Origin of the sequence: Streptomyces mesophilus (assembly GCF_011044995.1) — a bacterium.
Classification (GTDB): Bacteria; Actinomycetota; Actinomycetes; order Streptomycetales; family Streptomycetaceae; genus Streptomyces; species Streptomyces mesophilus.
Genome location: NZ_JAAKZW010000028.1, coordinates 1 through 49,653, shown reverse-complemented (window position 1 = coordinate 49,653; position 49,653 = coordinate 1). Strand labels below are relative to the sequence as shown.

Annotated in this window: 45 protein-coding genes; 24 read left to right on the top strand and 21 right to left on the bottom strand. The window is 70.2% G+C overall.

Annotation, left to right across the window (positions count from 1 at the left end; translation table 11 throughout):
- Window positions 1-63: 63 nt before the first annotated feature.
- A complete protein-coding gene (locus G6045_RS10870; RefSeq protein ID WP_165331666.1) occupies window positions 64-1,089 on the bottom strand; it encodes an ATP-dependent 6-phosphofructokinase in 1,026 nt (341 codons plus the stop codon).
- 385 nt (window positions 1,090-1,474) lie between these two features.
- Here G6045_RS10870 and pta point away from each other — a divergent pair, with 385 nt between their 5' ends.
- The 3 genes from pta to pyk all read left to right on the top strand — a co-directional run bounded on the left by pta (window position 1,475) and on the right by pyk (window position 6,345).
- A complete protein-coding gene (gene pta, locus G6045_RS10865; protein ID WP_165331665.1) occupies window positions 1,475-3,550 on the top strand; it encodes a phosphate acetyltransferase in 2,076 nt (691 codons plus the stop codon).
- A 29-nt stretch (window positions 3,551-3,579) separates the two neighbouring features.
- On the top strand, window positions 3,580-4,788 hold the full coding sequence (locus G6045_RS10860; RefSeq protein ID WP_165331664.1) for an acetate kinase: 1,209 nt from the start codon (window positions 3,580-3,582) through the stop codon (window positions 4,786-4,788).
- Window positions 4,789-4,914: 126 nt separating this feature from the next.
- On the top strand, window positions 4,915-6,345 hold the full coding sequence (pyk, locus tag G6045_RS10855; protein ID WP_165331663.1) for a pyruvate kinase: 1,431 nt from the start codon (window positions 4,915-4,917) through the stop codon (window positions 6,343-6,345).
- An 82-nt stretch (window positions 6,346-6,427) separates the two neighbouring features.
- Here the strand turns inward: pyk and G6045_RS10850 are convergent, their stop codons facing one another.
- The 4 genes from G6045_RS10850 to G6045_RS10835 all read right to left on the bottom strand — a co-directional run bounded on the left by G6045_RS10850 (window position 6,428) and on the right by G6045_RS10835 (window position 10,748).
- Complete coding sequence (locus tag G6045_RS10850) at window positions 6,428-7,609, bottom strand: hypothetical protein (protein ID WP_235967781.1); 1,182 nt, start codon at window positions 7,607-7,609, stop codon at window positions 6,428-6,430.
- 154 nt (window positions 7,610-7,763) lie between these two features.
- Window positions 7,764-8,285: a DUF6114 domain-containing protein gene (locus G6045_RS10845; protein WP_165331661.1), complete on the bottom strand. Its 522-nt coding sequence runs from the start codon at window positions 8,283-8,285 to the stop codon at window positions 7,764-7,766.
- Between the two features lie 147 nt (window positions 8,286-8,432).
- Complete coding sequence (locus G6045_RS10840) at window positions 8,433-9,080, bottom strand: DUF6230 family protein (RefSeq protein ID WP_165331660.1); 648 nt, start codon at window positions 9,078-9,080, stop codon at window positions 8,433-8,435.
- 690 nt (window positions 9,081-9,770) lie between these two features.
- Window positions 9,771-10,748 carry a tetratricopeptide repeat protein gene (locus tag G6045_RS10835; RefSeq protein WP_165331659.1) on the bottom strand — a complete coding sequence of 326 codons (978 nt, stop codon included), beginning with the start codon at window positions 10,746-10,748 and terminating at the stop codon, window positions 9,771-9,773.
- 468 nt (window positions 10,749-11,216) lie between these two features.
- On the opposite strand from G6045_RS10835, the gene G6045_RS10830 reads away from it, so the two are divergent.
- Window positions 11,217-11,858, top strand: coding sequence for a TetR/AcrR family transcriptional regulator (locus G6045_RS10830; protein WP_165331658.1), 642 nt, complete (start codon window positions 11,217-11,219; stop codon window positions 11,856-11,858).
- Between the two features lie 22 nt (window positions 11,859-11,880).
- Here the strand turns inward: G6045_RS10830 and G6045_RS10825 are convergent, their stop codons facing one another.
- Window positions 11,881-12,876: a GDP-mannose 4,6-dehydratase gene (locus G6045_RS10825; protein ID WP_165331657.1), complete on the bottom strand. Its 996-nt coding sequence runs from the start codon at window positions 12,874-12,876 to the stop codon at window positions 11,881-11,883.
- Complete coding sequence (locus G6045_RS10820) at window positions 12,873-14,039, bottom strand: UDP-N-acetylglucosamine--N-acetylmuramyl-(pentapeptide) pyrophosphoryl-undecaprenol N-acetylglucosamine transferase (RefSeq protein WP_165331656.1); 1,167 nt, start codon at window positions 14,037-14,039, stop codon at window positions 12,873-12,875. The genes G6045_RS10825 and G6045_RS10820 overlap by 4 nt, the downstream gene beginning before the upstream one ends.
- 222 nt (window positions 14,040-14,261) lie before the next feature.
- Between G6045_RS10820 and G6045_RS10815 the strand changes: the two genes are divergently transcribed.
- Both G6045_RS10815 and G6045_RS10810 read left to right on the top strand, forming a co-directional pair.
- Window positions 14,262-14,933, top strand: coding sequence for a response regulator transcription factor (locus G6045_RS10815; protein WP_328707729.1), 672 nt, complete (start codon window positions 14,262-14,264; stop codon window positions 14,931-14,933).
- A complete protein-coding gene (locus G6045_RS10810) occupies window positions 14,930-16,468 on the top strand; it encodes a sensor histidine kinase (protein WP_165331654.1) in 1,539 nt (512 codons plus the stop codon). Before G6045_RS10815 ends, G6045_RS10810 begins: the two co-directional genes overlap by 4 nt.
- Here the strand turns inward: G6045_RS10810 and G6045_RS10805 are convergent.
- Window positions 16,446-17,420, bottom strand: a complete 975-nt coding sequence (locus G6045_RS10805) for an EamA family transporter (protein WP_165331653.1) — start codon at window positions 17,418-17,420, stop codon at window positions 16,446-16,448. The two genes, G6045_RS10810 and G6045_RS10805, sit on opposite strands and share 23 nt — an antisense overlap.
- Window positions 17,421-17,539: 119 nt before the next feature.
- Here G6045_RS10805 and G6045_RS10800 point away from each other — a divergent pair, with 119 nt between their 5' ends.
- From G6045_RS10800 to G6045_RS10790, 3 genes are read left to right on the top strand one after another with little or no spacing between them, the layout of a single operon-like run.
- Window positions 17,540-18,454 (top strand): LysR family transcriptional regulator, encoded by a 915-nt coding sequence (locus tag G6045_RS10800; protein ID WP_165331652.1) that lies wholly within the window; start codon window positions 17,540-17,542, stop codon window positions 18,452-18,454.
- 22 nt (window positions 18,455-18,476) lie between these two features.
- Complete coding sequence (locus G6045_RS10795) at window positions 18,477-19,031, top strand: sugar O-acetyltransferase (RefSeq protein ID WP_165331651.1); 555 nt, start codon at window positions 18,477-18,479, stop codon at window positions 19,029-19,031.
- A gap of 50 nt (window positions 19,032-19,081) precedes the next feature.
- Window positions 19,082-19,717: a CatB-related O-acetyltransferase gene (locus tag G6045_RS10790; RefSeq protein ID WP_165331650.1), complete on the top strand. Its 636-nt coding sequence runs from the start codon at window positions 19,082-19,084 to the stop codon at window positions 19,715-19,717.
- A 25-nt stretch (window positions 19,718-19,742) separates the two neighbouring features.
- Here the strand turns inward: G6045_RS10790 and G6045_RS10785 are convergent, their stop codons facing one another.
- Entirely contained in the window at window positions 19,743-20,729 is a 987-nt protein-coding gene (locus G6045_RS10785) for an ArsR/SmtB family transcription factor (RefSeq protein WP_165331649.1), read from the bottom strand.
- Between the two features lie 107 nt (window positions 20,730-20,836).
- Between G6045_RS10785 and G6045_RS10780 the strand changes: the two genes are divergently transcribed.
- The 5 genes from G6045_RS10780 to G6045_RS10760 all read left to right on the top strand — a co-directional run bounded on the left by G6045_RS10780 (window position 20,837) and on the right by G6045_RS10760 (window position 26,052).
- Complete coding sequence (locus G6045_RS10780; RefSeq protein WP_165331648.1) at window positions 20,837-22,123, top strand: MFS transporter; 1,287 nt, start codon at window positions 20,837-20,839, stop codon at window positions 22,121-22,123.
- 10 nt (window positions 22,124-22,133) lie between these two features.
- The gene (locus tag G6045_RS10775) at window positions 22,134-22,643 is read left to right on the top strand and encodes a MarR family winged helix-turn-helix transcriptional regulator (protein WP_052579541.1); all 510 of its coding nucleotides are present in this window, start codon (window positions 22,134-22,136) and stop codon (window positions 22,641-22,643) included.
- Between the two features lie 67 nt (window positions 22,644-22,710).
- A complete protein-coding gene (locus tag G6045_RS10770) occupies window positions 22,711-23,049 on the top strand; it encodes a DUF3817 domain-containing protein (protein WP_165331647.1) in 339 nt (112 codons plus the stop codon).
- Window positions 23,050-23,146: 97 nt separating this feature from the next.
- On the top strand, window positions 23,147-24,847 hold the full coding sequence (locus tag G6045_RS10765; RefSeq protein WP_165331646.1) for an acyl-CoA mutase large subunit family protein: 1,701 nt from the start codon (window positions 23,147-23,149) through the stop codon (window positions 24,845-24,847).
- Window positions 24,848-25,008: 161 nt separating this feature from the next.
- A complete protein-coding gene (locus G6045_RS10760) occupies window positions 25,009-26,052 on the top strand; it encodes a glycoside hydrolase family 6 protein (RefSeq protein ID WP_165331645.1) in 1,044 nt (347 codons plus the stop codon).
- A gap of 83 nt (window positions 26,053-26,135) precedes the next feature.
- Here the strand turns inward: G6045_RS10760 and glxA are convergent, their stop codons facing one another.
- The 7 genes from glxA to G6045_RS10725 form a co-directional block, all read right to left on the bottom strand.
- Window positions 26,136-28,094 carry a radical copper oxidase GlxA gene (glxA, locus tag G6045_RS10755; RefSeq protein ID WP_165331644.1) on the bottom strand — a complete coding sequence of 653 codons (1,959 nt, stop codon included), beginning with the start codon at window positions 28,092-28,094 and terminating at the stop codon, window positions 26,136-26,138.
- A 3-nt stretch (window positions 28,095-28,097) separates the two neighbouring features.
- A complete protein-coding gene (locus G6045_RS10750) occupies window positions 28,098-29,909 on the bottom strand; it encodes a glycosyltransferase family 2 protein (protein ID WP_165331643.1) in 1,812 nt (603 codons plus the stop codon).
- A 160-nt stretch (window positions 29,910-30,069) separates the two neighbouring features.
- Window positions 30,070-30,804 carry a TetR/AcrR family transcriptional regulator gene (locus G6045_RS10745; protein WP_165331642.1) on the bottom strand — a complete coding sequence of 245 codons (735 nt, stop codon included), beginning with the start codon at window positions 30,802-30,804 and terminating at the stop codon, window positions 30,070-30,072.
- Complete coding sequence (locus tag G6045_RS10740; RefSeq protein ID WP_165331641.1) at window positions 30,801-31,481, bottom strand: DUF4166 domain-containing protein; 681 nt, start codon at window positions 31,479-31,481, stop codon at window positions 30,801-30,803. Before G6045_RS10740 ends, G6045_RS10745 begins: the two co-directional genes overlap by 4 nt.
- Entirely contained in the window at window positions 31,481-32,245 is a 765-nt protein-coding gene (locus tag G6045_RS10735; RefSeq protein ID WP_165331669.1) for a hypothetical protein, read from the bottom strand. The genes G6045_RS10740 and G6045_RS10735 overlap by 1 nt, the downstream gene beginning before the upstream one ends.
- Before the next feature lie 163 nt (window positions 32,246-32,408).
- The gene (locus G6045_RS10730) at window positions 32,409-32,705 is read right to left on the bottom strand and encodes an MTH1187 family thiamine-binding protein (protein WP_165331640.1); all 297 of its coding nucleotides are present in this window, start codon (window positions 32,703-32,705) and stop codon (window positions 32,409-32,411) included.
- Window positions 32,702-33,046, bottom strand: a complete 345-nt coding sequence (locus G6045_RS10725) for a DUF3817 domain-containing protein (RefSeq protein ID WP_165331639.1) — start codon at window positions 33,044-33,046, stop codon at window positions 32,702-32,704. Before G6045_RS10725 ends, G6045_RS10730 begins: the two co-directional genes overlap by 4 nt.
- A gap of 98 nt (window positions 33,047-33,144) precedes the next feature.
- On the opposite strand from G6045_RS10725, the gene G6045_RS10720 reads away from it, so the two are divergent.
- From G6045_RS10720 to G6045_RS10705, 4 genes are all read left to right on the top strand, one after another.
- A complete protein-coding gene (locus G6045_RS10720) occupies window positions 33,145-33,783 on the top strand; it encodes an AIM24 family protein (protein ID WP_165331638.1) in 639 nt (212 codons plus the stop codon).
- Window positions 33,783-34,433: an AIM24 family protein gene (locus G6045_RS10715; protein WP_165331637.1), complete on the top strand. Its 651-nt coding sequence runs from the start codon at window positions 33,783-33,785 to the stop codon at window positions 34,431-34,433. The genes G6045_RS10720 and G6045_RS10715 overlap by 1 nt, the downstream gene beginning before the upstream one ends.
- Window positions 34,434-34,456: 23 nt before the next feature.
- A complete protein-coding gene (locus tag G6045_RS10710; protein ID WP_165331668.1) occupies window positions 34,457-35,200 on the top strand; it encodes an AIM24 family protein in 744 nt (247 codons plus the stop codon).
- Window positions 35,201-35,277: 77 nt separating this feature from the next.
- Window positions 35,278-35,757, top strand: coding sequence for a MarR family winged helix-turn-helix transcriptional regulator (locus tag G6045_RS10705; protein ID WP_165331636.1), 480 nt, complete (start codon window positions 35,278-35,280; stop codon window positions 35,755-35,757).
- Window positions 35,758-35,779: 22 nt separating this feature from the next.
- On the opposite strand, the gene G6045_RS10700 is transcribed toward G6045_RS10705, so the two are convergent.
- From G6045_RS10700 to G6045_RS10685, 4 genes are read right to left on the bottom strand one after another with little or no spacing between them, the layout of a single operon-like run.
- The gene (locus G6045_RS10700; protein ID WP_165331635.1) at window positions 35,780-37,213 is read right to left on the bottom strand and encodes a sensor histidine kinase; all 1,434 of its coding nucleotides are present in this window, start codon (window positions 37,211-37,213) and stop codon (window positions 35,780-35,782) included.
- On the bottom strand, window positions 37,210-37,881 hold the full coding sequence (locus G6045_RS10695; protein ID WP_165331634.1) for a response regulator transcription factor: 672 nt from the start codon (window positions 37,879-37,881) through the stop codon (window positions 37,210-37,212). Before G6045_RS10695 ends, G6045_RS10700 begins: the two co-directional genes overlap by 4 nt.
- Window positions 37,882-37,937: 56 nt before the next feature.
- Window positions 37,938-38,894 carry a methylmalonyl Co-A mutase-associated GTPase MeaB gene (gene meaB, locus G6045_RS10690; protein WP_165331633.1) on the bottom strand — a complete coding sequence of 319 codons (957 nt, stop codon included), beginning with the start codon at window positions 38,892-38,894 and terminating at the stop codon, window positions 37,938-37,940.
- Window positions 38,895-38,943: 49 nt separating this feature from the next.
- A complete protein-coding gene (locus tag G6045_RS10685) occupies window positions 38,944-40,155 on the bottom strand; it encodes an acetyl-CoA C-acetyltransferase (protein ID WP_165331632.1) in 1,212 nt (403 codons plus the stop codon).
- 139 nt (window positions 40,156-40,294) lie between these two features.
- On the opposite strand from G6045_RS10685, the gene mce reads away from it, so the two are divergent.
- The 5 genes from mce to G6045_RS10655 all read left to right on the top strand — a co-directional run bounded on the left by mce (window position 40,295) and on the right by G6045_RS10655 (window position 48,012).
- On the top strand, window positions 40,295-40,726 hold the full coding sequence (mce, locus tag G6045_RS10680) for a methylmalonyl-CoA epimerase (protein WP_165331631.1): 432 nt from the start codon (window positions 40,295-40,297) through the stop codon (window positions 40,724-40,726).
- 464 nt (window positions 40,727-41,190) lie between these two features.
- A complete protein-coding gene (gene scy / locus G6045_RS10670) occupies window positions 41,191-44,943 on the top strand; it encodes a polarized growth protein Scy (protein WP_165331630.1) in 3,753 nt (1,250 codons plus the stop codon).
- A 300-nt stretch (window positions 44,944-45,243) separates the two neighbouring features.
- Window positions 45,244-46,176, top strand: coding sequence for a coiled-coil domain-containing protein (locus G6045_RS10665; protein WP_165331629.1), 933 nt, complete (start codon window positions 45,244-45,246; stop codon window positions 46,174-46,176).
- A gap of 87 nt (window positions 46,177-46,263) precedes the next feature.
- On the top strand, window positions 46,264-47,238 hold the full coding sequence (locus G6045_RS10660) for an ABC transporter ATP-binding protein (protein ID WP_165331628.1): 975 nt from the start codon (window positions 46,264-46,266) through the stop codon (window positions 47,236-47,238).
- 3 nt (window positions 47,239-47,241) lie between these two features.
- The gene (locus G6045_RS10655) at window positions 47,242-48,012 is read left to right on the top strand and encodes an ABC transporter permease subunit (protein ID WP_165331627.1); all 771 of its coding nucleotides are present in this window, start codon (window positions 47,242-47,244) and stop codon (window positions 48,010-48,012) included.
- A 36-nt stretch (window positions 48,013-48,048) separates the two neighbouring features.
- Here the strand turns inward: G6045_RS10655 and G6045_RS41380 are convergent, their stop codons facing one another.
- Window positions 48,049-48,189 (bottom strand): hypothetical protein, encoded by a 141-nt coding sequence (locus G6045_RS41380; protein WP_235967779.1) that lies wholly within the window; start codon window positions 48,187-48,189, stop codon window positions 48,049-48,051.
- A gap of 319 nt (window positions 48,190-48,508) precedes the next feature.
- On the opposite strand from G6045_RS41380, the gene G6045_RS10645 reads away from it, so the two are divergent.
- A partial coding sequence (locus G6045_RS10645) for an ABC transporter ATP-binding protein (protein WP_165331626.1) occupies window positions 48,509-49,653 on the top strand: 1,145 nt, incomplete at its 3' end.

Below are 49,653 nucleotides of genomic sequence, written 5' to 3'. Positions count from 1 at the left end.
CACCCGCACCCCACAACGCAACGGGCCCCCGGCCGAAGCCAGGGGCCCGCACCGAGCGACGGCTCAGAAGACCGACTCCGCCTCCGCCATCCGGTACTCCGGCACCGTCTTCAGCTCCGAAACCGCATCCGCCAACGGCACCATCTGAATATCCGTCCCCCGCAGCGCGGTGAACTTCCCGAACTCGCCCCGGTGCGCCGCCTCCACCGCATGCCACCCGAAGCGCGTCGCGAGGACACGGTCGTACGCGGTCGGCGTGCCGCCACGCTGCACGTGACCGAGGATGACCGGCTTGGCCTCCTTGCCGAGCCGGTGCTCCAGCTCATGGGCCAGGGCCGTACCGATGCCCTTGAAGCGCTCGTGACCGAACTGGTCGATGTCGCCCATGCCGTAGTCCATCGAGCCGTCGATGGGATGCGCGCCTTCGGCCACACAGATGACGGCGAACTTCTTGCCGCGGGCGAAGCGCTCCTCGACCATCTTGACCAGGTCCGCGGGGTCGAAGGGCCGCTCCGGCAGACAGATGCCGTGCGCACCGCCGGCCATCCCGGACTCGAGCGCGATCCAGCCCGCGTGCCGGCCCATGACCTCGACGACCATCACACGCTGATGCGATTCGGCGGTGGTCTTGAGCCGGTCCATCGCCTCCGTGGCCACACCGACGGCCGTGTCGAAGCCGAACGTACGGTCCGTGGCATTGATGTCGTTGTCGATGGTCTTCGGCACGCCGACGACCGGCATCCCCGCGTCCGACAGCATCCGCGCCGCGGTCAGCGTGCCCTCGCCGCCGATCGGGATGAGGACGTCGATGCCGAGCTTCTTGGCGAGGGCGGGCGCGTTGGCGACGGCGTCCTCGAGGCGGCCCTTCTCGAGGCGGGCGGAACCCAGGATCGTGCCGCCACGCGAGAGGATGCCGCTGACACCGGTGAGGTCGAGGGGGCGGTAGTAGCCGTCGAGCAGCCCCTTGTAGCCGTCCTCGAAACCGATGACCTGGTCCCCGTGCGCGGCGACGGCACGGTGCACGACCGACCGGATCACTGCGTTCAGGCCCGGGCAGTCGCCGCCTGCGGTCAGAACTCCGATACGCATCGTGCTGTGTCTCCTGGTGGCTAGTCGTACGCGTGAGCCCGGTCCGATTGTTCCACGGGCCACACAGGTGTGCCCCTTTCACTTACTCCGCCGCAAAAGGACCTTCCAGGCCCTTTGTCCCACCGCTCCAGGGGCCTAGGTCCGGCGGGCGCTCTATCCATCCGCGGAGGTATTGTCAAGAGGTCAAGCCCACCATAACGGGTAATTTTGCGGCCTCCGTCGCGGTGGATCACCGTACGAACGCTCGTACCCACACCGCAGGCGCGAGAACGTCTGTCCGCCGACAATCGGGACAGGCAAGAAGAGACAGTTGCCGGGCGGCTGCGGGAGCAGCCGCGGCAGAAGGCAGCAGACAGATGCAGACGCGATGGAACGGAGAGCACGCGTGACGCGCAGCGTGTACGTGACCGGGATCGACCGGGGCGACGGCCGGCAGGTGGTCGAGCTGGGAGTCATGGAGCTCCTGACCCGTCAGGTCGACCGGGTGGGCGTCTTCCGCCCGCTCGTCCACGACGGCCCGGACCGTCTTTTCGACCTGTTGCGGTCGCGCTACCGCCTCACGCAGGACGCGTCGAGCGTCTACGGCATGGACTACCACGAGGCCTCCGCCCTCCAGGCCGAGAAGGGCACCGACGAGCTGGTCTCCCGGCTCGTCGACCGCTTCCACCAGGTGTCGCGCGAGTACGAGGTGGTCCTCGTGCTCGGCACCGACTTCGCCGACACCCAGCTCCCCGACGAACTGGCGCTCAACGCCCGGCTCGCGAACGAGTTCGGCGCTTCGGTGCTGCCCGTGGTCGGCGGCAAGAAGCAGTCCGCGGAGTCCGTACGCGCCGAGGCGCGCAACGCCTGCCGCGCCTACGAGGCGCTCGGCTGCGATGTCCTCGCCCTGGTGGTCAACCGGGTCGCACCCGAGGACCGCGAGGTCATCGGCGAACGTCTCGAGGCCCGTCTCCAGGTGCCCTGTTACGTGCTGCCCGACGAGCCGGCGCTCGCCGCGCCGACCGTCGCCCAGATCACGCACGCCCTGGACGGCAAGGTGCTGCTCGGCGACGACGCCGGACTCGCCCGCGACGCCCTGGACTTCGTCTTCGGCGGCGCCATGCTGCCCAACTTCCTCAACGCCCTGACCCCGGGCTGCCTGGTCGTCACCCCCGGCGACCGCGCCGACCTGGTGGTGGGCGCGCTCGCCGCGCACAACGCCGGTACGCCGCCGATCGCGGGCGTGCTGCTCACGCTCAACGAGCGCCCCAGCCAGGAGATCCTGCGCCTGGCCGAGCGCCTCGCGCCCGGCACCCCGGTGATCTCCGTGGCCGGCAACTCGTTCCCGACGGCGGCCGAACTCTTCGCGCTCGAAGGCAAGTTGAACGCCGCGACCCCGCGCAAGGCGGAGACCGCGCTCGGCCTCTTCGAGCGCCATGTGGACGGCGCCGAGCTCCTGAAGCGGGTCGAGGTGTCCCGCAGCGGCAAGGTCACGCCGATGATGTTCGAGCACAAGCTGATCGAGCAGGCCCGCTCGGACAAGCGCCGAGTCGTGCTGCCGGAGGGCACCGAGGACCGCGTCCTGCGCGCCGCCGATGTGCTGCTTCGCCGCGGCGTCTGCGATCTGACGCTGCTCGGCGACACGGAGGCCATCCGTAAGAAGGCCGCCGACCTGGGCATCGACCTCTCCGGCGCGCAGATCATCGACCCGGCCACCTCCGAACTGCGCGCCACGTTCGCCGAGCAGTACGCGCAGATGCGCGCCCACAAGGGCATGACGGTCGAACTGGCCAACGATGTCGTCGTGGACGTGAACTACTTCGGCACACTCATGGTGCAGACGGGTCTCGCCGACGGCATGGTCTCCGGTTCGGTGCACTCCACCGCGGCGACCATCCGCCCGGCCTTCGAGATCATCAAGACCAAGCCGGACGCGAAGATCGTCTCCTCGGTCTTCTTCATGTGCCTGGCCGACAAGGTCCTCGTGTACGGCGACTGCGCGGTCAACCCGGACCCCAACGCCGAGCAGCTCGCGGACATCGCGCTCCAGTCGGCCGTCACCGCCGAGCAGTTCGGCGTCGAGCCGCGGATCGCGATGCTCTCGTACTCGACCGGCACGTCCGGCAAGGGCGCCGACGTCGACAAGGTGCGCGAGGCCACCGAGCTGGCCCGCGGCCAGAACCCGGCCCTGAAGATCGAGGGCCCCATCCAGTACGACGCGGCGGTCGAGCCCTCCGTCGCGGCGACCAAGCTGCCGGACTCCGAGGTGGCGGGACAGGCCAGCGTGCTGATCTTCCCCGACCTCAACACCGGCAACAACACGTACAAGGCCGTGCAGCGCTCGGCCGGCGCGATCGCCGTCGGCCCGGTCCTGCAGGGCCTGCGCAAGCCGGTGAACGACCTGTCCCGCGGCGCCCTCGTCCAGGACATCGTCAACACCGTCGCCATCACGGCGATCCAGGCCCAGACCCCCACCGCGTAACACTCCCCCACCTAGGAAGCGCCGTTTTCGTGACTGCGACCCGCGTACTCGTCCTCAACTCCGGCTCCTCGTCGGTGAAGTACCAGCTGCTCGACATGGCCGACGCCTCGCGTCTGGCCGTCGGCCTGGTCGAGCGCATCGGTGAGGAGACCTCCCGGCTCAAGCACACCCCGCTGACCGGCGGGGGCGCCGAGGCCCGGGTCTTCGAGGGCCCGATCGCCGACCACAAGGCCGCGCTCGAAGGGGTCGCCGCCGAGCTGTCCAAGGACGGCCTCGGCCTCGACTCCCCCGAGCTTGCCGCGATCGGCCACCGTGTCGTGCACGGCGGCACCAAGTTCACCCAGCCCACCGTGGTGGACGCCGATGTGCTCGCCGAGCTGGAGAGCCTCGTACCGCTGGCGCCGCTGCACAACCCGGCGAACGTCACCGGTATCGAGGTGGCCCGTTCGATCCGCCCCGACCTGCCCCAGGTCGCGGTGTTCGACACGGCGTTCCACGCGACGATGCCGGAGGCCGCGTGGCGCTACGCGCTCGACCGGGAGACGGCCGACGCGCTCTCGATCCGCCGCTACGGCTTCCACGGCACCTCGCACGCGTACGTCTCGCGCGAGACCGCGAAGCTGCTCGGCAGGACGCCCGAGGAGACCAACGTCATCGTCCTGCACCTGGGCAACGGCGCCTCGGCGTCCGCGGTCAGGGGCGGGGTGTGCGTGGACACATCCATGGGGCTCACGCCGCTTGAGGGGCTCGTGATGGGTACTCGTTCCGGTGACCTCGACCCGGCCGTGATCTTCCATCTGGCCCGGGTGGGCGGGAAGTCGGTCGACGAGATCGACGCCCTGCTCAACAAGAAGAGCGGTCTGATCGGCCTGTGCGGCGACAACGACCAGCGCGAGGTGGAGCGCCGGCGCGCGGAGGGCGACGCCTCCGCGGCGCTCGCCTTCGACGTCTACATCCACCGCCTGAAGAAGTACATCGGCGCCTACGCCGCGGTGCTCGGCCGGGTGGACGCGGTGGCGTTCACGGCCGGCGTCGGCGAGAACTCGGCGACGGTGCGCGAGGCCGCGATCAGCGGTCTCGAGGAGCTGGGCCTGGCCCTCGACGGTGAGCGCAACGCCGTACGCGCGGACGAGCCCCGGCTCGTCTCCGCGGAGTACGCGCGGGTCGCGGTGGCCGTCGTACCGACCGATGAAGAGCTGGAGATCGCGACCCAGGCGTACGCGCTCGTCAGGGGATGAAAGCCGGGGATAAATGCCGGGATAAATACCGGCATCAATTCCCCTCATCTGAGCGACAGTTCGCCCCTTTGGACTTTCCACCAGACGGAATATTCCGCGCCGAAACAAACCGATAGGATCCGCCTCATGCGCCGTTCCAAAATCGTCTGCACTCTGGGCCCCGCCGTCGACTCGTATGAGCAGCTGAAGGCTCTTATCGAGGCCGGTATGAATGTGGCCCGCTTCAACTTCAGCCATGGAACCCACGCGGAGCACCAGGAGCGGTACGACCGCGTCCGCCAGGCTGCCGCGGACACCGGCAAGGCCGTGGGTGTGCTCGCGGACCTGCAGGGGCCCAAGATCCGCCTGGAGACCTTCGCCGAGGGTCCCGTCGAGCTGGTGCGCGGTGACGAGTTCACCATCACCACCGAGGACGTACCCGGCGACAAGTCGATCTGCGGTACGACCTACAAGGGTCTGCCCGGCGATGTCGGCAAGGGCGACCAGGTCCTTATCAACGACGGAAATGTCGAGCTCAAGGTCGTTTCGGTGGAGGGCCCGCGGGTCAAGACCGTCGTCATCGAGGGCGGTGTGATCTCGGACCACAAGGGCATCAACCTGCCCGGTGCCGCGGTCAATGTCCCGGCCCTTTCCGAGAAGGACGTCGAGGACCTGCGCTTCGCCCTGAAGATGGGCTGCGACATGGTCGCCCTGTCCTTCGTACGCGACGCCAACGACGTCAAGGACGTCCACAAGGTGATGGACGAGGTCGGGCGTCGCGTCCCGGTCGGCGCCAAGGTCGAGAAGCCGCAGGCCGTCGCCAACATGGACGGTGTCGTCGCCGCCTTCGACTGGATCATGGTCGCGCGCGGCGACCTGGCCGTCGAGTACCCGCTCGAGAAGGTCCCGATGGTGCAGAAGCGCCTCGTGGAGCTGTGCCGCCGCAACGCCAAGCCGGTGATCGTCGCGACCCAGATGATGGAGTCGATGATCACCAACTCCCGTCCCACGCGCGCCGAGGCCTCCGACGTGGCCAACGCGATCCTGGACGGTGCGGACGCGGTCATGCTGTCCGCCGAGTCCTCGGTGGGCGCCTACCCGATCGAGACCGTCAAGACGATGTCCCGCATTGTCGAGGCCGCCGAGGAGGAGCTGCTCTCCAAGGGTCTGCAGCCGCTCGTGCCCGGCAAGAAGCCGCGTACGCAGGGTGGTTCGGTGGCCCGTGCGGCCGCCGAGATCGCGGAGTTCCTCGACGCCAAGGCCCTCGTCGCCTTCACGCACTCCGGTGACACGGCCCGCCGGCTGTCCCGCTACCGTCCCATCCAGCCGATCGTGGCCTTCACGACGGACCAGGACACCCGCAACCAGCTGTCGCTGAGCTGGGGTGTGAACACCCAGGTCGTGCAGCACGTCGACAACACCGACGACATGGTCGAGCTGGTCGACGCCGAGATGATGAAGATCAACGCCTGCAGCACCGGCGACACCATCATCATCACCGCGGGATCGCCTCCCGGCGTCCCTGGCACGACCAACATGGTCCGGGTGCACCACCTCGGTGGCGGCCGCCGCGACTGACGCGGTTCTTCCGCTCGTACGACGAAGAGGGCGCCCTCCGTGTGGAGGGCGCCCTCTTCGTATGCCTGCGGGAGTGAGTCGCTCACTCCTCGATGTAGTTCTGGAAGCCCGGCACCGTCAGCGTGCCGCCGAACTGGCCGGCCTGCATCACGGTGACGTTGGTGAAGAACGCGAACGGCACGTTCAGCGGCGGCGGCGTCTTGGGCGTGAACTCGACGGGGATCAGCCCGAAGAGGTTGCCCTTGAGCGACTCGGTGTACATGGTCACCGTGCCGTCGCGGATCTCGGACGTCGAACCCTTGGCACCCTTGACGTGCGCCGTGGGTCCGCCCTTGGGGTCCTGCACGACCTGGTGCAGATCCTTGATGTCCACCTCGTCGGCGGTGAACTTCAGGACCGGCTTGACCGCACCGCTCGCCGTCTTCACGTTCACGACACCGTGGTAGTCGAGACCGCGCAGCGTGAGCATGCTGGTCTCCAGCTTCCACGGATAGTCGGGCAGCGCCGGGATACCGGGCTCAAGGTCCGCGTCAGCGAGGGCCTTCGGGTCACCCTCGGCGCACGGGAAGCGCGGCTTGCCGTCCTCGCCGAGCGGCAGTTCCTTGAGTGCCTCGTCCAGGTTCTCGACCTCGGCGCCCACCTCGTCGGCGGCCTTCTCGATGTCGGCCTTGAGCTTGTCCTCGGCCTTGTCCACCTCGCCCGTGACCTTGTCGGCCACGTCCTCGGTGGGCTTGTCCGCGGTCGGCTCGTCCTTGGACGCGTCGTCCTCGGCCGGCTTCTCGGTCTCCTCGGCGGTCGGCTTCTCGCTCGGCTCCGGTGTGGGCGTCGCGGAAGGCTCGGGGGTCGCCGTCTCCTTGTCGTCCGGCGTGAAGAAGTCCTTGACGTCCTCGCCGAACTGGTCGAGCTTCTCGCCGACACCCAGCGGGTCCAGCGGATTCGTGGTCTCGGACGGGGACGGGGACGCCGTGGGCTCGGCGGCCGCCTTCGGCTCGGCGGTGTCCGCCGTGCCGTCCGCCGGGGCCTCTCCCGACGCGCTCGTCGACGGCTCCGGCGAAGGCTCCTCGGAGGGCTTCTCCTCGGGCTTCCCGGACTCGGTGCCCGTCTCGGAGGCCGAAGGAGTCGGCGTCGGCGACGCGCTCTCCTCCTGCGCCGCCTCCACGTCCTCGCGGGTCACGCACGGACCCGACGAGAAGGGGATCTCACCGTCGTCGGCGAGCGCGGGCTTGGGCATGAGGCCCATGCCCACGAACACGGCGGTCGGCATGGCTGCAAGCGCCATGGCCCTGTTCGCGGGTATCTGAAGTTTCGTCAGCAGCGACTTACGGGGAGCCGCATGCTTGGGGCCGGTCTTCGCGCGTGTGCCGTTCAGCGGCGAGCTCGCAGCGCCGTCCGCGGCCCCGAGGGCCAGTTGCGTACCGTCACCCGGCACTGTGCCTCCCGCCGTTGGTCTCCAGTGTGTGGTCCGCGCCGCCGTCGTCGTCGGTGTGCGGTGCGGGGTCCGGCTCGGTCTGCGCGTCCGTCTTCGCCGGTTCCTGCGCGGCCGGCGCACCCGGTGCCCACGAGATGGACAGCGCGCCGCCGATCATCGCCAGCAGGAAGCCGATCAGGAACCCGCCGAGGTTCGATACGGGGATCGAGATCAGGGCGAGCAGAATCGCCGCGACGCCCGCGAACACCTTGACGATGTGGTGGAACCACATGGTCAGGCCGAGCGTGACCAGGAGCACGCCGATGATCAGCGAACCGGCTCCGGCCGTGGTGGCCATCGCAAGCGTCACATTGCCGAGCTTGATGTCCCCGTACGGCAGATACGCGATCGGAATGCCGCCGAGGATGGTGAAGAGGCCCGCCCAGAACGGCCGGGTGCCTCGCCAGGCCCGGAACTTCCTGCGGTAGACCTTGACGAAGTGGTCGTTCTGCCCCGGTGCATCGGCGCTCATGGGACAACAGCTCCTTGGAACCGGCAGTACATGTGAATTCAGAAGGTCTGTGTGGCGGGCGGGGAGTGAAGCTCCGCGCCCGCCGGGCCAGTCGCCCGACGGCCGGCCCCGTGTCAGAGGCCCCGGCCGCAGTAACTCAGCGAGTGCCTAGTAGCACTCGATGCCCTTGCCGCTGCCCTTCTTCAAGGACAGACCGAAGCCGCTCAGCTCGAACGTGCCCGCGCTGGTCGCCCAGGCGGTCTGCTTCACGTCCTTGATGACGGCCTTGTCGGCACGCTGGGCGAAACCGTTGGGGTTCGCCTGCTCGCTGCCGCCCTTCATCGAGGGCACCTTGTCGCCGGCATGGCCGGCGGCGACGCCGATGTCCACGTTGGAGAACGTGGCGCTGGACGAGTCCAGCTGCGCGACATCGATGTAGATGTTCTCGGCCTTGACCGGAGTGCCCTTGCCACCGGCGGTGAGCTTCATCGTGACGTCGCCGAGCAACGGCACGTGCGTCACGATCGACTGGCACATGTTGTCGATCTCGGCCGTCTTGAAGGCGTTGATGGCCACCGGGTGGGCGGCCTTCTTGCCCTCCATGTCCACGCCGACGTCGACGCCGCCGTACTGGAGCATGTCGTAGCCGCGGAGCTCATCGGCCTTGACCTTGAACGACTGTCCCGAAACGCTGAACGATGCCGCAAGCGCACCCTGCGAGAGGGCCACGCCTATCGCGGCAGTAGCCGCGACGCTCGGCACCATGACTACGGCGAACCGCTTCCATCTGGTTCCGCCACGAGCCACGGATTCCATGACTTTCCTCCTTCTCGGACGTACATCTCCTGACCCTGACTGCCACTGGCGCGGCTCAGCCGGGCAGGGATGGGAGAAGTGCTACGTCCTCGGGAAGGAGAGCGCCTGCTGTTTCCGACTGCGCAGGAACTGCGGCGCGGAACATGGGCGATCACCCCCGAGCGACAACCACGGGCCGCACCGGGGCGGCGCGACCTGTCGGACAGGCCCCACCGGATTGGCGGAGACCCCCCTGTCCAAGGCCGGTGACGTGAGGTCTCCGGCCACTCGGTGGGGACCCAGGAACCCGCTTCCCGAGCTGGCTGTCGGGCGTACGTGAATGGACCGAGCGTGGCCGATCGTGGTCCATTCGGAGCGCCCGCACAAGGGGGTTCGTTACTCGCTGGTAACGGCTCCATAACCCCGTCACGACGGCCCGACGTCGGGTGGGCACACAGGGTGCATGCACCCCTGGGGACAGACCAGTTGATCAACCGGCGAAACCGGACAGAACCACGGCTTCGGCTTACTCCAAGTAACAGCGGCCGCGATTGCCAAGTTTTGGCAAAGCGCGGCCGCCGTGTCTCTCTGACGTCAAATCTTCACAAGACCACTTGTGTGTCCCTGGTTTAACGAAAGGTCAGCCAAGCACCATCCGGACCATCCGTACGTACGGGGCGTACTGACGTGTCAGAACCGGTACTTGTGGTGTCAGAACAGCGCGCGGGCCAGGGCCGAACGGGCCTTGGCCACACGCGGGTCGTCGGCTCCGACGACCTCGAAGAGGCCGAGCAGATGCACGCGTACGGCATCGCGGTCGTCGCCGAAAACCTTCTTGACCGTGTCGACGAGGCGGCCGAAGGCGTCCTCCACATGACCGCCCACGAGATCCAGGTCGGCCGCGGCGATCTGCGCCTGCGGGTCGGCCGGCTTCTCGGCCGCGTCCCGGCGCACCCGCTGCGGGTCCAACCCCTCCACACGCTGCAGGAGTTCGGCCTGCGAGAGGCCGAGCTTCGCCTCCATGTTGGCGGGGTCGTCGGCGAGCACGTTCTTGTACGCCTGCACCGCACCGCCCAAGTCACCCGCGTCCAGGGCCTGTACGGCGGCTTCGAGCAGCGCGTCGTACGGACCGGCCGGCTCCTCGGGCGCTTCCGCCTGGGCGGGGGCGCCCTCGGCGTCCGGGTCGACGAGGAGGCCGGTCAGGCCGAAGCGCTGCTCGCCGACCTGGATCAGCTGGTCGAGGGTCTGGCGGATCTGCGACTCGGGAGCGGCACCCTGGAAGAGAGGGAGCGCCTGGCCTGCGACGACGGCGAAGACGGCCGGGATGCCCTGGATCCCGAACTGCTGCATCAGCATCTGGTTGGCGTCTACGTCGACCTTGGCGAGCAGGAAGCGGCCGTTGTACTCCAGAGTCAGCCGCTCGAGGAGAGGGCCGAGCTGCTTGCAGGGCTCGCACCACTCGGCCCAGAAGTCGATCACGACGGGCACTTCGGTGGAGCGCTGGATGACGGCGCTCTCGAACGACGCCTCGTCGACGTCGATCACCAGGTCGGCGGGCGATACGGCGCCGCCGCCGCCCTGCCGGGCCGTTTCGGCGCGAGCCTGCTCCGCCTTGGCCTTGGCCTCCTGGGCCGCCTTCACCGCGGCGAGGTCGACGACTCCGCTCATGGACATGTTCCGTGGCTGCATGGACCCATCCTCCCCCCTCGGAGCGCGCCGGTGAAAAGCCGTCGCCGAATTCGTGGGCAACGGCTTTCCGGCACGGACGAAGTGCACGGACGGGCGGCGGTGCACCGGGCCCCGTCCCGAGCCCGGCTTCGCCGCCACGTCCGGCGTCCGGACGGGCCGCGGCCCGTCCGTAGGCCCCCCGCCGGAATGCGGGGCGTGCGGACAGGTCACGGCCTGTGGGCCAGGTGCGGTGGCCCGATTCGGCCCGAAGGAAGGGCCGGTTGGTCCCGAGGAAGGACCGGGTGCGCGGGGTCCCCACCCGCGCATGTGGTTGCCGCTCGCGGTGAGAGGTTCACGTACGAGCTTTCGCTACGAGTCGTAGCGTATATCGTCTGGTGGGTTCTCGGCCCGTGATCTCCCTCACGGGGGTAAGGCGATCACGGGCCGAGCGCCGGTCCGCCGCACGTACCGCCCGGTATGGTCAGCGCCATGCACGACCACACCACCGACCGCCCCGGCAGAACCGGGCGGCCCCGCAGCGCCGAGGCCGACGCGGCGATCCTGGCGGCCACCCGCGAAGCGCTCGTGGACCTCGGCTGGTCCAAGCTGACGCTCGGGGACGTGGCCACGCGGGCCGGGGTCGCGAAGACGACGCTGTACCGGCGGTGGGCCGGGAAGAACGAACTCGTCGTGGACGCCGTCGCCGAACTCTTCGACGAGCTCGAACTCCCCGACCGCGGCAGCCTCGCCGCCGACGTCGAGGGCGTCGTGCTGCAGTTCGCGGACCTGCTCGCCCGTCCCGAGACACGGACCGCGCTGATGGCCGTCGTCGCCGAGTCGACCGGGGACGAGGCGCTGCGCGCCCGTATCCGCACGTCGATCGTCGACCGCCAGAAGCGCCTCGTACTGGAAGGGCGGCAACGCGCCCAGGAGCGGGGCGAGTTGCCGGCCGAGGACGATCCCGAGACCGCCGCCCGTACCGCCGATCTCATCTTCGACGTGGTCGCCGGCGCGGTCGTGCACCGCTCCCTGGTGAGCAGCGAACCGGTCGACACCGAGTGGGCGCGCAGCTTCACGGCCCTGCTGCTCGGCGGTCTGGCGCAAGCGGGCGGCCGGCCCTCTCACACCTGATAGCGCGATCACACCTGCGCGATCACACCTGATAGCGCGAAACGTCGAACAGTCCCAGGTTGGCCGCCACCCACTCCGAGGTCCGCGAGAGCCCCTCCCGCAGCGACACCTCCGGCTTCCACGCGGCCCACTCGCGCGCCCGGGAGTTGTCGGAGAGCAGCCGCTCCACCTCGCTCGCCGCCGGGCGCAGCCTGGACGGGTCGACCACGACCTCGGCCTTCGCCCCCGTGGCCGCGATGAGTTCCGCGGCCAGGTCACCGATCGAGATCTCGCGCCCCGTACCGAGGTTCACCACCTCACCGAGCGCCCGGTCGCAGGCCCCCACCGCGAGGAAGCCGCGCGCCGTGTCCGTGACATAGGTGAAGTCGCGGGTCGGGGTGAGCGAGCCGAGCTTGATCTCCCGTACACCCGCGTGCAGTTGAGCCAGGATCGTCGGGATCACCGCGCGGGCCGACTGCCGCGGGCCGTAGGTGTTGAAGGGGCGGACCACCGCGACCGGCAGATCGAAGGCGTTGCGGTGCGACAGCGCCATCATGTCCGCGCCGATCTTCGAGGCGGAGTACGGCGACTGCGGCTGCAGCGGGTGGTCCTCGCTGATCGGGACCGTGAGCGCCGTCCCGTACACCTCGCTGGTGGAGGTGTGGACGAGGCGGCGGACGCCGTGGTGGCGGCAGGCTTCGAGGATGTTCTCGGTGCCGACGACGTTCGTCTGGACATACGCGCCCGGCGAGTCATAGCTGTACGGGATGCCGATCAGCGCCGCGAGGTGGAAGACCGTGTCGCAGCCGGCCACCGCGTCCATCACGCGCCCGCCGTCGCGGACGTCGCCCGCGAGCATCTCGACCTCGGTTCCGCCGAGGTATCGGGCCAGGTGGCCCTTGTCCCCGTACGGCTTGTAGTGGACCAACGCCCTTACCCGCGCGCCCTGTTCGACGAGCAGATCGACGAGCGTCGAGCCGATGAAGCCCTCGGCTCCGGTGACGAGGACGGTGCGGCCGGACCAGGAAAAGGCGTTCATCGGACGGTCTCCAGGTGAGGGTAGGGAACGGGGCGGCCGGCGAGGCGAAGGACCTCGGCGGCGAGCAGGTCGGCGGCCCGGGCGTGCGGGCCGGGGTCGGCGGCGCGGGCCATCGCGGCGAGCCGCTCGGGCCGGTCGAGGAGCGGGCCGATGAGGTCGGCGAGGTGCTCGGCCGTGGTCTCGGGGTCGGGCAGCAGCAGCCCTGCACCGGCATCGGTGAGCACCCGGGCGTTGTGGGTCTGGTGGTCGCCGGGGGCGTGCGGGTACGGCACGAGGACGGCGGGCACGCCGGTGGCGGCGAGTTCGGCGACGGTGGCCGATCCCGCACGGCAGACGACCAGGTCGGCGGCGGCGTAGGCGTGGTCCATGCGGTCGAGGTACGGCACGGCTCGGGCGACGGGAGAGGCGCCGAGGCGGCGCCGGGTCTCCTCCAGGGCGGCCGGTCCGGTCTTGATGAGCAGCTGGACGTCGGTGCGCGAGCGCCACAGTTCGGCCAGGCCGAGCGCGGCTTCGGTGAGGCGGGCCGCGCCGAGGCTGCCGCCGTTGAAGACGATCAGGCGCGCACCGTCCCGGGCGCCCATCGCCCGCCGTGCCTCGTCCCGCAGCCCGGCACGGTCGAGTCCCGCGAGCGAGGCGGCGATCGGCATCCCGACGACGCGGGCCCGTTCGCCGCCCGACAGATGCGCGCGGCTGCGGTCGAAGGCGACGGTGAGGTGCGGGGTGAGGCGGGCGGCGAACTGGTTGGCGCGTCCGGGCACGGCGTTGGACTCGTGGATCACGCTCGGCAGTCCGGCGAGCTTCGCGCCGAGGATCACGGGCGCGCTGGGGTAGCCGCCCATGCCGACCGCGACGTGCGCGCCCTGAGCTCCTTGCGCCCGCAGGATCGAGCGGACCTGGGCGCCGGACTTCAGGAGCGCCGCGGGCAGCAGGAAGCGGCGGGCGCCGAGCGAGGGGTCGAAGGGGATCATGTCGACGGTGTGCAGCCGGTAGCCGGCCCCGGGTATGAGCCGCGTCTCCAGGCCGCGGGTGGTGCCCACGAAGGAGATCAGGGCGTCGGGCACGGCACGGCGCAGGGCGTCGGCGAGCGCGAGCCCGGGATAGATGTGACCGCCGGTGCCGCCCGCGCCGATCACTACGGAGAGAGGTGAGGTGGGTGTCAGCATGCGGCCACGCTCGCCGAGCGCGGTAAGAGGGTTCTAAGAGTCCGGTTTGGCACCCTTTACGGCATGGCAGCGAAGGCATACGGCAGCGGCGGGCCCGCGCACCGTCACGGCAGCGGCAGCGGCAGCGGCAGCGGCACCGCGGCGTACCGTCACGGCAGCGGCACCGCGGCGCACCGTGACAGCGGCGGCACCCCGGCGGCCCCCGAAGGACCGCGCATCCTCGTGGTCGACGACGAACCCGAGGTGCGCGTCGCCATCGAGGACGGGCTCGCGGTGGAGGGGTACGCGGTGCGCGGCGCCGGTGACGGGCTCGCCGCCTTGTCCGAGATCGCGGCCTGGCAGCCGGACGCCGTCGTCACGGACGTGATGATGCCGGTGCTCGACGGGCTCGCCCTGTGCCGGCGGCTGCGCGCGATGGGCGACCGTACGCCGATCCTGGTCCTGACCGCGCTCGGCTCGGTGAGCGAGCGGGTGGACGGCCTCGACGCCGGCGCGGACGACTACCTGGTCAAACCCTTCGCCCTGGACGAACTGACCGCCCGCGTACGGGCGTTGCTGCGCCGCGTCGCCCCCGACGAGCCGGCCGGGGACGGCACGCTGCTCACGTTCGCCGACCTCACGGCCGACCCCGTGACGCGCACCGGGCAGCGGGGCGGGCGGCCCCTGGAGTTCAGCCGGACCGAGTTCGCGCTCCTCGAACAGCTGCTGCACAGCCCGCGCCAGGCCCTGCCGCGCGAGCTGCTCCTGGAGCGGGTCTGGGGTCAGGACTTCGGCCCGGACTCCAACTCCCTCGCCGTATACGTGGGTTATCTGCGGCGCAAACTCGAAGCCGGCGGCGAACCACGGCTCGTGCACACCGTGCACGGCGTCGGCTACCGGCTGGATGTGTCATGAGCGGCGACGGCCGCGTATCCGGCACTCCACAGCCTGACGCCTACGGACCGGCCGACCCGGGACCGGCCGACCCGGGACCGGCCGACCCGGGACCGGGCGCCACCGGACGAGCCTCCCGCGGACGGACCGACCGCCGCCTCGGCGCCCGTTGGCGGCGTCGTCGGCCGCTGCGCACCCGGCTCGCGCTCGCCGCGACGGCCGCGGTGGCGCTGGTCGCGGTCGGGATCTGCACGGCCGCGTTCTTCGTGATCCGCTTCAAGCTCTACCAGCAGCTCGACCAGAACCTCGCCCAGTCGGCGGCCCTGATCGCCCAGCAGCACGCGGACGAGGGCCCGGGCGTGTACACCGGCGAGTGCCGTTACCTGGGCGCCCCGGCCTGTGTGCAGAACGTGCCCGCCGACCCGGCCGACGACCCCGCGAAGCCGTACGCGAAGAACGCCCCCGGGCAGCCGTACCTGCTGCCCGTCTCGAAGGCGACCCGCCAGGTCGCGGCCCGCCAACGCCCCGCGTACTACACGAACTTCACGCTCGACGGCCATCCCGCCCGGATGTACACCACCCCGTCGCGCGACGGCACCGCACTCCAAGTCGCCCTGCGCGCGGACATCGCCGACCGCGGCGTGCACCAGGCCGCCACCCTCCTCGCTCTCATCGGCGGCGCCGGTGTGCTGGTCGCCGCCGGCCTGGGCTACTGGGTCTCGCGCACCGCCCTCGCCCCCGTCACCCGGCTCACCGCCACCGCCGAACGCATCGCCGCCACCCGCGACCCACGCCACCGCATCGAGCTGCCGCCGGGCCCCGAAGGGCGCGAGGACGAGGTGACGCGTCTTGCCGCCACGTTCAACACGATGCTCGGCGAGCTGGAACAGTCCGTCACCGCTCAGCGCCGCCTCGTCGCCGACGCCTCGCACGAGCTGCGCACCCCACTCACGGCGCTGCGTACGAACGCCGAACTCCTCGCCCGCGCCGACCGGTTGACCCCTGCCCAGCGCGACCGCGCGGCCCAGGCGCTCGGCCGGCAGCTGCGGGAGGTCAGCGGCATGGTGAACGACCTGATCGAGCTGGCGCGCGACGAGGAGCCGCAGCCGCTGCTCGAAGAGGTCCGGATGGACGCCCTGGTCACGCACGCGGTGAACGCCGCCCGCGCGCACTGGCCCCAGGTCGCCTTCACGCTGGACGCCGACGACGGCGCCCACGCCGTGGCCTTCCCCGGCGTCCCGGCCCGCGTCTCCCGGCTCCTGACGAACCTGCTCGACAACGCCGCCAAGTTCTCGCCGCCCGGCGGCCCGGTCGAAGTGACCCTGACGGCAAGCGAGTTGACCGTACGGGACCACGGCCCCGGAATCGCCCCGGCCGACCTGCCGTATGTCTTCGACCGCTTCTACCGCGCCGAGTCCGCCCGCGCCCTGCCCGGCTCGGGACTCGGCCTCGCCATGGCCCGGCAGATCGCCCGGGCCCACCACGCCGACCTCACGGCCGAGGCGGCGGCGGGCGGCGGCGCGCTGTTCCGGCTCACGTTTCCCGAAGGGGCTTAGCCAGCACGGGAGATGCGCCCGCGGCCATGGGCTCGACCGGCTCCACGGGCGTGACCGCCTCCACCGGATCGACCGGCGCCACCGGCGCCACAGCGGGCGCGGACCTCGACAGCGACGTCAGCGCCACCCCGCCGACCAGCAGGACCGCCGCACCCCACCGCAGCGGGCTCACCGACTCGTCGAGCAGCAGCGCCGCCGAGGACATCCCGAACACCGGCACGAGCAGCGAGAAGGGGGCCACCGCGGAAGCGGGATAGCGTCGCAGCAGGAAGCCCCAGACGCCGAACCCGAAGACCGTCGCACCCCACGCGACGTAGACGATCGCGCCGACGCCGCCCCAGTCGAGCGCGCGCAGCGCGGCCAGATCCGCCTCGGGCCCCTCGAAGACCAGCGACAGGGCGAGCAGCGGCAGTACAGGCACGGTGGACACCCACACCATGAAGTTCAGCGCGTCCGGCGGTGAGGCCTTGCGGGTCAGCACGTTGGAGACGCCCCAGCACGCGGCGGACGCGATGACGAGCACGAACGCGAGGACCGGCCCCGACGCGCCTTCGTCCACGGCCGCGAGCACGATGCCGCCGAGCGCGACGGTCATGCCGGCGATGCGTACGCGGCCCGGGCGCTCGCGAAGGAGCACCGCCGCGAGGACGGCCGTGAAGACCGCCTGGATCTGGAGGACGAGCGAGGAGAGTCCGGCGGGCATGCCCCGGTCCATCCCGATGAAGAGCAGCCCGAACTTGGCCACGCCCAGGGCGAGTCCGACCCCGATCACCCACTTCCAGGCGACCTTGGGACGGCCCACGAAGAAGACTGCGGGCAGCGCTGCGACGAGGAAGCGCAGGGCGGAGAAGAGCAGCGGCGGGAAGTGTCCGAGCCCGAGCTCGATGACGACGAAGTTCACTCCCCAGACGGCGGTGACCAGGACGGCGAGCGCGATGTGTACGGGACGCATGATCCGAGGATCAGCGACCCGACTCTTTAGCACCAGCGCGAATCTCTTCATGGTTGAATTGAGCGTTGCTTACGCATAGGCGGCTCGGGCCCAGGAGCCGGCTCACCCGGGAGGCGATCATGCTCGACCTCGGACGTCTGCGCGCCCTGCACGCCGTCTCCGTGCACGGCTCCGTCGCCGCCGCGGCCCTCGCGCTCGGGTACACACCGTCCGCGGTGTCGCAGCAGATCACCAAGCTGGAGCGGGAGACCCGCACCACGCTCCTCGAACGCCGGGGGCGGGGGGTCGCGCTCACCGAGGAGGCCCGTCATCTCGCCTCCACCGCACAGGAGTTGCTCGCGATCGTCGAGCGCGCGGAGACCACGCTCGAGGAACGCAGGGGCAGGCCGACCGGCCTCCTGACGATCGGCGCCTTCTCCACCGCGGCCCGCGGCCTGCTGCCGGGTGTGCTCGCCGAACTCGCCCGGGAGCACCCCGGACTCGACGTACGGATGACCGAGGTCGATCCTCATCTGTCCATCGACCTGGTCGCCCGCGGCATGATCGATGTGGCGGTCGCCCACGACTGGGACATCGCGCCGCTGCCCGCACCGGACGGTGTGGAGCAGGCGGTGATCGGTGACGACGCGTGCGACCTCCTGGTGCCCGAGGGGCACCCGCTGTCCGCGCGGGAATCCGTACGGCGCACGGATCTCGGCGGAGAGCGCTGGATCTGCCAGCCGCCGGGCACCGTGTGCCACGACTGGCTGGTGCGTACGCTGCGGGCGGCGGGCCACGAGCCGCTGCTCGCGCACCAGGCGGCGGAGTACCACACCCAACTGGCCCTGGTGGCCGCAGGGTTGGGCATCGCCCTCATCCCCCGCCTGGGCCGCGGCCCGCTGCCGGACGGGGTCCACGCGCTCCCCTTGGAGCCGGCGCCGGTGCGCCGTCTGTACGCGCTGTGGCGGCCGGGCGCGGCACGCCGCCCGGCGATCACCGTGACGGTGGAGCTGCTGCGGCAGCAGTGGGCCCGGGCGGCTGCGTCCGCCGTCTGAGGTGCGGGCATAGTGGTCCCCCATGGGTGAGAACAAGGACCGCATGCTGGCGGGCGACTGGTACATCGCCGACGACGAGGAACTGCTCGCGCAGACCGTACGCCGCGCCGAACTGTGCGCGGCGTACAACGCGGCCTCGACCGCACCACCGGGCGAACGCCAGAAGATTCTCGGGCAGTTGATCGGCGACCTCGGCGAGGACGTCCGTATCCGGCCGCCCTTCCAGTGCGACTACGGCAGCTACATCTCCATCGGCGCGCGGACCTTCGTCAACTTCGGCGCGGTCTTCCTGGACGCGGCCCGCATCACGATCGGCGAGGACGTCCAGATCGGACCGAACGTCCAACTGCTGACCCCCACCCACGAGTTGGACCATGAGCGCCGCCGTGAGGGCTGGGAGAAGGGCGAGCCGATCACGATCGGCGACAACGTCTGGCTCGGCGGCGGCGTGATCGTCTGCCCGGGCGTGACGATCGGCGAGAACACGGTGGTCGGCGCGGGCTCGGTGGTCACCCGCGACCTCCCGCCGGGCGTCCTCGCGGTCGGCAACCCCGCCCGGGTGCTGCGCACCCTGTGAACCCCGGACCCACGACCCGCACCGACCACCCACACCCGAGGGAGCGCACCATGCCCGTGCCCGCCGACCCGACCGTCCTGCACCCGATGCCCGGCCAGCCGCGCGTCGTCCAGCTCAAGCCGCTGGTGAAGTCCGAGCTGATCGAGGTCGGTGAGTACTCGTATTACGACGACCCGGACGACGCAACCGCGTTCGAGACCCGCAACGTGCTCTACCACTACGGTCCCGAGCGGCTCGTCATCGGCAAGTTCTGCGCGCTCGGCACGGGCACGCGCTTCATCATGAACGGCGCCAACCACCGTATGGACGGGCCCTCCACGTTCCCCTTCCCGACCATGGGCGGCTCCTGGGCCGAGCACTTCGACCTGCTGACCGGGCTGCCGAACCCCGGTGACACGGTGGTCGGCAACGATGTCTGGTTCGGCAACGGCGCGACCGTGATGCCGGGCGTCCGCATCGGCCACGGCGCGATCATCGCGACCGGCGCGGTGGTCACCGCGGACGTCCCCGACTACGGGATCGTCGGCGGCAACCCGGCCCGTCTGATCCGCAAGCGCTTCAGCGAGCCGGAGATCGAGCGGCTGCTCGCGGTCGCATGGTGGGACTGGCCGGCCGAGCACCTCACCGAGCACGTACGGGCGGTCATGTCCGGCACGATCGAGGAGCTGGAGTCGGCGGCACCGTAAAGCGGCGGCCCGTAAGACGGCGGCCTCACCCCTCGGCGCCCGCCAGCGCGATCCCCAACGGCGTCCGCTCGTACAGGACTTGATGCCCGTACCGCCGCGAGACCAGCAGTCCCGCACCCTTCAGTGCCGACAGATGCGCCGATACGGAGGAGGGCGCGAGCCCGAGCCGATGGGCCAGCGCGGTGGTGCTCGCCGGGTCCGTCAGCGCGCAGAGCACATCCGCGCGGGCCCGGCCGAGCAACCGGGCGAGCGCGTCGGGGGTGCGGTCGCCCTCGTCGCTCCACAGGCCGCCGATCCCGCGCGCCGGATAGATGATCGCGGGCGCCCACGGCTCCTCCTGACCGCTGACCACATGCGGCCAGGTGAACACCGAGGGCATCAGGACCAGACCCTCGCCGTGCAGCGTGCGCTCGTACTCACCGAGGCTGCTCACGACGGTCAGCGTCGAGCCCTCCCAGCGCAGGTTGGGGTTCAACTCTCCGAGCAGCGACCGGAATCCGACGGCCGCGAGCACCCGCGAGTGGTACGCGACATCCGCTTCGAGCAGCGCCCGCAGGCGCGGCCACTCCGGGGCGATCAGCCGGTGCCAGGCCTGCTCGAGACGGTCGGCCAGGAACTGGACGGCGGCCGCGGGATCGGCGAGCAGCCGCTGCCCCATGGGGCTCTCCAGCGCGCCCGGCTGGTCGGCGAGCGTCTCGTGGAGATCGGTGTACGCGGCGTCGGCGGGCGTCGCCCGCACCCGCGCCAGCTCCTCCTCGAAGGTGTCGAGCGCGCTCGTCGGCGGCGGGCACCAGAAGTCCGGGTTGCGTCCGCGCTGCGGCATGAGGCGCAGGACCGGGGCGAGGTCGAGCTCGGCGGCCGCGTCCTTGATCCGGCGCAGCCACGGCAGATGGTAGCCATGACTCGCGGGCCGCCCCAGCGTGCCGATCGCCGCCTGCGTCTCCCAGATCGGCGAGATCGCGAACCGGCAGCGCAGCAGGTCCTGTTCACCGAAGTGCAGATGGAAGGGCACGTCCGGGCTCCTCTCGCCGCGGCCGCCGCGGAGATCCCCAGCGTACGAAGATTCGGCCTGAGCCGAAACTCTTAGCCATACGCGGCCATGGCGGCACGCTGCTGCACATGTCGACCACCACCCGCGCCACCGAAACCGAGGCCACCCCTCCCCAGGGGTACGCAGCCGTCTTCCGGGTCCGTGAGTTCCGCGCCGTGTTCGCCGCGCACCTGCTCTCCCTGCTCGGCGTCGTGGTGGCCGAGATCGCGCTGACCGTCCTCGTCTACGAGCTCACCAAGTCCCCGCTGCTCAGCGCCCTCACCTTCGCGCTCGGCATGCTGCCGTACCTCGTCGGCGGCACCCTCTTCGCCGGCGTCGCCGACCGCTACCCGGCCCGCCGCGTCCTCGTCGTCTGCGATCTGATCTGCGCCGCCTGCGTCGCCGTGATGATCGTGCCGGGCACGCCGGTCGCCGCGCTGCTCGCCCTGCGCATCATGATCGCCGCCATCGCGCCCGTCTTCACCGGTACGCGGATGGCCGCGCTCACCGACATCCTCGGCGAGGGCGACCTCTACGTACTGGGCCGCTCGATCCTGCGGATCGTCTCGCAGAGTGCCCAGCTCGCCGGGTTCGGTGTGGGCGGCGTCCTGCTCACGGTGGTCTCGCCGCGCGGCGCCATCACCCTCACCCTCGGCACGTTCCTGGCCTCGGCCCTGCTCCTTCGCTTCGGCACCAAGGCCCGCCCCGCCCGCGCGCACGGGGGCGCGGCCCTGATGCGGGAGTCCCTGTCGGGCGCCCGCAAGGTCTTCGCCGACCGCCGGATCCGCGCCCAGGTGCTGCTGTTCTGGGTGCCCACCATGTTCGTCGTCGCGCCCGAGGCCCTGGCCGCGCCGTACGCCGAGCACATCGGCGCGGGCCCCGCGGCGCTCGGTCTGCTGATGTGCGCGATGCCGGTCGGACATATCGCGGCCGAGGTGTGGGTGGGCGCCCGGCTGAGCCCGCGCACCCGCTCGCGGATCGTGCTCCCGGTGGCCGGCGCGAGCCTGCTGCCCTTCCTCGCATACGCGGCCGAGCCCGGCCTCGGCCTCTCCGTACTCCTGCTCGTCCTGGCCGGAGCCGGCGGCGCCTACGTCCTCGGACTCGACCAGTGGTTCGTGGCCACCGTGCCCGAGGAACTGCGCGGCCGCGCCATGACCTTGATGACGGCCGGCCTGATGACGGTCCAGGGCGCGGGCATGGCCCTGGCGGGTCTGGCCGCCGAGTTCTGGCCGGTGCACCAGGTCGTCACCGGGGCCGGCGTGATCGGCACGCTCCTCTCCCTTCTCCTCGTACGGGAAGCCCACCGGGCCGGAGCGCGCCCGGCGGAGCGGACCGAACTGCGAGACGGCACTGGCCACGATGTGACCGCCCGGTAAGGTCGAGGGCGTGCCGAAGCCGCTCAGCCTCCCCTTCGACCCCATCGCCCGAGCCGACGAACTCTGGAAGCAGCGCTGGGGAACGGTGCCCTCGATGGCCGCGATCACCTCGATCATGCGCGCCCACCAGATCCTGCTCGCCGAGGTCGACGCGGTGGTCAAGCCGTACGGCCTTACCTTCGCGCGCTACGAGGCGCTGGTCCTGCTCACCTTCTCCAAGGCGGGCGAGCTGCCGATGTCGAAGATCGGCGAGCGCCTGATGGTCCACCCGACCTCGGTGACGAACACGGTCGACCGCCTGGTGAAGTCCGGCCTGGTCGACAAGCGCCCCAACCCCAACGACGGCCGCGGCACCCTGGCCTCGATCACCGACAAGGGCCGCGAGGTGGTCGAGTCGGCCACCCGCGATCTGATGGCGATGGACTTCGGGCTCGGGGTGTACGACGCGGAGGAGTGCGGCGAGATCTTCGCGATGCTGCGGCCGCTGCGGGTCTCGGCCGCGGACTTCGAAGAGCGCTGAGCCCCCGCCGACGAGGCCCCCGCACCCGCGCAAAGATCGCGCAAACCGGACGGTTACCCTCGTCCGTATGAAGAAGAGCGTCCTGACCCGCTACCGCGCCCTCGCCTACATCACGGGTGTCCTGCTCGTCCTGCTGACCCTCGGCATGATCGGCAAGTACGCCCTGGACATGGACGGCGCCGCGGACTTCACCAAGGTCGTCAGCATCGCGCACGGCTGGCTCTACGTCGTGTACCTGGTCTTCGCCTTCGACCTCGGCTCCAAGGCCCGGTGGCCCGTCGGCAAGCAGCTGTGGGTGCTGATCGCGGGCACCATCCCGACCGCCGCCTTCTTCGTCGAGCGCAAGGTCTCCCGCGAGCTGGAGCCCCTCTTCACCGAGGACGGCCCCGCGGTCGCCAAGGCCTGAGGGCCTTACGGAATTTCTGCGGCACCCCACCCCCGTGGCGCGCGCCACGGGGGTCGGCCATCGACATTTACTAGGACGTCCTAGTAAATTCGAAGGTATGGACGCTGACGCGATCGAAGAGGGCCGCCGCCGCTGGCAGGCCCGGTACGACAAGGCCCGCAAGCGCGACGCCGACTTCACCACGCTCTCCGGCGACCCGGTCGAGCCGGTCTACGGGCCGCGTCCGGGCGATACGTACGAGGGCTTCGAGCGCATCGGCTGGCCGGGCGAATACCCGTACACGCGCGGCCTGCACGCGACCGGCTACCGCGGGCGGACGTGGACGATCCGCCAGTTCGCGGGCTTCGGCAACGCCGAGCAGACCAACGAGCGCTACAAGATGATCCTGGCGAACGGCGGCGGCGGTCTGTCCGTCGCGTTCGACATGCCGACCCTGATGGGCCGCGACTCCGACGACCCGCGCGCGCTCGGCGAGGTCGGGCACTGCGGGGTGGCGATCGACTCGGCCGCCGACATGGAGGTCCTGTTCAAGGACATCCCGCTCGGTGATGTCACCACCTCGATGACCATCTCCGGGCCCGCCGTTCCGGTGTTCTGCATGTACCTGGTCGCGGCCGAGCGTCAGGGCGTGGACCCGGCGGTGCTCAACGGGACGCTGCAGACGGACATCTTCAAGGAGTACATCGCGCAGAAGGAGTGGCTCTTCCAGCCGGAGCCGCATCTGCGTCTGATCGGCGACCTGATGGAGTACACCTCCGCCGGCATCCCCGCGTACAAGCCGCTCTCGGTCTCCGGCTATCACATCCGCGAGGCGGGGTCGACGGCCGCGCAGGAGCTGGCGTACACCCTGGCCGACGGCTTCGGTTACGTGGAGCTGGGTCTGAGCCGCGGTCTCGACGTCGACGTCTTCGCGCCCGGTCTGTCCTTCTTCTTCGACGCGCACCTGGACTTCTTCGAGGAGATCGCCAAGTTCCGTGCGGCGCGCCGCATTTGGGCGCGCTGGATGAAGGAGGTGTACGGGGCGCGGTCCGACAAGGCGCAGTGGCTGCGGTTCCACACGCAGACGGCCGGGGTGTCGCTGACCGCGCAGCAGCCGTACAACAACGTGGTGCGTACGGCGGTCGAGGCGCTCGCCGCGGTGCTCGGCGGCACGAACTCGCTGCACACCAACGCCCTCGACGAGACCCTCGCGCTGCCGAGCGAGCAGGCCGCGGAGATCGCGCTGCGCACCCAGCAGGTGCTCATGGAGGAGACCGGCGTCGCCAACGTGGCGGACCCGCTGGGCGGCTCCTGGTACATCGAGCAGCTCACCGACCGGATCGAGGCCGACGCCGAGAAGATCTTCGAGCAGATCAAGGAGCGGGGCCTGCGCGCCCACCCCGACGGCTCGCACCCGATCGGCCCGATCACCTCCGGGATTCTGCGCGGGATCGAGGACGGCTGGTTCACGGGCGAGATCGCCGAGTCCGCCTTCCAGTACCAGCGCTCGCTGGAGAAGGGCGACAAGCGCGTCGTCGGCGTGAACTGCCACGACGGCTCGGTCACCGGCGACCTGGAGATCCTGCGGGTCTCGCACGAGGTGGAGCGCGAGCAGGTGCGCATCCTCGCCGACCGCAAGGCGGGCCGGGACGAGGCGAAGGTGCGGGCCGCCCTGGACGCGATGCTCGCGTCCGCGCGGGACGGCTCCAACATGATCGTGCCGATGATCGAGGCGGTACGGGCCGAGGCCACACTCGGCGAGATCTGCGGAGTGCTGCGGGACGAGTGGGGCGTGTACACGGAGCCCGCCGGGTTCTGAGTCGTACGAGATCTGCGCGGGGCGTCGCCTGAGGGCGGCGCCCCGTTGCTGTGTCCCGTTGCCGTACCCGTTGCGTCCCCCGCAGAGGTGTCGTGACCTGCCGATCTCTGTCCGTTATGTAACGATTGCCCGGTCCTGTGCGCCGTCTCCAAGGGGTCCGGATGACCGCCCGCCGCAACGCCCGCACCATCCGCCGCCGGTCGGCCATCGCGGCCGCTCTCGGCACCGCGCTCGCCCTGACCGCCGCCTGTTCCGGCGGCGCCGAGGACGCCGGCCAGGCCTCCGACGCCCGTGAGGCAGCCCTCGTCCAGTCGCCGCAGAAACCGGCCGGCACACCGTTCTGGGTCGATCCGAACAGCCCCGCAGCCCAGCAGGTCAAGCAGTGGCGGCAGAGCGGCCGCGCCTCGGACGCCGAGGTGCTGCGCCGGATCGCCGACCAGCCCTTCGCCGTATGGCCCGCGGGCGACGAGCCCGGGTGGCAGATCCGCGCGGCGCGCGACGGAGCCGCGAAGACCAACAGCACGATGGTGCTCGTCGCGTACAACATCCCGCACCGCGACTGCGGTCAGCACTCGGCCGGCGGTGCGCACAGCGAGGCGTTCTACCGGCAGTGGATCGGCGCCTTCGCCGACAACATCGAGGACAAGAAGGCCATCGTCGTCCTGGAGCCGGACGCGCTGCCGCATGTGGCGGACGGCTGCACCCCGGCCGAGTACCACGAGCAGCGCTTCCGGCTGATCTCGGAGGCTGTCGCCCGCCTGAAGAAGCAGCCGAACACCAAGGTCTACCTGGACGCCGGCAACCCGGACTGGATCAGGAACCCCGGCGATCTCGCGCAGCCGCTGTGGCGTTCGGGCATCGCGCAGGCCGACGGCTTCGCGCTCAATGTGGCCAACTTCCAGCCGACCGCCGAGAACATCGCGTACGGGCGCAAGCTCTCCGCTCTCGTCGGCAACAAGCACTTCGTGATCGACACCAGCCGCAACGGCAACGGCCCGCTGCCCGGCCGCGGCGGCGAGGCCTGGTGCAATCCGCCGGGCCGTGCCCTCGGTGCCGCGCCCACGACGAAGACCGGCGACAAGCTGGCGGACGCCTTCCTGTGGATCAAGCGTCCCGGCGAGTCGGACGGCGAATGCCGTGGCGGACCGCCGGCCGGTAAATGGTGGCCGGACTACGCCCTCGGTCTGGCCCGCAACACCAAGTAGCGGCAACCAAGTAGCGGCACAGGAAACGGCCCGCCCCCTCTCGCCAGAGGGGCGGGCCGTTTCGTATGGGGGTGATCCGGTGGCTACTTCTCCACGTGGATCCACTGCGCCTCGGACGGGGTGCCCTCGCCGTCCACGCCGAACACCATGTACCAGCCGGGCGGGACCAGGGTCCGGTCCTTCGGCACGGTGACCGTGACGGAGTCCTTGGTCTTGGCCATGTCCAGGGCGATGGAGCGCTGTTCGACATCCGTGGTGTGCGTGACCGCGCTCGGCCGCATGAGGCGCGCCTTGACGATCTTGTCGGGCGCCGGGGACTTGAAGGTCGCCCTCCCCTTCGCGTCAGGCTCCCGCGGCCCGTCGGTGAGCTGCGGCCGGCTCTCCTTGCCGCGGTACAGATACGGAGGCGTATAGACCTCCATCCGCTGCTCGAACTTGCCGAGCTTGGTGTTGTCCTTGTCGCCGAAGAGCGAGTCGGAGCCGAAGGTCGCCACGCGTCCGTCGGGCAGCAGCAGCGCCTCGGAGTGGTAGTTGCGGCCGACGGTGGGTTCGGCGGCCGTACGGAAGCGGTCCTCGGACGGGACGTAGAACTGGGCCTTGAGGATGTTGGACGCGCCCCGGCCGCGGTAGTCGTACGAGCCGCCGCTGGTGAAGACGCTGTCGTCCGGCATGATCACGCTGTTCAAATAGCGCGTGCCCTGCGGGAGTTGCGGACCCGTCTTGAAAGCGGGGTCGTCCTCCTTGAGGTCGATCACGGCGGTGCGCGCGGTCGCCTTCTCGGACTCGCCGACCCCGCCGCCACCGAGGATCATCACCTTCTGGTCCTGCGCCGGCGGAAGGAGCAGCGAGGCCGAGGTCTCGGTCTGGTCCATGTCCTCGAGGCCCGGGACCTTGTCGAAGGTGTTCTTCTCCAGGTCCCACAGGCCGGGCTCGCGGCCCTTCTCGGCGGGCCCGTAACCGGCGTTGGAGGCCGGGTAGAAGAGCTTGCCGCCCTTGGTGAGGAAGAGCGCGGGATACGTGGGGAAGTAGCGGAAGGGGCCCTTCTTCCACTTCTTGGTCGACGGATCGTAGATCTCGTTGTCCCCGGGGTCGACCACGCCGACCTCGTCGAGTCCGGAGACCGCGAGCACCTTGCCGTCCTGGAGCGTCACCAGGGTCGGGTACCAGCGGGCCTTCGCCATCGGGTCGACCGGGATGTACTTCTCGGCGACGGGGTCGAATTCGTACGCGGCCCGGATGCCCTGGAAGTCCTGCTTCTCCATGTCGATCTTCTCGGTGAGGCCGTAGACGTTGTCCGCGTCCTTGCCCTCGAGCCCGACGATCTCGTACTGCGCCTGCTTCTTGGCGACCGGTCCTGGCCCTTCCTGGACGGCCTCCACGAAGACCCGCTCCTCGGCGGCCTGCACCTTGGTCTTCCAGGGCTTCATCGCCCCGCTCTTGGTGTACGCGATGTCGAACTTGCGCTTCGCCTTGGGGATCTTCACGTCGAAGCGGCTGACGTACTCGGCGCCGGAAGGAGAGCGGAAGCGGGTGCCCTTCTTGAGCGTCACTTCCTTGTCGGGGCTCTCGTTCTTCACCCGCATCAGGCCGCCGGCCCGGGTGACCGCGCCGTCGAGCACCTCGTAGCGCGCGGTGCCGCCCGCCACCAGGAGCCGTCCGTCGGCGAGTTGCGTGTGACCCGAGCAGAAGAAGTCCTCGGGGGTGGCGATCTTTTTGAAGGAGTCGTCCGCCGGGTTCCACAGAATCGTGTCGAAGGTGCCCGCGTCGAAGTTCTTCTGGCTGTTGCCCGAGCCCGCGACGATCAGCACTTTCCCGGTGTGAAGCAGCGCCGCGTGAATGGCGTTCGTCCGGTACTCCTTGGGCACGTCGACCGTGCTCCAGGAGCCGTACTGCTTCTTGTAACCGGGCTGGGAGATCTTGTAGTCGTGGTACTGCTCCTCGGCGAAGCCCACGGCCGCCGGAGCGTTCAGACCGGCGAGCAGCACGACGGCCCCGGCGCCCATCACCGTCTTCTTCTGGCGTTTGGTCGGTGAGAACGGCATGGGTCAGTTGCCTCCTGTCGTGCTGCTGGAAACGGTGGAGCCGGTGGAGACGCTGGCCTGGGAGAGCTGCCCGGAGCCGGTCACGGTGCTCGTGGCGAGCGCGGGCTCGACCTCGACCTCGTGCTTCCCCGCGCGCAGGGCACGCCGCCGGCGCACCTCGCCGAAGGCCCAGACCACGACCGGGGCCAGCGAGATGGCCAGGGCGAGGAAGGCCCAGGTGCGCATCGCCACATGCGTATGGCCGAGTACGAAGGACGCGCACAGGGACGTGGCGAGGATCGCCGCCCAGAACAGGTGGATACGGAAGGTGAGCACCCGGTCCGGGGAGGCATCGCCGCCCTTGGGTGTGACGACGAAGCGGCTCGGGCGGCGCAGGACCGCCTCGCCGAGCGACTTGGCGTAGATCGGCGCGGAGAGCGCGGACATCGCCATGCCGGCCAGACCGCCGGAGCCCTCGGGTTCGTGCGGCGAGACGTTGTGGCGGCGGTTCCACAGGTACAGGCCGACCTGGAGTGCGGCCGCGTCGCTGTAGAGCATCAGCCAGATGGAGGCCGCGACCTGCGTACCGGAGGCGCCGAACCACAGGAACAGCACACAACTGAGAATGCCGAGCACCCAGTTGACGGCCGTCATGGGGTAGTAGACGAGCATCAGCGAGTAGTTGAAGAGCCGCCCCGGAGGCATCGAGAAGGGGGCCTTCCAGTACTGCTTGAACAGCGTCTCGTACGTGCCGCGCGACCAGCGCATCTGCTGGGTGAAGAAGTCCGTCCAGGACTCCGGGCCCTCACCGACCGCGAGGACGTCCGGGGTGTAGACGGAGCGCCAGTAGTGGCCCGTGAGCGGGTTCTTCGTACGGTGCAGCTCGAAGCCGGTGGCCATGTCCTCGGTGATCGAGTCGTAGAGCCCGCCGACCTGCTTGACCGCGGCGATCCGTACGGCGTTGTTGGTGCCCACGAACATCGGGGCGCGGTAGCGGTTGCCCGCCCGCTGGATCAGCGCGTGGAAGAGGAACTGCTGGGATTCGGCGGCCTTGGTGACGGCCGGCCGGTAGTTGCCGTAGACCTGCGGCCCGACGACGAACGCGATGTCCGGGTCACGGAAATAACCGAGCATCCGCTCGAGGAAGTTGGGCATCGGCACGTGGTCGGTGTCGACGGAGGCGAAGAACTCGTAGTCCTTGCCGTGCATCGCCAGCCACGCGTTGTAGTTCCCGTGCTTGGTCTTCGCCTTGTGGACGCCCTTGTCGCGGTTCCACTCCGGGACGCCCTTGCGTGTGAAGTGCTTGACGCCCAGCTCGGCGCAGAGCGCCTTGGCCTCGGGATCGTCGCCTTCGTCGAGCAGCCAGACGTCCAGGTGTCCGTCGTGGCGCATCTCCATGGCGCCTTCGAGAGTGCCGCGCACCATGGATATGGGCTCTTTGCCGGGCACGTACGTCGTCAGAAAGGCGACGCGGGTACCGGGCTCGGCCCGTACGGGTATCGGATCGCGGGCGACCATCGTCGCGTGCGCGATGGAGACGACGTTGATCAGCATGAACAGCTCGATCAGTCCGATCGCCACGAGCATCGTGACGTCCAGATAGACCAGCCAGCGGTCGCCGCCCTCGCGCTGGGTCCAGTGTGTGGGCCAGACGAGATAGACGAGCAGGATGCCGGTGAGCACCGGCGCCAGGGTCATGAGCAGGACGGCGCGTATTCGGTGCGGCTCACGCGAGAGGAGCTTCGTGTACTGCACCCGGTAGGCGGCTCCGTCCGGCTCGGTGAGCGGCCCGGCTATCCGGCTGTGGGTGTCGTAGTCGTAGCCCTCCGGCCGCACAGCGCCCTCCTCGAGATCGTTCCGATCGCTCTGATCGAACGAGCCAATACCCCCACAAAAGAGGAGAAACTCGGGCGTGTCGACCGGAGGGAGACCGAAAGGAGCCGAGCGTGCGCTTTTTGATCCTGTACGGAGTCCTTGGCGGGCTTGCGAGTTGCGATCACGCGGTGCGAGTGGACCGCCGCAGCCGGTGGCGCACCGCGCGCTGGGCGAGGGGGCCGAGGTCCTCGACGGCGGCGGCGAGCACGGACAGCTGCTCCAGGGCGGCCAGGGCGCGCTCCGCGCCCTCGGGGTCGACGCCTTCGTACAGCTCGATGCCGACGAACGAGGCGCTGACGGCCCGCGCGAGCCCCACCGGATCGGCGAACTCGCCGAGCGGGCTCGCGCTCAGGACCCTGACAAGCACCTTCTCGATCTCGGCGATCCACAGATCGAGTCCGGCGGCCGTGGCGGGCGCGAGCGGCCGATGGGTCTGGGCGCCGGCGAGCAGCTGGGCGAGCACGGCCACATGGCCGCCGGCCCGCTCCCGCTCATGCATCTCGCGTCCGAAGGCGAGCAGTTCGGAGAGGGTGGAGATCGCGTCGAGGCGCTCGCGGTAGAGCGCGACCCGCTCCCGGGAGCCGTGCCGGCAGGCGGCCGCGAGCAGCTCGTCGACCGATCCGAAGTGGTAGAAGACCAGCGCCTGATTGACCCCGGCGGCGGCCGCGACGGTCCGCGCGGAGGTCTTCGCGATGCCCTGCTCGACGAGGGTCGCAAGGGCGCCCTCGATCAGCTTCTGCTTGGTCTCGGCGCTCTTGGCGGCCTTGGCCGCGGCGGCCTGGGCCGCCTTGCCGACGACGGTCCCGGCGGGCTCGGCCCCGGCAGGTCCGGATCCGGCCGGCTTACGGGGCGTCATGCGCGGGCCTCTTCGCGTACGGGGCGCAGACCGGGCCGCACGCCGCCGTGGCGGACCTCGCTGTACGTGGCCGTGAAGGAACCCTCGTACCCGAAGAGGGGTCCGAAGTGCCGGTTCACGACGCGCACCCGGATCCGGAAGCGGCCGCTCTCCTCGTCGTACGACTCCCTGACCTCGGCGTCGCCGCCGATCAGCGACGGCACACGGACATCGATCGGGCCCTCGCGGAAGCGGTGGATGCCGGAGCGGATGACGAGTCCGCCCTTGCCGTCCGTGGACAGATGCAGATCGGAGGCGAGGTGCTGATGCGTGCCGAGGTAGTCGAGGATGCGGTCGCCCCGCGGCCCGAGGACCATCTGGGCGTCGAAGCGGCGCGGTCCGCCGGGGAGCTGGAAGGTGCGCACGAAGCTGACGGTCTCACGGCCGTAGGTGTCGGTGTACGGCACGTTCTCGATGGTGAACGGGATGGCGCGGCCCTCGCGCGGGACCAGGATGTTGCGGGTCGTACCGAGCGCGAGGAAGGGCTTGACGTGCCGGCCGCCGTGCCAGATGCGGTCCATGACACCGCGTCCGGTGCAGGCCTCACCGCTCGTGAGCCCGACGGAGAAGCGGCGCCGCAGTTGCGGGTGGAGGCGCTCGAAGTCGGCGCCCATGACGGTGCGGAAGATCGAGGTCATCACAGGTCCTTGGGGGTGGGGAGGGCGGCGAGGAGCGCGGGAGCCGTCCGCACCGAAGGGGCGCGGCGGCAGCGGCGGGCGGCCGGGGTGTGCGGCAGCGGCGGCAGGAAGAGCAGCAGCGGGACGGCGACCACCGGGACGAGGGCGACCCCGTAGCCGAGCCACGGCAGCGCCCACAGGATTGCGGCGAACGGCAGACCGCCGAACGCACCGAGCATCCCGGCGATCAGGAACACCCGCAGAAGCATTTCGGTGAGGCAGTGCACCAGCGACCGGCGCGGCGTGACGCCCTCCTCCAGCCACAGCCTCAGCCGGTCGAAGGACCACGCGGTGGCCCAGCCCATCAGCGGACGGAAGACGAGCCGGTCGGCGACCTCGCCGAAGAGTCCCCAGCGCGGCGTGTAGTCGTAGCCGGTGAGAAAGCGGACGCCGTCGGCGTCGGGCACGTAGCGCCAGTAGCCGCTGCCCTCCTTCAGGAGCGAGAGCGGGTGCGGCGAGGAGAACCGGAGCGCGGAGGTCCGGGTGCCGTCGGGGCGGTGCTTCTCACCGGCGCTGACCCCGGTGCCGGCCACGGTCAGGAACGGCAGGACGCGCGTCGCGTACCGGAACCGCTGGGGCTCGCCCGCCTCCTTGGGCAGGTAGTCGATCGAGGTGAAGCGGAGGTCCCAGCGCCGGTGTTCGGCCGGGTCCTGGGTGCGCTCCCAGAGCTCGTCCAGGTCGGCGCGTATCCGGGCTTCGACGTACAGCCCCTTGGTCGCCGCCATCTCGAACCCCCTGGTGAAGTGCGTCTTGAGCGAGTGCTCAACATCAAGGTACATGCCTGTTGAGCGAGTGCTCAAAGAGGGGGTACGGGTCACACAAGGGGTACGGAAAAACCCCGGCCCATCAGGACCGGGGTTCCCTTGAATTCTCTGGCAGCAGAGCGAGCTACTGGTTCAGATACCGCTGCACCGTCTCGGCCTTCGAGGTCAGACCGTCCGTCACCCCCGGGCGGATGTCCGCCTTCATCACGACGGAGACCCGAGGCGCACGCGCCTCGACCGCGGCGACGGCGCGCTTGATCACGTCCATCACCTCGTCCCAGGACTCCCCCTCGACGGACGTGAACATCGCGTCGGTGCGGTACGCGAGGCCGGAGTCGCGGACGACGCGGACGGCGTCGGCGACGTACTCCCCGACTTCCTCCCCGACTCCGAGCGGCGTGACCGAGAACGCGACGATCATGCGCCGACGACCCCTTCACGGCGGGCGCGGGAGGCCATCACCGCGGACTCGGCCTCACGCTTGAGCTTGCGCTCGGCGTAGAAACCGCCGAAGGGCAGCACCGAGAGCACGAAGTACAGGGCGGCGGTCTTCAGGTCCCACTTGGTGCGGTTCCAGGCGTCCAGCCAGAACAGCACGTAGAGGACGAAGAGCAGGCCGTGGATCGCGCCCATCACCGGCACGGCGTTGAAGTCCGTGGTGCGCTTGAGCACCGAGCAGACGAGCAGCAGCAGGAAGGACACGGCCTCCGGCGCGGAGACGAGTCGGAGACGGCTGAGCGCGGAGGCGGTCTTGATGTCCACGGGAGGGCACCTTCGAGACAGGGGTCAGGGTCCTCTCAGGGTACGGATCCGACTTCTGCCCCTGTCGGCGGGTATGCCCTGACGGCTAACGTCACCCCGTGGCAACGTTCCGACTCCAAGGCAGCAAGGTGCTCGCCGTCGACCTGTCCGGCGACGCCGTGAAGGCGAAGAACGGCGCGATGGTCGCTTACGACGGCCAGATGGCGTTCAAGAAACTCTCCGGGGGTGGCGAGGGCATACGCGGCATGGTGACGCGCCGGCTGACCGGCGAGCAGATGGTGCTGATGGAAGTGAAGGGGCAGGGCACCTGCTTCTTCGCCGACCGCGCCTCCGAGATCAACCTCGTCAACCTCCACAACGACAAGCTCTACGTCGAGGCCAGCAACCTGCTGGCCACGGACGCGGGTCTGCGCACGGGCACGTCCTTCACGGGCATGCGCGGCGCGACCTCGGGCAACGGCCTTTTCACCACGACCATCGAGGGCACGGGCCAGGCGGCCCTGATGTCCGACGGTCCGGCCGTGGTCCTGCGGGTCTCGCCGCAGTACCCGCTGACCGTCGACCCGGGCGCGTACATCGCGCACCAGGGCAATGTGACCCAGTCCTTCCAGTCCGGCGTGACCTTCCGCACCTTCATGGGCGAGGGCGGCGGCGAGGCCTTCCAGGTCCGCTTCGAGGGCGACGGGCTCGTCTACGTGCAGCCGAGCGAGCGGAACACCGTCGGGGGCGATGTCTGATGCCGTTCCGCGAGATCAACTCGAAGATGATCGAGGCCCAGGTGGGCCCGGGACAGAAGCTGTTCTCCCAGCGCGGCGCGATGCTCGCGTACAAGGGGGAGGTCAGTTTCACGCCGAACATCCAGGGCGGCCAGGGCGGTATCGCCTCGATGATCGGCCGGCGCGTGGCCGGCGAGGCGACCCCGCTGATGACCGTCGAGGGCAGCGGAACGGTCATGTTCGGCCACGGCGGCCATCACATCCAGCTCATCAACCTGACCGGCGAGACGTTGTACGTGGAGGCCGACCGGCTGCTCGCGTTCGACGGGACGCTGCAGCAGGGCACGATGTTCATGGGCTCGCAGGGCGGGGTCATGGGCATGGTGCGCGGCCAGGTGACCGGGCAGGGCCTGTTCACGACGACGCTCAAGGGCCATGGCGCGGTGGCCGTGATGGCGCACGGCGGAGTCATCGAGATCCCGATCACCCCGCAGCGCCCGGTCCACGTCGACCCGCAGGCCTATGTGGCCCACCACGGCGACGTGCGCAACAAGCTGTCCACCGCGCTCGGCTGGCGCGACATGGTCGGCCGCGGTTCGGGTGAGGCGTTCCAGCTGGAGCTGTCCGGCAACGGTGCGGTGTACGTCCAGGCCTCGGAGGAGAAGCTGTGAGCGGCCCTGTAGTCCACGACCCGATGACCCTGCCGGTCGACGACAACGTCAATGCGTACACCTTCTGCGTGGAGCTCAAGGGGAGCCAGTGGTTCCTGCAGAAGGGCAAGATGATCGCCTATTACGGGTCGATCGAGTTCAACGGCATCGGGTACGGGCGGCTCGACCGCCTGGTCCGCACGTCCTTCCACTCGCCGCTGCACGCGAGCGACTGGGTCGTGGCCGAGGGCAGCGGCAAGATGCTGCTCGCGGACCGGTCCTTCGACGTGAACTCGTACGACCTGGAGAACGGGAACCTGACGATCAGGTCCGGCAACCTCCTCGCGTACCAGCCGACCCTTGCCCTGAAGCAGTCGATCGTGCCGGGCTTCCTGACACTGATCGGGACCGGCAAGTTCGTGGCCGCGTCCAACGGTCCCGTGGTCTTCATGGAGCCGCCGATCCGCGTCGACCCGCAGGCGCTTGTCGGCTGGGCGGACTGCCCCTCGCCGTGCCACCACTACGACCACGGCTACATGTCGGGCGTGATGGGCGGCGTACGGGCGCTGACCGGGATCGGCGGGGCCTCCGGCGAGGAGCACCAGTTCGAGTTCGTCGGGGCCGGGACCGTCCTGCTGCAGTCCAGCGAGGCGCTCATGGCCGAGCAGGCGACCGGGCATGTGCCGCAGCAGGCGGGTGTGCCGGGCGGGCACGGGACGCCGGGTCAGCCCGGGGTGCCGCGGCTGCCGGGGCAGCTCGGAGGTCTGCAGCGGCGGTTCGGGCTCTGAACGTGAACGGTAGTCTGCGGTGTGTGACGTCGCCCCACCGATGGTTCGAATTTCAACTTTCTAGGTAGAATCGATTCATGGAGACCGACAACGCCACCCCCCGCTGGCTCACCGAGGACGAGCAGTGCGCCTGGCGCACCTATCTCGCCGTGAACCGGCTCCTCACGTACCAGATGGAAAAAGATCTGCAGCCGTTCGGCCTGACGATGAACGACTACGAGATCCTGGTCAATCTCTCCGAGTCCGAGGACCTGCGGATGCGGATGAGCGATCTGGCCACCGCGACCCTGCAGTCCAAGAGCCGGCTCTCGCACCAGATCACGCGGATGGAGAACGCCGGGCTCGTCCGCCGTGAGAACTGCGAGTCCGACCGCCGCGGTCTGTTCGCGGTGCTCACCGACGAGGGCCACGCGACCATGAAGAAGGTCGCGCCGCACCATGTCGCCTCGGTGCGCAAGCACTACATCGACCTGATGACGCCGGAGTCGCTCGCCTCGCTGCGCGCCACGCTCAAGCCGATCGCCGAGCATCTGCGCACGCAGCGCGGCAAGCCTTAGGGCTCACCGTGCGGACCAGGCCCTAGCTCCGCCCCTGGTCCAGGGGGAGTTCGACCCGGAACAGCGCCCCGCCGTCCGACGAGTCGCCGACACTCAGCCGGCCGCCGTGGCGCTGCACCACATCACGGGCGATCGCGAGCCCGAGTCCGGCGCCGCCTTCGTCACGCGTGCGTGCGTCGTCGAGGCGGACGAAGCGCTCGAAGATCCGCGCCCGTTCGGCCTCGGGGACGCCCGCGCCGTCGTCGCCGACGGTGAGGACCGCGCGCTCGCCTTCGGTGGTGAGGGTGACGGTGATACGGGAACGGGCGTGGCGCTGCGCGTTGTCGACCAGGTTGCCGAGCACCCTGGCCAACTGGCCGCGCGATCCGTTCACTTCGACGCTCCCGGCCGCCTTGGCCCGTACCGGAATCGTGTCGGCGACCCGCTGGGAGACCTCCTCGCGCACCAGCGCCGCGAGATCGACCCGGGCGTCCGCCGGCCGCTCCCCCGCGTCCAGGCGCGCGAGCAGCAGCAGATCGGCGGCGAGCGCCTGGAGCCGTACGGTGTCCTCCACCGCGCCGTCCAGGTCCAGCAACTCCGGGTGGGCGGCCGCCACTTCGAGCTGGGTGCGCAGGGAGGCGATCGGGCTGCGCAGCTCGTGCGAGGCGTCGGCGACGAAGCGGCGCTGCCGCTCGACGCTCGCCTCCAGGGCGGCGAGGGTCTCGTTGGTGGTCTTCGCCAGGCGCGCGATCTCGTCATGCGTCCCGGGCTCGGGCACCCGGCGGCTCAGGTCCTCGGACGCGGTGATCGCGGCCATCTCCTGGCGGATGCCCTCGACCGGGCGCAGCGCGCGCTGGGTGGCGAGCCAGGTGACGCCGCCGACGATGAGCACCAGGGCGGGCAGACCGATCAGCATCGAGGTCAGGGCGGTGCTCGCGGCGCCCTCCGTGGCGCTGAGCGGGGCGCCCGCGTACACCTCGACCGTGGTGTCGTCCCGTGTGGTCACCTCGACGGCGGCGAACTGGTAGTCACCGCTCTCGCCGTCGACGGTCGCCCTGCCCTTGCCGAACCAGACGCGGTCGGAGATCTCGCCGACCTCGGGATCGTCCTGGTCCCGGTCGTCGTCCTCCTCATCCTGGTCGGGCGCGAGGGAAGGGCGCGGCTTGACCGCGGCGACCCCGGTTCCGCTGATCGCCTCCAGATCCTCGCTCGCGGCACGCAGCCGGTCCTCGCGGTCGATGACCTGGACCGGATGGTCCTCGCTGTCGGGCAGTTCGAGGTTCGCGTACGGGGTTCCGGCGGCGAGCTGGGACGCGACGCGGCGGGCGGCCGACTCGGCCGAACTGGAGGCCTGTTCGGTGAGGTTGGCGCGCAGCGACAGGAACACCGCGGTGCCGGCGCCGATCAGGGCGATGGCGACGACGGTGGTGGCGCCGAGGGCGGCGCGGGCCCGTACGGACGAGAAGAACCGCCTCATCGCTCATCGCTCTCGAGCCGGTAGCCGGCGCCGCGCACGGTCTTGATCAGCTGGGCGCCGAGCTTGCGGCGCAGGGTGCTGACGTAGACCTCGACGATGTTCGGATCGCCTTCGTAGGCGAAGTCCCACACATGCTCGAGGATCTCGCTCTTGGAGACGACCTCGCCCGCGCGGATGGAGAGCTGCTCCAGGACCGCGAACTCCTTCGCGGTGAGGGTGATCTCCTCGTCCCCCCGGTGCACGCGCCGCGCGGCGGTGTCGACCCTGAACTCCCCGAGCTCGATCACGGGCGAGGCGCTCCCGCCGCTGCCGCGCCTGCGAAGCAGCGCCTTGATCCGCGCCACGAGCACGACGTACGAGAACGGCTTGGTGAGGTAGTCGTCGGCCCCGGTGTCGAGCCCCTCGGCCTCGTCGTACTCGCCGTCCTTGGCGGTGAGCATAAGGATCGGTACGTCGTTGCCGGCGGCGCGCAGGGTGGAGCAGACGCGGTAGCCGTTCATGCCGGGCAGCATGATGTCGAGGATGAGCAGGTCGTACGGGTTCTCGGCCGCCATGTGCAGCCCTTCGAGCCCGTCGTGCACGACGTCGACGGCGTATCCCTCGGCGGTCAGACCCTTGGCGAGGGATACGGCGAGTCGTTTTTCGTCCTCGACGATGAGCAGGCGCATGCGTCAAGGATCGCAAAGTGCGGCTGAAGAGATCTTCAGCCTGCCGGGGACGCGCCTCAGCCCTGCGTCAGCCCCGACACCAGCTCGTCCGCCGCCGCGTAAGGGTCCAGCGAACCCGTAGCGACCCGCTCCGCCAGGGCGCCCAACCGCTGGTCGCCCCGCAGATCCGCGATCCGCTCGCGCAGCGCCGTGACCGCGATGGTCTCGACCTCGTGGGCGGCGCGGGCCGTGCGGCGCTCGGCGAGCACGCCCCGTTCCTCCATCCAGGCGCGGTGCTTCTCCAGGGCCTCGACCACCTCGTCGACGCCCTCGGCCCGTGACGCGACCGTCTTGACGATCGGGGGACGCCAGTCGCCGGGACCGCGCGACTCCCCCAGGCCGAGCATGTGGTTGAGCTCACGCACCGTGGAGTCCGCGCCGTCGCGGTCCGCCTTGTTGACCACGTACACGTCGCCGATCTCCAGGATCCCGGCCTTCGCCGCCTGGATCCCGTCCCCCATCCCGGGGGCGAGCAGCACCACGGAGGTGTCCGCCTGGGAGGCGATCTCCACCTCGGACTGCCCGACGCCGACCGTCTCGACGAGCACGACATCGCAGCCCGCGGCGTCGAGCACACGGATCGCCTGGGGCGCGGCCCAGGCGAGACCGCCGAGATGGCCGCGCGTGGCCATCGAGCGGATGTAGACACCGGGGTCGGAGGCGTGGTCGGCCATCCGGATCCGGTCACCGAGCAGCGCGCCGCCCGAGAAGGGCGACGAGGGGTCCACCGCGAGGACCCCGACCCGCTTGCCGGCCCGCCGGTACGCCGACACCAGGGCCGACGTCGAAGTCGACTTGCCGACACCGGGCGAGCCGGTGAGACCGACCACGTAGGCGTGGCCGGTCAGCGGCGCGAGCGCCGCCATCACCTCCCGCAGCTGCGGCGACGCCCCCTCGACCAGCGAGATCAGCCGGGCCACGGCCCGCGGCCGGCCCTCGCGCGCCTGAGCCACCAGCGAGGGGACGTCGTGCATCACAGCTCCAGTTCGTTCGTCGGCTTACGAGGACGAGGAAAACGAGACCTCAGGCCTTGGGCACCCGCACGATCAGCGCGTCACCCTGACCACCGCCACCACACAGCGCCGCCGCACCCACGCCGCCGCCACGGCGCTTGAGCTCAAGTGCCAGGTGCAGCACGATACGGGCGCCGGACATGCCGATGGGGTGGCCCAGGGCAATCGCGCCACCGTTGACGTTCACCTTTTCCGGCGTAACGCCGAGGTCCTTCATTGACTGGACCGAAACCGCCGCAAAGGCCTCGTTGATCTCGATGAGGTCGAGGTCCTCGACCGAGATGCCCTCCTTCTTCACGGCGTGCTGGATGGCGTTGGACGGCTGCGACTGCAGCGAGTTGTCCGGGCCCGCGACGTTGCCGTGCGCGCCGATCTCCGCGATCCACTCCAGACCCAGCTCGATGGCCTTGGTCTTGCTCATCACCACGACCGCCGCCGCGCCGTCGGAGATCTGCGAGGCGGTGCCCGCCGTGATGGTGCCGTCCTTCGCGAAGGCCGGACGCAGCTTGCCGAGGGACTCGGCGGTGGTCTCGGGGCGGATGCCCTCGTCCTTGGCGAAGAGCACCGCGTCGCCCTTGCGCTGCGGGATCTCGACCGGGGTGATCTCGGCCTCGAAGATGCCGCCCGCCTGCGCGGCGGCCGCGCGCTGGTGCGAGAGCGCACCGATCTCGTCCTGCTCGGCGCGCTTGAGGCCCAGGCGGGTGTTGTGCTTCTCCGTGGACTCGCCCATCGCGATGTTCTCGAAGGCGTCGGTCAGGCCGTCGTGCGCCATGGAGTCCAGCATTTCGATCGCGCCGTACTTGAAGCCCTCTCGAGACTTCGGCAGCAGATGCGGGGCGTTGGTCATCGATTCCTGGCCGCCCGCGACCACGATGTCGAACTCGCCGGCGCGGATCAGCTGATCGGCAAGGGCGATCGCGTCGAGGCCGGAGAGACAGACCTTGTTGATCGTCAGCGCGGGGACGTTCATCGGAATGCCCGCCTTCACGGCGGCCTGGCGTGCCGGGATCTGCCCTGCCCCGGCCTGAAGCACCTGCCCCATGATCACGTATTGGACCTGGTCACCGCCGATGCCCGCCCGCTCGAGCGCGGCCTTGATGGCGAAGCCGCCGAGGTCGGCTCCGGAGAAGGACTTCAGCGAACCGAGCAGGCGTCCCATGGGCGTACGGGCCCCGGAGACGATCACAGAGGTCGAGCTGTTCGTTCCAGAAGTTCCAGACATGAGGCTTGGCCCCTAGGAGATGAGGAGTGAACGAGGGTTTACTCGCAATGTACTGACGAGTACCCGCCCGGGTCACCGGGCTGAGTGTGTGATCGCGCGCACGTTGCGTAATCACGGCCCGAGGCGCTGCACTGGTCGGATGCTGACGCGCATCGACCACATCGGGATCGCCTGCCACGACCTTGAGAAGACGGTGGAGTTCTACGTCTCCACGTACGGCTTCGAGGTCTTCCACACCGAGGTCAACGAGGAGCAGGGCGTACGCGAAGCCATGCTCAAGATCAATGAGACCTCCGACGGAGGGGCTTCGTACCTCCAGCTGCTCGAGCCGATCCGCGAGGACTCCACCGTCGCGAAGTGGCTCGCCAAGAACGGGGAGGGAGTTCATCACATCGCGTTCGGTACGGCCGACGTCGACGCCGACGCCGCTTCCGTACGCGAAAAGGGCGTCCGTGTCCTTTATGACGAGCCGCGCCGCGGGTCGATGGGGTCGCGGATCACGTTCCTGCACCCCAAGGACTGCCACGGAGTCCTCACCGAACTCGTCACTTCCGCACCTGCGGAGTCCTAGGTGCTCGCGTCAGATTCCCGTCGTCGCCCGTAGGGCGGTCCTGCGGCGTCATGGGGGCGCCCCCTGCTCGAGCGAAGTCGAGAGCTTGGGGGAGCGTGCTCTCGGCGTGCCGGCCGGAAGTCCGCGTACTGGACGTACTTGGGCTTTCGGCCGGTGCGGCGAGAGTGCGTGCCAGGCGTCGTGGGACAGGCGGGAATCTGGCGCGAGCACCTGGGGACCACTGACCTCGCGATATCGGGCCCGGTAGGGTTGGGGGCGGTCGTGCGCACTATCGGTGCGGCCGCTTGCCGGGGTCTCGATTTCGGGGGACGGGCGTCGGGGCAGCCGCCCCTGCCTCGCCGTTGATCTGACACCATTCCCCGGTGGGCCCCGTTCGGCGGATGGACAGGGCCGTTTGGAGAGACTTGCGACCAGGGTTGGGGTCTCCCCTGCTCGAAGAGCTTGGGGAAGGATGGGACCGCGCAGTGCGGGGCTACGAAGGCCAGGAGAGTCGGCGGCCGGCTGAGACCGACAGCCTCTCGCGGTTCGAAGCCGAGATGGACCGGCTGAAGAAGGACCGTGAGAAGGCGGTCCAGCATGCCGAGGATCTCGGATACCAGGTCGAGGTGTTGCGCGCCAAGCTCCACGAGGCGCGCCGCAGCCTCGCGAGCCGCCCTGCCTACGACACCGCCGACATCGGCTACCAGGCCGAGCAGCTGCTCCGTAATGCCCAGATCCAGGCCGACCAGCTGCGCACCGACGCCGAGCGCGAGCTGCGCGAGGCCCGCGCCCAGACCCAGCGCATCCTCCAGGAGCACGCCGAACAGCAGGCCCGGCTGCAGTCCGAGCTGCATTCCGAGGCCGTATCCCGCCGTCAGCAGCTCGACCAGGAGCTGGCCGAGCGCCGCCGGACCGTCGAGAACCACGTCAACGAGAACGTGGCCTGGGCCGAGCAGCTGCGCGCCCGCACCGAGCAGCAGGCCCGCCGCCTGCTCGACGACTCCCGCGCCGAGGCCGACCAGGCGCTGGCCGCCGCGCGTGCCGAGGCCGAGCGGATCAACGCCGAGGCTCGCCAGCGCCTGACCGGCGAGGCCGAGACCGCCCGCACCGAGGCGCAGGAGATCCTGCGCCGGGCCCGCGCGGACGCCGAGCGTCTCCTGAACGCCGCGTCCACGCAGGCGCAGGAGGCCACCGACCACGCGGAGCAGCTGCGGACGTCGACCGCCTCCGAGTCCGACCAGGCCCGCCGCCAGGCCACCGAGCTGTCCCGCGCCGCCGAGCAGCGGATGCAGGAGGCCGAGACGGCGCTGCGCGAGGCGCGTGCCGAGGCCGAGAAGGTGGTGACCGAGGCCAAGGAGGCCGCCGAGAAGCGGATCACGAGCGCCGAGTCGACCAACGAGCAGCGCACCCGCACCGCCAAGGAGCAGGTCGCGCGCCTGGTCAGCGAGGCGACCAAGGAGACCGAGGCCGCCAAGACGCAGGCCGAGCAGCTGCTCGCGGACGCCCGTGCGGCCGCCGAGAAGGTCACCGCGGAGGCCACCGAGAGGGCCCGCACCATCACCGCCGAGGAGTCGGCGTCCCAGCTCTCCAAGGCGGCCAAGACCGCCGAGGACGTACTCAACAAGGCCTCCGAGAACGCCAAGGCGACCACCAAGGCGGCGAGCGAGGAGGCCGAGCGGATCCGCGGCGAGGCCCAGGCGGAGGCCGACCGGCTGCGCGGCCAGGCGCAGGAGATCGCCGAGCAGCTCAAGGGCGCGGCCAAGGACGACACCAAGGAGTACCGCGCCAAGACCGAGGAGCTGCAGGAGGAGGCGCGCCGGCTGCGCGGCGAGGCCGAGCAGCTGCGCGCCGAGGCCGTCGCCGAGGGCGAGCGGATCCGGGGCGAGGCGCGGCGCGAGGCGGTGCAGCAGATCGAGGAGGCGGCGTCCTCCGCCGAGGAGCTGCTCGCGAAGGCACGTACGGACGCCGATGAACTGCGCGGCGCCGCGGGCACCGAGGCCGAGCGCGTCCGTACGGAGGCCATCGAGCGCGCCACGACGCTGCGCAAGCAGGCCGAGGAAACGCTTGAGCGCACCCGCGCCGAGGCCGAACGGCACCGCACCGAAGCCGAGGAGCGCGCCGAAGCCGTCAAGGCGGAGGCCGAACAGGCGGCGCGGAAGCTGCGCGAGGACACCGAACGGGCCGTGGCGCAGCGGCAGTCGGAGGCGGCCGACGAGCTGACCCGGCTGCACACCGAGGCCGAGCAGCGCATCACCGCCGCCGAGGCCGCCCTTGTCGAGGCGCGCGCCGAGGCCGAACGGCTGCGCCGCGAGGCCGCCGAGGAGGCGGAGCGGCTGCGCACCGAGGCCGCCGAGCGCATCCGTACGTTGCAGTCGCAGGCCGAGACCGAGGCGGAGCGGTTGCGCACCGAGGCGGCTTCGGACACGGCGCAGAGCCGTGCCGATGCCGAGGCCTTCGCCGTACGGCTGCGGAGCGAAGCAGCCGCCGAGGCCGAGCAGTTGAAGGCCGAGGCGCAGGACAGCGCCGACCGGATCCGCGCCGAGGCGCAGGCCGCCGCCGAGCGGGTCGGCACGGAGGCCGCCGAGGCGCTGCGGGCCGCGCAGGAGGAGGCGGGCCGGCGCCGGCGCGAGGCCGAGGAGCTGCTCACCGCCGCGCGCGGCGAGGCCGACCAGGAGCGTGAGCGGGCCCGCGAGCAGAGCGAGGACCTCCTCGCCAGCGCCCGCAACCGGGTCGACGAGGCGCAGGCCGAGGCGGCCCGTCTGGTCGAGGAGGCGGACCGCCGCGCGACCGATCTCGTGGCCGCCGCCGAGCTGACGGCCCAGCAGGTACGGGACTCCGTCGCCGGGTTGCAGGAGCAGGCCCAGGAGGAGATCTCCGGTCTCCGCTCGGCCGCCGAGCACGCCGCCGAGCGCACCAGGACCGAGGCGCAGGAGGAGGCGGACCGGGTCCGCGCCGACGCGTATGCCGAGCGCGAGCGGGCCTCCGAGGACTCCGCGCGCGTACGGCGGGAGGCGCAGGAGGAGTCCGAGGCCGCCAAGTCCCTTGCCGAGCGCACCATGTCCGAGGCGATCTCGGAGTCCGAGCGGCTCAGGTCCGAGACGGCCGAGCACGCCCAGCGGCTGCGGACCGAGGCCTCCGACGCGATCGCCTCCGCCGAGCAGGACGCGTCCCGTACGCGTGCCGAGGCGCGTGAGGACGCCAACCGGATCCGAAGCGACGCGGCCACGCAGGCCGACCAGTTGATCGGCGAGGCGACCGGGGAGTCCGAGCGGCTGCGGGCCGAGGCGGCCGAAACGGTCGGCTCCGCGCAGCAGCACGCCGAGCGCACCCGCACCGCCGCCGAACAGATCAAGGCGGACGCGGCCGCCGAGGCCGAACGGATCCGCAGCGAGGCGCAGTCGGAGGCCGAGCGCACCCTCGACGAGGCGCGCCAGGCCGCCAACAAGCGGCGCAGCGAGGCCGCCGAGCAGGTCGACAAGCTCGTCACCGAGGCGGTGGCCGAGGCCGAGAAGCTCACCCAGGACGCCGCCGAGAAGGCGCTCAAGACCGCCACGGACGCCGAGGCGCAGGCCGACACGATGGTCGGCGCCGCGCGGAACGAGGCGGAGCGGCTGGTCTCCGAGGCGACCGTCGAGGGCAACTCGCTGGTGGAGAAGGCCCGTACGGACGCCGATGAACTCCTCGTCGGCGCACGCCGGGACGCGACCGCCATAAGGGAGCGGGCCGAGGAGCTGCGCGACCGCATCACGGGCGAGATCGAGGACCTGCACGAGCGCGCACGGCGTGAGTCGGCCGAGCAGATGAGGTCGGCGGGCGAGCGCTGCGACGCGCTTGTGAAGGCCGCCGAGGAGCAGCTCGCCGAGTCCACCGCCAAGGCCAAGGACCTGGTCTCGGAGGCCAACTCCGAGGCGGGCAAGGTCCGTATCGCCGCGGTCAAGAAGGCCGAACAGCTGCTCAAGGAGGCCGAGCAGAAGAAGGCCGAGACGCTGCGCGAGGCCGAGCGGGTCAAGGCCGAGGCGGAGGCCGAGGCCGAGCGCATGGTCGACGAGGGCAGGCGCGAGCTGGACGTCCTGGTGCGCCGGCGTGAGGACATCCAGGCCGAGATCTCCCGTGTCCAGGACGTACTTGAGGCGTTGGAGTCTTTTGAGGCTCCCGTCGGCGGCGGCAAGGACAGCGGCGTCAAGGCGGGCGCGAGCGTCGGCGCCCCTCGTTCGGGTGGCAAGTCCACGGACAGCTGAGGGACTCGGCGGGGGACGTTCCGGGCCTTTCCTGAAGGTACCGGGCCACGTTCGGGTGACGATCTGATGGATTGTCCGTGATGGCCTCGTTCGGGTGGCCCGCCGTTCAAGGGGTGGCGAAGGGCACAAACCCCGTACTCGACAAGGACGTTCGACCCTGGCGCTGGCAAGCGGTCTTGAGCTCAGCCACTCAAAAGGGTGGGCATTCTCCAGATCAAACCGGCATACGCTCGATGACACGCCGCCCTGACCCCTAGGATTCCCTCTATCACCTCACCGGTCTCATTCGACAGGAACCCCATGAGCGACACTTCCCCCTACGGCTTCGAGCTTGTGCGGCGTGGGTACGACCGCGCTCAGGTGGACGAACGTATCTCCAAGCTCGTCTCCGACCGTGACAGTGCTCTGGCTCGTATCACTGCTCTGGAAAAGCGCATCGAGGAGCTCCACCTCGAGACGCAGAACGCACAGGCCCAGGTATCCGACGCCGAGCCGTCGTATGCCGGTCTGGGCGCGCGCGTCGAGAAGATCCTGCGCCTCGCCGAGGAGGAGGCCAAGGATCTGCGCGAGGAGGCCCGCCGCGCGGCCGAGCAGCACCGTGAGCTCGCCGAGTCGGCGGCCCAGCAGGTGCGCAATGACGCGGAGACCTTCGCTGCCGACCGCAAGGCCAAGGCGGAGGACGAGGGCGTCCGGATCGTCGAGAAGGCCAAGGGCGACGCGGCGACGCTCCGTTCCGAGGCGCAGAAGGACGCGCAGCAGAAGCGCGAGGAGGCCGACGCGCTCTTCGAGGAGACCCGCGCCAAGGCCGCCCAGGCCGCCGCGGACTTCGAGACGAACCTGGCCAAGCGCCGCGAGCAGTCGGAGCGCGACCTCGCGTCCCGTCAGGCCAAGGCCGAGAAGCGCCTCGCGGAGATCGAGCACCGCGCGGAGCAGCTCCGCCTGGAGGCCGAGAAGCTGCGTACCGACGCCGAGCGCCGCGCCCGCCAGACGGTGGAGACCGCGCAGCGCCAGGCCGAGGACATCGTGGCCGACGCCAACGCCAAGGCCGACCGGATCCGCAGCGAATCGGAGCGCGAGCTTGCCGCGCTGACGAACCGCCGCGACTCCATCAACGCCCAGCTGACCAACGTCCGCGAGATGCTGGCCACGCTGACCGGTGCGGCTGTGGCTGCCGCCGGTGCGCCGGAGGACGAGCCCGTCACGCGGGGCGTTCCGGCTCAGCAGTCCCGTTGATCAGGAGCCTCTGAGGCTGCAGTACGAGGGCGAAGCCCCCGGCCACTCCAAGTGGCAGGGGGCTTTGTCCCGTTTTAGCGTGGCCGCATGATCGAGCTCGAGGGCCTGACGAAGCGGTACGGCGAGAAGGTGGCCGTCAACGACCTCACGTTCGCCGTGCGGCCCGGCATCGTGACCGGCTTCCTCGGCCCGAACGGCGCGGGCAAGTCCACGACCATGCGCATGATGCTGGGTCTCGACAACCCCACGGCCGGCGACGTCCGTATCGACGGACGGCGCTACGCCCAGATCAAGCATCCGCTGAGGTACATCGGCGCCCTGCTCGACGCGAAGGCCATGCACGGCGGCCGCAGCGCGTACAACCACCTGCTCTGCCTGGCGCAGTCCAACGGGATCCCCGACAGCCGCGTCCACGAGGTCCTGGACACCGTCGGCCTCACCGCCGTCGCCAAGAAGAAGGCCAAGGGCTTCTCGCTCGGCATGGGCCAGCGCCTCGGCATCGCGGGCGCGCTGCTCGGCGACCCGCAGATCCTGATGTTCGACGAGCCGGTCAACGGGCTCGACCCCGAGGGCATCCACTGGATCCGCAACCTCATGAAGGGGCTCGCGGCCCAGGGCCGTACCGTCTTCGTCTCCTCGCACCTGATGAGCGAGATGGCGCTGACCGCCGACCACCTCGTCGTCATCGGTCAGGGCCGGCTGCTCGCGGACACCTCGATGGCGGGCTTCATCCGCGAGAACTCCCGCTCCTACGCACGGCTGCGCTCCCCTCAGCAGGAGCGGCTGCGCGATGTGCTGCACGCCGAGGGCATCACCGTCGTCGAGGCCGGCAACGGGACCCTCGAAGTGGACGGCACCCCGGTCGAGCGGCTCGGTGAGCTCGCCGCCCAGCACCAGCTCGTCCTCCATGAGCTGAGCCCGCAGCAGGCCTCGCTCGAAGAGGCGTTCATGCAGCTCACGGCCGAGTCCGTGGAATATCACGCACACTCCGAGACCGCCGCGCCCGACACCTCCGGCTGGCAGCAGTCGAATGATCAGTGGTCGCAGAAGAAGGAGCAGTGACCGATGTCTTCGACGCGCGTACTGAAGTCGGAGTGGACGAAGATCAAGTCGGTGGCCTCGACGCCGTGGACGCTGCTGCTCGCCATGGTGTTCACCATCGGCCTGGGCATGCTGATCTCGTATTTCGCGTCCAGTGACTTCGACAAGCTGGACGCGAAGGACCAGCTGACCTTCGACGCCACCTCGATCAGCTTCGCCGGCATGGGCCTCGGTCAGCTGGCGATGATCGTGTTCGGCGTGCTCGTGGTCGCCAACGAGTACAGCACCGGCATGATCCGCACCTCGCTGGCGGCGGTGCCGCAGCGCGGCCGGTTCCTGTTCAGCAAGGTGGCCGTGGCGACGGCGCTGGCGCTGGTGGTCGGCATGATCACGGCCTTCGTCGCGTTCTTCCTCGGCCAGGCGATGATGGGCGACCACAAGGTGTCGCTCGGCGACGACGGCGTGCTGCGCGCGGTGATCGGCGGCGGGCTCTACATGACGCTGGTCGCGGTCTTCTCGATGGGCGTCGCGTCCATCCTGCGCAGCCCGATGCTCTCGCTCGGCATCCTGATGCCGCTGTTCTTCCTGATCTCCCCGATCCTCGGTTCGGTCTCGGCGACCAAGAAGGTGGCGCGCTATCTGCCGGACCAGGCGGGCCAGAAGGTCATGCAGGTGGTCGCGCCCTTCGACGACAGCACCCCGTACGGCCCGTGGGGCGGGCTCGCCATCATGATCGCCTGGGTGCTCGTGGCCCTCGGGGTCGGCTATCTGCTCCTGAAGAAGCGGGACGCTTAGAGGCGCGGAGAGGGAGACCGTACGCGAGGGTCACGCTCAGAGCCCGGCCATGGACCACTTGAGCACGGCCCCCAGCGCGCCGTAGACACTGCAGCGAACTGAATGCCCGCCCCTACGTCGCCTCCAGACGCCCGCGACGATCGACGCGGCGAAGATGCCGACGAGGACTATCGCCACGACCGCGTTGTAAACGGCGTATGCCAAGCACGCGAAACCGGTCCAGACGAGCAGCGGCAGCAGCGAGCCGCGCACTACCGTCCAGAGGCCGATCCGGACCGGTCCCGACGGCAGGGCTCGCGTGTTGAGGTGATCCGCGCAGAACCGCCCGACCCAGCCGAAAGCACGGACGTTGCCCGTGTGACCCCTGAGGTTTCCCGGATAGCACCCGATGCACATGGCCGGAACCGTCAACGGCTAGTTATCCTCCTTAGCTCCAAGGGGGACGAACTTTCCGTGTGCCCCGACGTTCTGAACCTGACCTGTCGATGGGTGCAGCATGATCGAGGCAGTCGGCCTGACCAAGCGCTATGGCGCGAAGACGGCCGTGTACAACCTTTCCTTCCAGGTGCGGCCCGGTGCCGTCACCGGCTTCCTGGGACCCAACGGTTCGGGCAAGTCGACGACGATGCGCATGATCCTCGGGCTCGACAACCCCACGGCCGGCCACGTCACCATCGCCGGCCACCCCTACCGCAAGCTCCCCAACGCCCCGCGCCAGGTGGGCGCGCTGCTCGACGCCAAGGCGGTGCACGGCGGCCGGCACGCCCGTAACCACCTCCTGTGCCTGGCCCAGCTGTCCGGCATCCCGGCCCGCCGGGTGGACGAGGTGCTCGGCGTGGTCGGGCTCCAGGATGTCGCCAAGAAGCGCTCCAAGGGCTTCTCGCTCGGCATGGGCCAGCGGCTCGGCATCGCCGCGGCGCTGCTCGGCGACCCGCAGGTGCTGCTCTTCGACGAGCCGGTCAACGGGCTCGACCCCGAGGGAATCCTCTGGGTCCGCAACCTCATGAAGGCGCTGGCCGCCGAGGGCCGTACGGTCTTCGTCTCCTCGCACCTCATGAGCGAGATGGCGCTGACCGCCGACCACCTGATCGTGATCGGCCGCGGGCAGCTGCTCGCCGACATGACGGTCAAGCAGTTCATCTCGGCGAACTCCGCGGACTTCGCCCGGGTGCGCACCCCGGACACCGAGCCGCAGGCGCGCGAGAAGCTCTCGGCCGCGCTCACCGAGGCCGGCGGGCATGTGATGCCCGAGGCGGACGGCGGACTGCGCGTGACCGGGCTCGCGCTGCCGCGGATCAGCGATCTCGCGCACGACTCGGACGTACGGCTGTGGGAGCTCTCGCCGCACCAGGCCTCGCTCGAGGAGGCGTACATGCGGATGACGCAGGGCGCGGTCGACTACCGCTCGACGATCGACCAGAAGGCCGGTCTTCAGCAGCAACTGCCGCCGCCGGGAGCCCAGTTCCAGGCGCCGGTGCCCGGCCAGGGCCAGCCCGGCTGGTACGCGCCTCCGGCGCCGCAGCACGGCGGACAGCCCTTCGCGATGCCGCACGGGGCGCCGGGCGCTCCCGTACCGCCGTCGGCCGCTCCTGTGCCCCCGTCGGCCGCTCCCGTACCGAACCCGTACACGCAGCCTGCCGA

Bases quoted from the DNA above. Each gene is read 5' to 3' on its own strand.
- G6045_RS10870 (WP_165331666.1), bottom strand. From the start codon at position 1,089: ATGCGTATCGGAGTTCTGACCGCAGGCGGCGACTGCCCGGGCCTGAAC.
- pyk (WP_165331663.1), top strand. From the start codon at position 4,915: ATGCGCCGTTCCAAAATCGTCTGCACTCTGGGCCCCGCCGTCGACTCG.
- G6045_RS10850 (WP_235967781.1), bottom strand. From the start codon at position 7,609: ATGCCGACCGCCGTGTTCGTGGGCATGGGCCTCATGCCCAAGCCCGCG.
- G6045_RS10845 (WP_165331661.1), bottom strand. From the start codon at position 8,285: ATGAGCGCCGATGCACCGGGGCAGAACGACCACTTCGTCAAGGTCTAC.
- G6045_RS10840 (WP_165331660.1), bottom strand. From the start codon at position 9,080: ATGGAATCCGTGGCTCGTGGCGGAACCAGATGGAAGCGGTTCGCCGTA.
- G6045_RS10835 (WP_165331659.1), bottom strand. From the start codon at position 10,748: ATGCAGCCACGGAACATGTCCATGAGCGGAGTCGTCGACCTCGCCGCG.
- G6045_RS10830 (WP_165331658.1), top strand. From the start codon at position 11,217: ATGCACGACCACACCACCGACCGCCCCGGCAGAACCGGGCGGCCCCGC.
- G6045_RS10825 (WP_165331657.1), bottom strand. From the start codon at position 12,876: ATGAACGCCTTTTCCTGGTCCGGCCGCACCGTCCTCGTCACCGGAGCC.
- G6045_RS10820 (WP_165331656.1), bottom strand. From the start codon at position 14,039: ATGCTGACACCCACCTCACCTCTCTCCGTAGTGATCGGCGCGGGCGGC.
- G6045_RS10810 (WP_165331654.1), top strand. From the start codon at position 14,930: ATGAGCGGCGACGGCCGCGTATCCGGCACTCCACAGCCTGACGCCTAC.
- G6045_RS10805 (WP_165331653.1), bottom strand. From the start codon at position 17,420: ATGCGTCCCGTACACATCGCGCTCGCCGTCCTGGTCACCGCCGTCTGG.
- G6045_RS10800 (WP_165331652.1), top strand. From the start codon at position 17,540: ATGCTCGACCTCGGACGTCTGCGCGCCCTGCACGCCGTCTCCGTGCAC.
- G6045_RS10795 (WP_165331651.1), top strand. From the start codon at position 18,477: ATGGGTGAGAACAAGGACCGCATGCTGGCGGGCGACTGGTACATCGCC.
- G6045_RS10790 (WP_165331650.1), top strand. From the start codon at position 19,082: ATGCCCGTGCCCGCCGACCCGACCGTCCTGCACCCGATGCCCGGCCAG.
- G6045_RS10780 (WP_165331648.1), top strand. From the start codon at position 20,837: ATGTCGACCACCACCCGCGCCACCGAAACCGAGGCCACCCCTCCCCAG.
- G6045_RS10770 (WP_165331647.1), top strand. From the start codon at position 22,711: ATGAAGAAGAGCGTCCTGACCCGCTACCGCGCCCTCGCCTACATCACG.
- G6045_RS10765 (WP_165331646.1), top strand. From the start codon at position 23,147: ATGGACGCTGACGCGATCGAAGAGGGCCGCCGCCGCTGGCAGGCCCGG.
- G6045_RS10760 (WP_165331645.1), top strand. From the start codon at position 25,009: ATGACCGCCCGCCGCAACGCCCGCACCATCCGCCGCCGGTCGGCCATC.
- glxA (WP_165331644.1), bottom strand. From the start codon at position 28,094: ATGCCGTTCTCACCGACCAAACGCCAGAAGAAGACGGTGATGGGCGCC.
- G6045_RS10745 (WP_165331642.1), bottom strand. From the start codon at position 30,804: ATGACGCCCCGTAAGCCGGCCGGATCCGGACCTGCCGGGGCCGAGCCC.
- G6045_RS10740 (WP_165331641.1), bottom strand. From the start codon at position 31,481: ATGACCTCGATCTTCCGCACCGTCATGGGCGCCGACTTCGAGCGCCTC.
- G6045_RS10735 (WP_165331669.1), bottom strand. From the start codon at position 32,245: ATGGCGGCGACCAAGGGGCTGTACGTCGAAGCCCGGATACGCGCCGAC.
- G6045_RS10730 (WP_165331640.1), bottom strand. From the start codon at position 32,705: ATGATCGTCGCGTTCTCGGTCACGCCGCTCGGAGTCGGGGAGGAAGTC.
- G6045_RS10715 (WP_165331637.1), top strand. From the start codon at position 33,783: ATGCCGTTCCGCGAGATCAACTCGAAGATGATCGAGGCCCAGGTGGGC.
- G6045_RS10710 (WP_165331668.1), top strand. From the start codon at position 34,457: ATGACCCTGCCGGTCGACGACAACGTCAATGCGTACACCTTCTGCGTG.
- G6045_RS10705 (WP_165331636.1), top strand. From the start codon at position 35,278: ATGGAGACCGACAACGCCACCCCCCGCTGGCTCACCGAGGACGAGCAG.
- G6045_RS10700 (WP_165331635.1), bottom strand. From the start codon at position 37,213: ATGAGGCGGTTCTTCTCGTCCGTACGGGCCCGCGCCGCCCTCGGCGCC.
- G6045_RS10695 (WP_165331634.1), bottom strand. From the start codon at position 37,881: ATGCGCCTGCTCATCGTCGAGGACGAAAAACGACTCGCCGTATCCCTC.
- meaB (WP_165331633.1), bottom strand. From the start codon at position 38,894: ATGCACGACGTCCCCTCGCTGGTGGCTCAGGCGCGCGAGGGCCGGCCG.
- G6045_RS10685 (WP_165331632.1), bottom strand. From the start codon at position 40,155: ATGTCTGGAACTTCTGGAACGAACAGCTCGACCTCTGTGATCGTCTCC.
- mce (WP_165331631.1), top strand. From the start codon at position 40,295: ATGCTGACGCGCATCGACCACATCGGGATCGCCTGCCACGACCTTGAG.
- G6045_RS10665 (WP_165331629.1), top strand. From the start codon at position 45,244: ATGAGCGACACTTCCCCCTACGGCTTCGAGCTTGTGCGGCGTGGGTAC.
- G6045_RS10660 (WP_165331628.1), top strand. From the start codon at position 46,264: ATGATCGAGCTCGAGGGCCTGACGAAGCGGTACGGCGAGAAGGTGGCC.
- G6045_RS10655 (WP_165331627.1), top strand. From the start codon at position 47,242: ATGTCTTCGACGCGCGTACTGAAGTCGGAGTGGACGAAGATCAAGTCG.